Origin of the sequence: Streptomyces sp. NBC_01707 (assembly GCF_041438805.1) — a bacterium.
Classification (GTDB): Bacteria; Actinomycetota; Actinomycetes; order Streptomycetales; family Streptomycetaceae; genus Streptomyces.
This window is the reverse complement of the sequence record NZ_CP109190.1, coordinates 3,500,005-3,557,675: the sequence shown is the minus strand read 5'-3', so window position 1 is coordinate 3,557,675 and position 57,671 is coordinate 3,500,005. Positions and strand designations below refer to the sequence as shown.

The 57,671-nt window shown below is 69.0% G+C and carries 48 protein-coding genes and 5 tRNA genes (1 of these 53 running past the window's edge); 32 read left to right on the top strand and 21 right to left on the bottom strand.

Annotated features, from left to right (window positions below; genetic code table 11):
• The 3 genes from OG963_RS15985 to OG963_RS15975 all read left to right on the top strand — a co-directional run.
• A protein-coding gene (locus tag OG963_RS15985) for an urease subunit alpha (protein WP_371799184.1) crosses the window boundary here: on the top strand, nt 1–1,253 show its 3' portion. It extends 430 nt beyond the left edge of the window; the window shows 1,253 of its 1,683 coding nt (coding positions 431–1,683); its start codon lies off the left edge, out of view; it ends in the stop codon at nt 1,251–1,253.
• Between the two features lie 19 nt (nt 1,254–1,272).
• A complete protein-coding gene (locus tag OG963_RS15980) occupies nt 1,273–2,292 on the top strand; it encodes an agmatine deiminase family protein (protein WP_319738604.1) in 1,020 nt (339 codons plus the stop codon).
• A gap of 97 nt (nt 2,293–2,389) precedes the next feature.
• Nucleotides 2,390–2,989 (top strand): TetR/AcrR family transcriptional regulator, encoded by a 600-nt coding sequence (locus OG963_RS15975; protein ID WP_093772335.1) that lies wholly within the window; start codon nt 2,390–2,392, stop codon nt 2,987–2,989.
• A gap of 12 nt (nt 2,990–3,001) precedes the next feature.
• On the opposite strand, the gene OG963_RS15970 is transcribed toward OG963_RS15975, so the two are convergent.
• A complete protein-coding gene (locus OG963_RS15970) occupies nt 3,002–3,829 on the bottom strand; it encodes a hypothetical protein (protein WP_371799183.1) in 828 nt (275 codons plus the stop codon).
• A 169-nt stretch (nt 3,830–3,998) separates the two neighbouring features.
• On the opposite strand from OG963_RS15970, the gene OG963_RS15965 reads away from it, so the two are divergent.
• The gene (locus tag OG963_RS15965) at nt 3,999–5,336 is read left to right on the top strand and encodes an MFS transporter (protein WP_030928781.1); all 1,338 of its coding nucleotides are present in this window, start codon (nt 3,999–4,001) and stop codon (nt 5,334–5,336) included.
• A gap of 278 nt (nt 5,337–5,614) precedes the next feature.
• Nucleotides 5,615–7,222, top strand: a complete 1,608-nt coding sequence (cimA, locus tag OG963_RS15960) for a citramalate synthase (protein WP_030928778.1) — start codon at nt 5,615–5,617, stop codon at nt 7,220–7,222.
• 72 nt (nt 7,223–7,294) lie between these two features.
• Here the strand turns inward: cimA and OG963_RS15955 are convergent, their stop codons facing one another.
• Nucleotides 7,295–9,163, bottom strand: a complete 1,869-nt coding sequence (locus tag OG963_RS15955) for a lectin (protein ID WP_093772331.1) — start codon at nt 9,161–9,163, stop codon at nt 7,295–7,297.
• A 278-nt stretch (nt 9,164–9,441) separates the two neighbouring features.
• Between OG963_RS15955 and OG963_RS15950 the strand changes: the two genes are divergently transcribed.
• From OG963_RS15950 to OG963_RS15920, 7 genes are all read left to right on the top strand, one after another.
• A complete protein-coding gene (locus OG963_RS15950; RefSeq protein WP_093772329.1) occupies nt 9,442–10,416 on the top strand; it encodes a LacI family DNA-binding transcriptional regulator in 975 nt (324 codons plus the stop codon).
• Between the two features lie 186 nt (nt 10,417–10,602).
• Nucleotides 10,603–12,279 (top strand): ABC transporter substrate-binding protein, encoded by a 1,677-nt coding sequence (locus OG963_RS15945; RefSeq protein WP_093772327.1) that lies wholly within the window; start codon nt 10,603–10,605, stop codon nt 12,277–12,279.
• A 20-nt stretch (nt 12,280–12,299) separates the two neighbouring features.
• The gene (locus OG963_RS15940) at nt 12,300–13,346 is read left to right on the top strand and encodes an ABC transporter ATP-binding protein (protein ID WP_093772325.1); all 1,047 of its coding nucleotides are present in this window, start codon (nt 12,300–12,302) and stop codon (nt 13,344–13,346) included.
• A complete protein-coding gene (locus tag OG963_RS15935) occupies nt 13,343–14,323 on the top strand; it encodes an ABC transporter permease (protein ID WP_093772323.1) in 981 nt (326 codons plus the stop codon). Before OG963_RS15940 ends, OG963_RS15935 begins: the two co-directional genes overlap by 4 nt.
• A 3-nt stretch (nt 14,324–14,326) precedes the next feature.
• Entirely contained in the window at nt 14,327–15,325 is a 999-nt protein-coding gene (locus tag OG963_RS15930; RefSeq protein ID WP_093772321.1) for an ABC transporter permease, read from the top strand.
• Nucleotides 15,322–16,335: an ABC transporter ATP-binding protein gene (locus OG963_RS15925; RefSeq protein WP_093772319.1), complete on the top strand. Its 1,014-nt coding sequence runs from the start codon at nt 15,322–15,324 to the stop codon at nt 16,333–16,335. The genes OG963_RS15930 and OG963_RS15925 overlap by 4 nt, the downstream gene beginning before the upstream one ends.
• 28 nt (nt 16,336–16,363) lie before the next feature.
• The gene (locus OG963_RS15920; protein ID WP_093772317.1) at nt 16,364–17,782 is read left to right on the top strand and encodes a GH1 family beta-glucosidase; all 1,419 of its coding nucleotides are present in this window, start codon (nt 16,364–16,366) and stop codon (nt 17,780–17,782) included.
• Here the strand turns inward: OG963_RS15920 and OG963_RS15915 are convergent.
• Complete coding sequence (locus OG963_RS15915; RefSeq protein ID WP_158716018.1) at nt 17,766–17,909, bottom strand: hypothetical protein; 144 nt, start codon at nt 17,907–17,909, stop codon at nt 17,766–17,768. The genes OG963_RS15920 and OG963_RS15915 overlap by 17 nt on opposite strands.
• Before the next feature lie 24 nt (nt 17,910–17,933).
• Here OG963_RS15915 and OG963_RS15910 point away from each other — a divergent pair, with 24 nt between their 5' ends.
• Nucleotides 17,934–21,047 carry a glycoside hydrolase family 3 N-terminal domain-containing protein gene (locus OG963_RS15910; RefSeq protein WP_093929337.1) on the top strand — a complete coding sequence of 1,038 codons (3,114 nt, stop codon included), beginning with the start codon at nt 17,934–17,936 and terminating at the stop codon, nt 21,045–21,047.
• 62 nt (nt 21,048–21,109) lie between these two features.
• Entirely contained in the window at nt 21,110–22,480 is a 1,371-nt protein-coding gene (locus OG963_RS15905; RefSeq protein ID WP_093772313.1) for a hypothetical protein, read from the top strand.
• A gap of 176 nt (nt 22,481–22,656) precedes the next feature.
• On the opposite strand, the gene OG963_RS15900 is transcribed toward OG963_RS15905, so the two are convergent.
• The 5 genes from OG963_RS15900 to OG963_RS15880 form a co-directional block, all read right to left on the bottom strand.
• Nucleotides 22,657–22,830, bottom strand: a complete 174-nt coding sequence (locus OG963_RS15900) for a hypothetical protein (RefSeq protein WP_158716017.1) — start codon at nt 22,828–22,830, stop codon at nt 22,657–22,659.
• Between the two features lie 149 nt (nt 22,831–22,979).
• Nucleotides 22,980–23,879, bottom strand: coding sequence for an aldo/keto reductase (locus tag OG963_RS15895; protein WP_093773321.1), 900 nt, complete (start codon nt 23,877–23,879; stop codon nt 22,980–22,982).
• Nucleotides 23,880–24,202: 323 nt separating this feature from the next.
• Complete coding sequence (locus tag OG963_RS15890) at nt 24,203–25,564, bottom strand: SGNH/GDSL hydrolase family protein (protein ID WP_093773319.1); 1,362 nt, start codon at nt 25,562–25,564, stop codon at nt 24,203–24,205.
• A 374-nt stretch (nt 25,565–25,938) separates the two neighbouring features.
• Entirely contained in the window at nt 25,939–26,592 is a 654-nt protein-coding gene (locus OG963_RS15885) for a class I SAM-dependent methyltransferase (protein WP_093772311.1), read from the bottom strand.
• 133 nt (nt 26,593–26,725) lie between these two features.
• Complete coding sequence (locus OG963_RS15880; RefSeq protein ID WP_093772309.1) at nt 26,726–27,349, bottom strand: YceI family protein; 624 nt, start codon at nt 27,347–27,349, stop codon at nt 26,726–26,728.
• A gap of 236 nt (nt 27,350–27,585) precedes the next feature.
• Here OG963_RS15880 and OG963_RS15875 point away from each other — a divergent pair, with 236 nt between their 5' ends.
• On the top strand, nt 27,586–28,110 hold the full coding sequence (locus tag OG963_RS15875) for a hypothetical protein (RefSeq protein WP_093772307.1): 525 nt from the start codon (nt 27,586–27,588) through the stop codon (nt 28,108–28,110).
• A 70-nt stretch (nt 28,111–28,180) separates the two neighbouring features.
• Here OG963_RS15875 and OG963_RS15870 read toward each other — a convergent pair whose 3' ends face one another.
• Complete coding sequence (locus OG963_RS15870) at nt 28,181–29,407, bottom strand: glycoside hydrolase family 64 protein (protein WP_093772305.1); 1,227 nt, start codon at nt 29,405–29,407, stop codon at nt 28,181–28,183.
• Nucleotides 29,408–29,756: 349 nt separating this feature from the next.
• On the opposite strand from OG963_RS15870, the gene OG963_RS15865 reads away from it, so the two are divergent.
• The 3 genes from OG963_RS15865 to OG963_RS15855 all read left to right on the top strand — a co-directional run bounded on the left by OG963_RS15865 (nt 29,757) and on the right by OG963_RS15855 (nt 36,009).
• A complete protein-coding gene (locus tag OG963_RS15865; protein WP_093772303.1) occupies nt 29,757–33,629 on the top strand; it encodes an endo-alpha-N-acetylgalactosaminidase family protein in 3,873 nt (1,290 codons plus the stop codon).
• Between the two features lie 526 nt (nt 33,630–34,155).
• Nucleotides 34,156–35,739 (top strand): acyl-CoA carboxylase subunit beta, encoded by a 1,584-nt coding sequence (locus tag OG963_RS15860; protein WP_030928728.1) that lies wholly within the window; start codon nt 34,156–34,158, stop codon nt 35,737–35,739.
• A gap of 63 nt (nt 35,740–35,802) precedes the next feature.
• On the top strand, nt 35,803–36,009 hold the full coding sequence (locus tag OG963_RS15855; RefSeq protein ID WP_093772301.1) for an acyl-CoA carboxylase subunit epsilon: 207 nt from the start codon (nt 35,803–35,805) through the stop codon (nt 36,007–36,009).
• An 85-nt stretch (nt 36,010–36,094) separates the two neighbouring features.
• Here OG963_RS15855 and OG963_RS15850 read toward each other — a convergent pair whose 3' ends face one another.
• The 8 genes from OG963_RS15850 to OG963_RS15815 form a co-directional block, all read right to left on the bottom strand.
• Nucleotides 36,095–36,676 (bottom strand): ATP/GTP-binding protein, encoded by a 582-nt coding sequence (locus OG963_RS15850; protein ID WP_014048542.1) that lies wholly within the window; start codon nt 36,674–36,676, stop codon nt 36,095–36,097.
• Entirely contained in the window at nt 36,657–37,322 is a 666-nt protein-coding gene (locus OG963_RS15845) for a DUF742 domain-containing protein (RefSeq protein ID WP_371799182.1), read from the bottom strand. The genes OG963_RS15850 and OG963_RS15845 overlap by 20 nt, the downstream gene beginning before the upstream one ends.
• Before the next feature lie 89 nt (nt 37,323–37,411).
• Nucleotides 37,412–37,825, bottom strand: a complete 414-nt coding sequence (locus OG963_RS15840; RefSeq protein ID WP_030980891.1) for a roadblock/LC7 domain-containing protein — start codon at nt 37,823–37,825, stop codon at nt 37,412–37,414.
• A gap of 10 nt (nt 37,826–37,835) precedes the next feature.
• Entirely contained in the window at nt 37,836–41,018 is a 3,183-nt protein-coding gene (locus tag OG963_RS15835; RefSeq protein WP_093929336.1) for a nitrate- and nitrite sensing domain-containing protein, read from the bottom strand.
• A gap of 359 nt (nt 41,019–41,377) precedes the next feature.
• Nucleotides 41,378–41,959 carry an ATP/GTP-binding protein gene (locus OG963_RS15830; RefSeq protein ID WP_073738725.1) on the bottom strand — a complete coding sequence of 194 codons (582 nt, stop codon included), beginning with the start codon at nt 41,957–41,959 and terminating at the stop codon, nt 41,378–41,380.
• Nucleotides 41,940–42,347 (bottom strand): DUF742 domain-containing protein, encoded by a 408-nt coding sequence (locus tag OG963_RS15825; RefSeq protein WP_030978706.1) that lies wholly within the window; start codon nt 42,345–42,347, stop codon nt 41,940–41,942. The genes OG963_RS15830 and OG963_RS15825 overlap by 20 nt, the downstream gene beginning before the upstream one ends.
• A gap of 134 nt (nt 42,348–42,481) precedes the next feature.
• The gene (locus OG963_RS15820) at nt 42,482–42,895 is read right to left on the bottom strand and encodes a roadblock/LC7 domain-containing protein (RefSeq protein ID WP_024495006.1); all 414 of its coding nucleotides are present in this window, start codon (nt 42,893–42,895) and stop codon (nt 42,482–42,484) included.
• A 9-nt stretch (nt 42,896–42,904) separates the two neighbouring features.
• Nucleotides 42,905–46,603 (bottom strand): nitrate- and nitrite sensing domain-containing protein, encoded by a 3,699-nt coding sequence (locus OG963_RS15815; RefSeq protein ID WP_371799181.1) that lies wholly within the window; start codon nt 46,601–46,603, stop codon nt 42,905–42,907.
• Nucleotides 46,604–47,182: 579 nt separating this feature from the next.
• Here OG963_RS15815 and OG963_RS15810 point away from each other — a divergent pair.
• From OG963_RS15810 to OG963_RS15770, 9 genes are all read left to right on the top strand, one after another.
• Nucleotides 47,183–47,371, top strand: coding sequence for a hypothetical protein (locus OG963_RS15810; RefSeq protein ID WP_030978711.1), 189 nt, complete (start codon nt 47,183–47,185; stop codon nt 47,369–47,371).
• An 82-nt stretch (nt 47,372–47,453) separates the two neighbouring features.
• Nucleotides 47,454–48,239 (top strand): fumarylacetoacetate hydrolase family protein, encoded by a 786-nt coding sequence (locus OG963_RS15805; protein WP_030928705.1) that lies wholly within the window; start codon nt 47,454–47,456, stop codon nt 48,237–48,239.
• A complete protein-coding gene (gltX, locus tag OG963_RS15800; RefSeq protein WP_093778684.1) occupies nt 48,232–49,743 on the top strand; it encodes a glutamate--tRNA ligase in 1,512 nt (503 codons plus the stop codon). The genes OG963_RS15805 and gltX overlap by 8 nt, the downstream gene beginning before the upstream one ends.
• Before the next feature lie 96 nt (nt 49,744–49,839).
• Nucleotides 49,840–50,559: an HAD family hydrolase gene (locus OG963_RS15795; protein ID WP_371799180.1), complete on the top strand. Its 720-nt coding sequence runs from the start codon at nt 49,840–49,842 to the stop codon at nt 50,557–50,559.
• 87 nt (nt 50,560–50,646) lie between these two features.
• Nucleotides 50,647–50,718 (top strand) — tRNA-Gln (locus OG963_RS15790).
• 24 nt (nt 50,719–50,742) lie between these two features.
• Nucleotides 50,743–50,815 (top strand) — tRNA-Glu (locus OG963_RS15785).
• 60 nt (nt 50,816–50,875) lie between these two features.
• Nucleotides 50,876–50,948: transfer RNA gene (locus OG963_RS15780), tRNA-Glu, on the top strand.
• Between the two features lie 12 nt (nt 50,949–50,960).
• Nucleotides 50,961–51,032: transfer RNA gene (locus OG963_RS15775), tRNA-Gln, on the top strand.
• Nucleotides 51,033–51,043: 11 nt separating this feature from the next.
• Nucleotides 51,044–51,116, top strand: a tRNA-Glu gene (locus OG963_RS15770).
• Between the two features lie 91 nt (nt 51,117–51,207).
• On the opposite strand, the gene OG963_RS15765 is transcribed toward OG963_RS15770, so the two are convergent.
• Nucleotides 51,208–51,849, bottom strand: coding sequence for a MerR family transcriptional regulator (locus OG963_RS15765; protein ID WP_093778680.1), 642 nt, complete (start codon nt 51,847–51,849; stop codon nt 51,208–51,210).
• Nucleotides 51,850–51,947: 98 nt separating this feature from the next.
• Between OG963_RS15765 and OG963_RS15760 the strand changes: the two genes are divergently transcribed.
• Nucleotides 51,948–52,454 (top strand): DUF4188 domain-containing protein, encoded by a 507-nt coding sequence (locus OG963_RS15760; protein ID WP_319329007.1) that lies wholly within the window; start codon nt 51,948–51,950, stop codon nt 52,452–52,454.
• 54 nt (nt 52,455–52,508) lie between these two features.
• On the opposite strand, the gene ndgR is transcribed toward OG963_RS15760, so the two are convergent.
• Nucleotides 52,509–53,225: an IclR family transcriptional regulator NdgR gene (ndgR, locus tag OG963_RS15755; RefSeq protein WP_030928691.1), complete on the bottom strand. Its 717-nt coding sequence runs from the start codon at nt 53,223–53,225 to the stop codon at nt 52,509–52,511.
• A 174-nt stretch (nt 53,226–53,399) separates the two neighbouring features.
• Between ndgR and leuC the strand changes: the two genes are divergently transcribed.
• From leuC to OG963_RS15735, 4 genes are all read left to right on the top strand, one after another.
• A complete protein-coding gene (gene leuC, locus OG963_RS15750) occupies nt 53,400–54,824 on the top strand; it encodes a 3-isopropylmalate dehydratase large subunit (protein ID WP_093778676.1) in 1,425 nt (474 codons plus the stop codon).
• A 5-nt stretch (nt 54,825–54,829) separates the two neighbouring features.
• Nucleotides 54,830–55,423, top strand: a complete 594-nt coding sequence (gene leuD / locus OG963_RS15745; protein WP_030928685.1) for a 3-isopropylmalate dehydratase small subunit — start codon at nt 54,830–54,832, stop codon at nt 55,421–55,423.
• Between the two features lie 104 nt (nt 55,424–55,527).
• Nucleotides 55,528–55,755: a hypothetical protein gene (locus OG963_RS15740; RefSeq protein ID WP_030928682.1), complete on the top strand. Its 228-nt coding sequence runs from the start codon at nt 55,528–55,530 to the stop codon at nt 55,753–55,755.
• Nucleotides 55,756–55,898: 143 nt separating this feature from the next.
• Nucleotides 55,899–56,564 (top strand): HU family DNA-binding protein, encoded by a 666-nt coding sequence (locus tag OG963_RS15735; protein WP_093778672.1) that lies wholly within the window; start codon nt 55,899–55,901, stop codon nt 56,562–56,564.
• A 120-nt stretch (nt 56,565–56,684) separates the two neighbouring features.
• Here the strand turns inward: OG963_RS15735 and OG963_RS15730 are convergent, their stop codons facing one another.
• The gene (locus tag OG963_RS15730; RefSeq protein ID WP_093778670.1) at nt 56,685–56,888 is read right to left on the bottom strand and encodes a hypothetical protein; all 204 of its coding nucleotides are present in this window, start codon (nt 56,886–56,888) and stop codon (nt 56,685–56,687) included.
• A gap of 10 nt (nt 56,889–56,898) precedes the next feature.
• On the bottom strand, nt 56,899–57,582 hold the full coding sequence (gene cofC, locus OG963_RS15725) for a 2-phospho-L-lactate guanylyltransferase (RefSeq protein WP_093778668.1): 684 nt from the start codon (nt 57,580–57,582) through the stop codon (nt 56,899–56,901).
• Between the last annotated feature and the right edge of the window lie 89 nt (nt 57,583–57,671).

Below are 57,671 nucleotides of genomic sequence, written 5' to 3'. Positions count from 1 at the left end.
CGCTCGCCTCCGGTGTCACCACCGTCATCGGCCAGGAGTTCGGCCCGGTCTGGGGTGTCGGTGTCAACTCGCCGTGGGCGCTGCGCCACGCGTTCAACGCCTTCGACGCCTGGCCGGTCAACATCGGCTTCCTGGCCCGCGGTTCGTCCTCGGACGACGCGCCGCTGGTGGAGGCACTCGCCGAAGGCGGCGCGTCCGGCTTCAAGGTGCACGAGGACATGGGCGCGCACACCCGGGCGCTCGACACGGCCCTGCGTGTCGCGGAGGAGCATGACGTACAGGTCGCCCTCCACAGCGACGGGCTGAACGAATGCCTCTCCGTCGAGGACACCTTGCGCGTCCTGGACGGCCGGACGATCCACGCCTTCCACATCGAGGGCTGCGGTGGCGGCCACGTACCGAACGTCCTCAAGATGGCGGGCGTCCCGAACGTGATCGGCTCCTCCACCAACCCGACCCTCCCGTTCGGCCGGGACGCGGTCGCCGAGCACTACGGGATGATCGTCTCCGTACACGACCTCAAGACCGACCTGCCCGGGGACGCCGCGATGGCGCGGGACCGGATCAGGGCCGGGACGATGGGTGCCGAGGACGTGCTGCACGATCTCGGCGCGATCGGCATCACCTCGTCGGACGCCCAGGGGATGGGGCGGGCGGGGGAGACCGTACGCCGTACCTTCGCCATGGCCGGGAAGATGAAGGCCGAGCTGGGCCCGATGGAGGGCGACGGCGCGCACGACGACAACGCCCGGGTGCTGCGCTACATGGCAAAGCTGACCATCAACCCCGCCATCGCACACGGTCTCGCGCACGAGATCGGGTCGATCGAGGTGGGCAAGCTCGCCGACATCGTGCTCTGGAAGCCGCAGTACTTCGGCGCGAAGCCGCAGCTCGTGCTGAAGTCGGGCTTCCCGGCCTACGGAGTGACGGGCGACCCCAACGCCGCGACCGACACCTGTGAACCCCTGGTCCTGGGACCGCAGTTCGGAGCGTACGGAGCGACCCCCGCAGACCTCTCGGTGGCCTTCGTGGCAAAGGCCGCGACCGAGCTGGGCTCCGATCTGATGCCGACGCGACGGCGCAGGGTCGCCGTACGCGGCACCCGCGGGATCGGCCCGGCCGACCTCCGGCTCAACTCCCTTATCGGGGACGTGGCGGTGGACGGACGGAGCGGCCTGGTCACGCTGGACGGTGACCCGGTGCGCTCCGGACCCGCCGAATCGATCTCCCTCAACCGCCTCTATTTCCTGTAAGAACGAGGAGTCCGACGACATGACCTTCCGCATGCCGCCCGAGTGGGCCCCGCACGAGCGCACCTGGATGGCCTGGCCGGGGCCCAACGTGACGTTCACCGGTGACGACCTCGCCGAGTCCCGCAGGGCATGGGCGTCGGTGGCCCGCGCCGTACGCCGCTTCGAACCGGTCACCATGGTGGTCGGTCCCGGCCAGGCGGAGGGCGCCCGCGCCGCACTCGGCCCGGACGTCGACCTGGTAGAGCGCGAACTGGACGACGCCTGGATGCGTGACATCGGTCCGACCTTCGTCACCGACGGCAGCCAACTTGCCGCGGTGGACTGGGTCTTCAACGGCTGGGGCGCACAGGACTGGGCGACCTGGGAACACGATGCGAAGATCGCCCGCCACGTCGCGGATCTCGCAGGGGTTCCCGTGCACAGTTCGCCGCTGGTCAACGAGGGCGGCGGCATCCACGTCGACGGCGAGGGCACCGTCCTGCTCACCGAGACCGTCCAGCTCGGCAAGGAACGCAACCCGGGCTGGACCAAGGACATGGTCGAGGCCGAGATCCACTCCAGGCTGGGCACCACGAAGGCGATCTGGCTGAAGTGCGGTCTGACCGGCGACTACCCGCCGCACGGCTTCGGCACCCTCGGCCATGTCGACATCGTCGCCGCGTTCGCCGGCCCCGGAGTCGTCGTCGTCCACACCCAGCCGGACCCGTCCCACCCCGACCACGAGCTCTGCATGGAGAACGTGGAGATGCTCAGGTCCCGGACCGACGCCCGGGGGCGTCGCCTGGAGGTCGTGGAGGTCCCTGCCCCGACCGTGGTGCGGGACGAGGACGGTCACTGGGTCGACTACTCGTACATCAACCACTACGTCTGCAACGGCGGCGTGGTGCTGTGCGGCTTCGACGACCCCCGCGACGAGATCGCCGCGGGCATCTTCCGCCGCCTCTACCCCGAGCGGACCGTGACCCTGGTCGACGCACGTACGATCTTCGCGGGCGGTGGAGGCATCCACTGCATCACGCAGCAGCAGCCGAGGGCCTGATGGATTCCATGGAGAGCGACGTCCGGTACGCCGCACGGGGTCACGCGCTCCGGCGCATCCATCCGGTGCCGGACGGCTGGACCGCGGGAGCCCTCCGATGACCCCCGGCCCGCGCCGCCGCAACACGGCACCGCCCCGGGAGGAGGTGCTGGCCGCCGCCATGGCCACCATCGCCGAACGCGGTCTGGACGGGCTCACCATGGCCGGTCTCGGCCGTGAGGTCTCCATGAGCAGCGGGCATCTCCTCTACTACTTCCGCACCAAGGACGAGCTGCTGCTGCAGGCCCTGGAGTGGAGCGAGGGCAGGCTCGGAGCGCGGCGGAGGGAACTGCTGGCCCGGCAGATCCCGGTCCGCGAGCGGCTGGACGCGTACGTGGATCTGTACATCCCCGACGGCCACCGCGATCCGCACTGGACGCTCTGGCTGGAGGTGTGGAACCGCTCGCAGAACGCAGACGCCGAGGCGCGTGCCCGGCAGGCCGCGATCGAGCGGGCCTGGCACCGGGACCTGGTGGCGCTGCTGGCGGAGGGCGCGTCACGCGGGGAGTTCCGGGCCGTCGACGCCGAGCGGTACGCGACCCGGCTGCGCGCACTGCTCGACGGGTTCAGCATCCATGTGGCGATCGGCCTGCCGGGCACCGACCGGGGCGGAGTTCTCGCCCATGTACGGGAGTTCCTGGACGAGTCGCTCGCCTGACGCCGCCGCCCGTCACCGCTGAGGCAGTCGGCTGCGCATCAGCGCGAGCGCGTCCTCGGCGCCCTGGCGGATCTGTTGCTCCACCTCGGGCGGCCCGGACAGATAGCTGGTCATCACGGTGGCGCCGGTGCGGCCGGTCAGCAGGACATAACGGATGTCCGCGGCCGAGCCGTCGCTGTACGTGACCAGCGTGCCCTGCTCGGACGCCAGGTCGTCGAAGCCGGTCAGGTCCGGCGGAGTGGTCTCGCGGATGTCTTTCCAGCGGGCCTCGCCGTCCCGCTGGTCGGGGCAGCGGCCGACGGCGTCCTCGCCGTCGGCCAGGAACGTCTTCGCGGTGGCGGTGTCTGCGTACACCCGGATCTGGGAGAGCCCGTTCTCGTAGGGCGCGGCCTTCTGGGACCGCCGTCCGAGCGCGGCCAGTGTGCCAGTCCTGTTCCGTTTCGCGGCGAGTGTGCAGTTCTCCTGCACCACTGTCTCAGCCAGCGGATCCTGTTCGTACGGAGTGGACCTGACGAACCCGCGGCCCCAGTCCGCAGGGGTCAGTGCGGCGCTCCGTACGACTGTGTGGGCCTGCGGGGTCGTGGTCGCGCCGGTGCCCGCAGGGGTCGAGGAACCACCGGCCGGATCGTCGCCGCCGACGGCGCGCAGCAGCACGGCCAGCCCCAGCGCCACCACCGCCGTGCCGACGGCGATCAGCACCAGGTTGCGGGGCGAGCGCCGGCCGGAAGGACCCCGGCCCGAACCGTCGTCCGGCCCCGGCCCCGGCCCGGGTCCGGGACCGGGCGGTGGCGGTGGTGACAGCGGGCCGGACGGCGGGCCGGTGGGCGGCTGCGAGGTCACCGTGGATCCCTACCACCGGCAACCGCGCCGCCGCGCCGCCGATCGGGTGGGCCGCGCCGCCCCGTCGCGGCTGTTCGCCCGGCCGTGAACGCAACGCACGTAAGTACGCATGATCGTTGCCCTATGCACTCTTGTTACGTCCGTGGCCGTTGGGGCACGGTGACAGACCATGGGACGAGAGCAATGGAAGAAAATCTGGGTCGGCTCCGCCGGCAACATGGTCGAGTGGTTCGACTGGTTCGTGTACGCGACCTTCGCGGTCTACTTCGCGGACTCGTTCTTCCCCGAAGGCAATGAGACCGCGAATCTCATGAACACCATGGGCATCTTCGCCGTCGGCTTCTTCATGCGGCCGGTCGGCGGCTGGCTGCTCGGCCGGATCGGTGACCGCAAGGGACGCAAGGCCGCGCTGACCCTCACCGTCACCCTCATGTCGGCCTCCGCGATCCTCATCGCCGTCGCGCCGACCTACGCCGTGGCGGGGTACGGCGGCGTCGCCGTCCTGCTGGTGGCCCGGCTCCTCCAGGGACTCTCGGTCGGCGGTGAGTACGCGGCCAGCGCCACCTATCTCACCGAGGCGTCGGCACCCCACCGGCGCGGTTTCGCCTCCAGCTTCCAGTACGTGTCCATGACCGCCGGACAGCTCGTGGGCCTCGGCCTCCAGATCGTCCTGCAGCGCAACATGTCCGACGCGGCGCTGCACAGCTGGGGCTGGCGCATCCCGTTCGTCGTCGGTGCGCTCGGCGCGGCCATCGTCTTCTATCTGCGCCGTTCCATGCTGGAGACCGAGGTGTACGCCGAGTCCGACGCGGCCGCCCAGCAGGACCGGGGCACACTGAAGGCGCTGTGGAAGCACAAGCGCGAGGCGTTCCTGGTGATGGCGCTGACCATGGGCGGGACGGTCGCCTACTACACGTACACGACGTACCTCACCAAGTTCCTCTCCAAGAGCGCCGGCATGGAGAAGTCCACCGCCTCACTGGTCAGCTTCTGCGCCCTGTTCGTGTTCATGTGCATCCAGCCGCTGGCGGGCATGGTCTCCGACCGGGTCGGCCGCCGCCCGCTGCTGATCACCTTCGCCGTCGGCTCCACCTTCCTGACCGTGCCGATCATGACGATGCTCAAGAACGCGGGGACCTTCTGGCCCGCGTTCGGCCTGGCGCTGCTCGCTCTGGTCGTCGTCACCGGCTACACCTCGATCAACGCCTGTGTGAAGGCCGAGCTCTTCCCGACCGGTATCCGTGCACTCGGCGTCGCCCTCCCGTACGCCCTCGCCAACGCACTCTTCGGCGGCACCGCCGAATATGTGGCGCTCTGGTTCAAGGACGCGGGCATCGAGTCGGGCTTCTACTGGTACGTGGCGGGCTGTGCCGCGGTCTCCCTCGTCGTCTATCTGACGATGCGCGAGACTCGCGACATCGACCTGGGCCGGGTCGGCGCGGCCGACCCGAAGGCCGGGCAGACGACGGATCCGTCCGGGGCGACGAGCGTCACGCCCGCATCCTGAGACGGGCGAAGGCACGGAGGCAGTGCTGTGCGAGACTGCCTCCGTGTCCTTGTTCGTCATGATTATTGGCAACAGGCGCGCCGGTCCGCAGTGACCGTCCCGTACCACCAGATGCGGAGCGGCCACCGTGCCCCAGACCCGCGCGCAGACCTCTCGCACCCGCGAGGGGTTTTTTCGTTTTCCGGCCCTCACCTCGGCCGGGCCGATGCGCGCGCGATGATGGGGGCAAGTGGAGCCCGATCGTCCGGATCCACTCATCCGACAGGAGTCAGATCAGCATGACCACCAAGGCCAAGGCCACCGATGACAGCTTCCATGTCTTCGACACCACACTGCGCGACGGTGCACAGCGTGAAGGCATCAACCTGACGGTCGCGGACAAGCTGACCATTGCCCGGCACCTGGACAACTTCGGCGTGGGCTTCATCGAGGGCGGCTGGCCCGGAGCCAACCCCCGCGACACGGAGTTCTTCGCCCGCGCACAGCAGGAGATCGAGTTCAAGAACGCCGAGCTGGTCGCCTTCGGCGCGACCCGCAGGGCGGGCGGCAGGGCCTCCGAGGACCCGCAGGTCAAAGCGTTGCTGGAGTCGGGCGCCCCGGTGATCACGCTGGTCGCCAAGTCGCACGACCGGCATGTGGAACTCGCCCTGCGCACCACGCTCGACGAGAACCTGGAGATGGTCCGCGACACCGTCTCCTACCTGCGCGAGCAGGGCCGCCGGGTCTTCGTCGACTGCGAGCACTTCTTCGACGGCTACCGTGCCAACCCCGAGTACGCCAAGGACGTCGTCCGGGCCGCCTCCGAGGCCGGCGCCGATGTCGTCATCCTCTGCGACACCAACGGTGGGATGCTCCCCGCCCAGATCCAGGCCGTCGTCTCCACCGTCCTCGCCGACACGGGCGCCCGGCTCGGCATCCATGCCCAGGACGACACCGGCTGCGCGGTCGCCAACACCCTGGCCGCCGTCGACGCAGGCGCGACGCATGTCCAGTGCACGGCGAACGGCTACGGCGAACGCGTCGGCAACGCCAACCTCTTCCCCGTCGTCGCCGCCCTGGAACTGAAGTACGGCAAGACCGTCCTCCCCGAGGGCGCACTCGCCGACATGACCCGCATCTCGCACGCCATCGCCGAGGTCGTCAACCTCACGCCGTCCACGCACCAGCCCTATGTGGGTGTCTCCGCCTTCGCCCACAAGGCCGGGCTGCACGCCTCCGCCATCAAGGTCGACCCGGACCTCTACCAGCACATCGACCCGGCGCTGGTCGGCAACACCATGCGGATGCTCGTCTCCGACATGGCGGGCCGCGCCTCCATCGAGCTCAAGGGCAAGGAGCTCGGCATCGACCTCGGGGGCGACCGCCAGCTCATCGGGCGCGTCGTCGAGCGGGTCAAGGAGCGTGAGCTCAAGGGCTACACGTACGAGGCCGCGGACGCCTCCTTCGAACTGCTGCTGCGCGCCGAGGCCGAGGGCCGGGTTCGCCGCTACTTCCGTACGGAGTCCTGGCGCGCGATCGTCGAGGACCGCCCCGACGGCACCCACGCCAACGAGGCGACCGTGAAGCTCTGGGCCAAGGGCGAGCGTCTCGTCGCCACGGCCGAGGGAAACGGCCCCGTCAACGCACTCGACCGGGCGCTGCGCGTCGCCCTGGAGCGGATCTACCCGCAGCTCGCCAAGTTGGAGCTGGTCGACTACAAGGTCCGCATCCTGGAGGGCCGCACCGGCACCGAGTCCACCACCCGGGTGCTCATCACCACGGGCGACGGCACCGGCGACTGGGCGACCGTAGGCGTCGCGGAGAACGTCATCGCGGCGTCCTGGCAGGCGCTGGAGGACGCGTACACCTACGGCCTGCTGCGGGCCGGGGTCGAGCCCACGGAGTAACCGGCCCGGCCAGGGGCGGACCCACGGAACAGTCTCCGCGGGCCCGCCCCTCCCCCGGACTGACCGGCCCTGTTACTGGAGATGCCACTTCTGGTTGGCGGCTCCGGTGCAGGTCCAGATCTGGGCGCGGGCCCCGTTCGCCGTCGACCGGTCGGTGATGTCCAGACACTTGTCCGCGGCCGTGTTGACGACGTCACCCGTCGCGGCGTCGTACGTCCAGCGCTGTGCCGAGGAGCCGTTGCAGGTGTACAGCTGCACCTTTGCTCCGTCGGCCGTCGACGCCGACGTCACATCCAGGCAGGAACCCAACGCCTGGATGGAACCGTCCGCTGCGACCGTCCAGCGCTGAGCCGCCGAACCGTTGCAGTCATAGAGCTGGACGGCCGTCCCGTCGGCGCTGCTGCCGCCCGCGACGTCCAGGCACTTGCCCGCAGGGCCCGAGAGGACGCCCGAGGCGCCGGTGGAGCCGGACGGGCTGCCGGACCAGGTGAAGGTCGCCGAGGTGCGGCCCGGCAGCGAGTAGGTGAACTTCTGGCCGCCCCAGTTGACGGTGACCTGCTGCGCCGAGGTGCCGCCGTTGTACGCGATCAGCGCCTTCGAGCCGTCCGGGTTGCGCCAGGCCACATTGGGCACGGTGGAGCTGGCCGTCGACGCGATCCGCTGGGCGCCGGGCCGGACGAACTTCGTCAGATGACCCATCGTGTAGTACTCGATGTTGTAGTCGACCTGCCCGCTCCTGCTGTCCCCGTTGTGCACGGTGATCAGCCCGTCGCAGGTGCCACAGCCGCCGTTGTGCGGACCCCGGTTCTGGTCCACGGCCAGGGACCACTTGGTCACCGACTTCGCCCAGTTACGGGTGTAGTCGACGATGTTGAGCATGTCCTCGCGCTGCTGGTCGGCGATCCAGGTGCCGCCGGAGTGCTCGGTCTGGAAGGCGTCCATCGCCGGGTACTGGTTGTGCACGGTGGTCTGTTTGGTGACGTCACCGCCGTAGCCGTGCCAGGCGACCCCGCCGAAGTTCGGGTGGTTGCGCACCGCCGGGTCGTCCACCGTGGCCGCCGCGTAGGCGTCGTAGGTGTCCCAGTTCCAGTCGTGGGCGAGGACCTTGGTGGCGAGCCCCGCGGACTGGAGTTCGGGCAGCAGCTCGCTCTTGGTGAAGTAGGCGAGCCCCGAGCCGTTCCAGCTCATCGACGGATAGCCGGAACAGCAGGTCGGCTCGTTCTGCGCGGTGACGTAATCGACCGGAACACCCTGGTCCCGATACGCCTGGAGGTACTTCACGAAGTAGTCGGCGTAGGTGCCGTAGTTCTCCGCCTTCAGCCAGCCGCCGTTCAGCTGGCCGCTGTCCTTCATCCAGGCCGGCGCGGTCCACGGCGACGCGACCGTCGTCAGCGCCGGGTTGAGCTGCTTGGCCTGCCTGGTCAGCGGGAGCACGTCCTCCAGATCGTGTGCGATCGAGAATTTCGCCAGCGACGGGTCGGTCTGGCCGGATGGTACGTCGTCATACGTGTAGCCGGTTCTGGCGAGGTCCGAGCCGCCCATCGGATTGCGTACGAACGAGAGCCCGATGCCCTCGGTGGGGGAGAACAGCTTCTTCATCGTCGCGTCTCGGGTCGCCTGGCTGAGCGCCCCGCTGCTCTTCATCAAGTACGCGGCCGTGTCGGTGAACGAGGCGCCGCCACCCGTGAACGTCTGGTACCGGGTGTTCTCGTCGACCGTGATGTTCGTGCCGCCGCCACCGTTCCCGGCACCGAAGGCGATCGGGGCCTGGGCTTCCAGGCCACGGGTGACATGCCGGCCACCGGTGTCGTCCGTCGTGGTCAGCGCGATGTTCACGGTCTCACCGGCGGCCTGCGCCGTACCGGACGAGAGCCCGCTGAGACCCGCGGTCGCGAGCACTGCGGCGACCAGCGCGCGAGCCGCTCTGCTTGATCTGATCATGGCTGCTGCCTTTCTCGGCAGGGACTGTGGGGGAGTTGCCGTCGATCGAGGCGTGAGTGAACTGCTGTTGCGGGCTCGCGTCAAGGGGGTGTGTGTTCACAACTTGAACGCACAACACGTCCTGCCTGCTGGGGATATGGGTACGGACCAATGTCGGCGTGAAGTATTGACGGCACTGTTCCAGCGGGGTTAACTCACGCCGCAACGCCGGTACCGGTTCCGGAACCGGTTGCGGTACCGGTACCGCGCCCTGTTCCGCCTTGTCCCGGAGGCCCCCGATGCGTGTCACCATCGCCGATGTCGCCCGCGAGGCCGGCGTCAGCAAGACGACCGTGTCCCGGGTCATCAACGCCAAGGGTGAGGTGGACGGTTCAACGGCAGCCCGCGTTCGTGAAGTGATCGCGCAGCTCGGTTACGTACCCAGCTCGGGGGCCGTCGGACTGGCCCGTGGCAGCAGCCGTACGGTCGGCATGCTGGTGCCTTCGCTCACCTGGCCGTGGATGGGCGAAGTGCTCCAGGGCGTCGTCGACACCGTCGAGGCCGCCGACTACGGGCTGTTGCTCTTCACCTGCAACCGGGGCGCCGAGTCCGTGGAGCGCTTCACCAGCCAGGTGTCTGCGCGTGCCTTCGACGGACTCGTCGTCGTCGAACCCGAGAACACCCTCGACCACCTCACCGCACTGCACCGCGGCGGCCTGCCGATCGTGCTCATCGACGATCGTGGCCACCACCCCGAGTTCGCCTCCGTCGTGACCACCAACCACGAAGGAGGCGCGTCCGCGGCCCGCCATCTGCTGGCCGCCGGACGCACCAGACCCCTGGTCCTCACGGGCCCCCAGCACTTCGGCTGTGTACGCGACCGGCTGGACGGATTCCGTACGGTCCTGCCGACCGACCTCGTCGTCCATGGGGACTTCACCGAACAGTCCGGTCGGCAGGCCGTGGAGCAACTCCTCTCCGCAGGAACGCAGTTCGACTCGGTCTTCGCGCACAACGACATCAGCGCGGCGGGCGTGCTGCGGGCGTTGCGCGCGGCCGGCCGATCGGTGCCCGACGACATCGCCGTGGTCGGCTTCGACGACATCCCGATGGCCGAGCACACCGAACCACCGCTGACCACCGTGCGCCAGCCCACCCGGCAGATGGGTGAGACGGCAGCGCGGCTGCTGCTCTCCCATCTCGGCGGCACGGCCACCCCCGACGGACCGGTCGTGCTGCCCACCGAACTGGTCGTGCGCCTCTCGGCGCCGTAGCGGTTCCGCCGGGTTCCTTCCCGGCCGCCGTACCTCTTGTCGCCTACGCGCCTCCCCGCGCACCCTCGGCACCACCCGCACTGTCGGCACCACCTGCATCAACCGCACCACCCGTACCCGGCGCGCCGAGCGCCGACCGCCCTCCGTCCCGGATCCTCCGGAACCGCAGCCCTTCCTGGAGTCGCCATGTCCGCACGCCGCCGCCCCGTACTGAGAGCGCTCTCAATAGCCACCGTCGTGGTCGCTCTCGCCACCGGTTGCTCGTCCGCCAACTCGGGTGCCAACAAAGGGGGTGGCGGCGCCTCCGGCGTGCTGACCCTGGGCAAGCCGGACGGGCCGCAGACCAACAACAGCAACCCGTTCCTGAACACCTCGGCCGGTGCCACGCTCGGCTACCGCTACATGATCTACGAGCCGCTGGCGATGACGAACCAGATCAAGCCCGCGGACAAGGCCGAGCCGTGGCTGGCGACCGACTGGACGTGGGAGTCCAACTTCACCAAGGTCACCTTCAGCCTCGACCCCAAGGCCAAGTGGGCCGACGGCAAGCCGCTGACCGCCGATGACGTCGCGTACACGTTCAACCTGCTGAAGACGCACTCGGCGCTCAACTGGAACGGCATCCCGTTCGACGGCGTCGCCATCGAGGGCAAGAAGGTCGTCCTGACCTTCAAGGACTCCCAGTACGTCAACCAGAACAAGATCATTCAGACGTTCATCGTTCCCAAGCACATCTGGGAAGGCGTCAAGGACCCGGAGACCTGGCCCAACCGGAACCCGGTCGGCTCCGGCCCGTACAAGCTCAAGACGTTCACCCCGCAGACCACCACGCTGACCGCCACGCCCACGTACTGGAAGGGCGCGACGAAGGTCAAGGAGCTGCGGTACAGCGCGTACAACGACAACAGCGCGGCGACCACGGCGCTGGCGAGCGGAAAGCTCGAGTGGTCGTTCGTCTTCATGCCGAACTACAAGCAGCTGTTCATCAACAAGGACCCCAAGAACCACAAGCTGTGGTTCCCCTCGGGCCTCGGCATCCACGGACTGTGGTTCAACACCGCCCGCAAGCCGTTCGACAACCCGGCGCTGCGCAAGGCCATGGCTATGGTCGTCGACCGCAAGGCGATCTACACCCAGGCCGAGGCGACGCTCTACCCGGAGATCACCAACCCGACCGGCATCCCGCTGCCCGCCGGTGACTCGTTCCTCGCGCCCGAGTACAAGAGCGCCACGACCGCACCCGATGTGGCCGGCGCCAAGAAGATCCTCGACGACGCGGGGTTCAAGCTCTCCGGCGGCGTGCTCAAGGACCCGAGCGGCAAGCCGGTGAAGCTGACACTGACCGACCCGGCCGGCTGGAACGACTACATCACCGGGCTCTCCATCATCAAGGACAACATCAAGCAGCTCGGCATCGAGGCGAAGGTCAAGACGCAGACCGCCGAGGCTTGGGGTGCGGACGTCGCCAACGGCAACTTCGACGCCACCCTGCACTGGACCAACAGCGGTGCGACCCCGTACGACATGTACCAGAACATCATGGACGGCGCGATCCTCCAGCCCATCGGCAAGGCCTCCCAGACAGGCAACTTCGGCCGGTTCAAGAGCCCCGAGGCGACCCAGGCGCTCAAGGACTTCGCCAACGCCACCGAGGAGGCCACCCGCACCGAGGCCATGAACAAGCTCCAGAAGATCATGGTCGACCAGGCGCCGATGATCCCGACGGCCGCCGCCCCCATCGGAGCCGAGTACTCCACGAAGAACTGGGTGGGCTGGCCCACCGAGGCCGACCCGTACGCCCCGCCGCAGCACACCCAGCCCTCAGCGCTGCAGATCGTGCTGAAGCTCAAGCCCTCCAAGTAGTACGGGGAAACGGACCGGCCATGACCACCACCACCGATCAGACCGACGACATCGTGCTCGAAGCACGCGGAGTCACCAAGCACTTCCCCGTCCGCCGCACCGGCCGCGATCTCGTCGCACGCCATCGCCGCACCGTCCACGCCGTCGACGACGTCTCGCTGCAACTGCGGCGCGGCACCGTCACGGCCCTGGTAGGGGAGTCCGGCTCCGGGAAATCCACCGTCGCCCGGCTGCTCTCCCAGCTGTATCCGCTCACCGAGGGTGAGATCCGGCTGGGCGGCAAGGCGGTGAAGGCGGGCCGTGGCCGGTCCTTCCGCTCGTACGTACGACAGGTCCAGCTGATCTTCCAGGACCCGTTCGCCTCACTCAATCCGGTGCACACCGTGCGCTACCACCTCACCCGGTCGCTGAAGATCCACGGCCGGGAGGCGACCGGGACCGAACTCGCTGCACTGCTGGAACGGGTGCAGCTCACCCCTGCCGCCCAGTACCTCGACAAGTTCCCGCACGAGCTCTCCGGTGGCCAGCGCCAGCGCGTCGCCATCGCCCGTGCGCTCGGCGCCGACCCGAAGGTCCTCCTGGCCGACGAGCCCGTCTCGATGCTCGACGTCTCCATCCGGCTCGGCGTCCTCAACCTGCTGCGGGACCTCAAGGAACGCCTCCATCTGGCGATCCTCTACATCACCCACGACATCGCCTCCGCCCGCTACTTCGCGGACACCACGCTCGTGATGTACGCGGGGCGGATCGTCGAGGGCGGGGACAGCGAGACCGTCACCCAGCGCCCCGCACATCCCTATACCCAGTTGCTCATCGCCTCGGCACCCGATCCGGACCGGGTGGTCGCCGAGGAGGAGCAGGAGGAGACCGGCAGTGGCGAACCGCCCTCGCTGATCGCCCCGCCGGCCGGCTGCCGCTTCCACCCGCGCTGCCCGAAGGCGATGGAGCGCTGCCGCACCGAACTGCCGCCGCGCTTCGACCTGGCGGACGGCCAGTGGGCGGCCTGCTGGCTGTACGCGGACGCTGCGGAAGCCGCCGACGACCACGAGAAGGAGGCTGCGAAGTGAAGTATCTGCTGCAACGGCTCGCCTTTTATCTGGTCACCGCGTGGGCCGCGATCACCATCAACTTCCTGATCCCGCGCCTGATGCCCGGGGACCCGGTCCAGGCGCTCCTCTCCCGCTTCCAGGGCCAGCTGGACACCAGCGCGATCGACTCGCTCACGGCGCTCTTCGGTCTCGACAAACACATGTCGCTCTGGGAGCAGTACACCGACTACTGGTCGCATCTGCTCGACGGCGACCTCGGGCTGTCCTTCACCTTCTTCCCGACGCCGGTCAGCGAGGTGATCAGTCAGTCGCTGCCGTGGACGCTGGCACTCGTCGGCGTCACCACCCTGATCAGCTTCGCGCTCGGCACCGGCATCGGCGTCTTCACCGGCTGGCGGCGCGGCTCCTGGATGGACAGCCTGCTGCCTGTCACCACGTTCATCTCCGCCATTCCGTACTTCTGGCTGGGACTCATCGCCATCGCGCTGTTCGCCGTGAAGTGGCCGCTCTTCCCGGCCTCGGGCGGATACGACAACGCCCTGGTGCCGGCCTTCGACTGGCCGTTCGTCTCCAGCGCGCTCTACCACGCCGCGCTGCCGGGCCTGACGATCGTGCTCAGCGCAATGGCCGGCTGGATCCTGGGCATGCGGAACATGATGGTGACGGTGTCCAGCGAGGACTACGTCATGGTCGCCCAGGCCAAGGGGCTCTCCGAGCGCCGGGTGATGTTCGGATACGCGGCACGCAACGCGATCCTGCCCAACATCTCCGGCTTCGCCCTCTCCCTGGGCTTCATCGTCGGCGGCACCCTGCTGGTGGAGATGGTCTTCTCCTACCCGGGCATCGGCTACCAGCTCTTCCAGGGTGTGGCTGCGAAGGACTACCCCCTGATGCAGGGCATCTTCCTCATCATCACGCTCTCCGTCCTCGCGGCGAATCTCCTCGCCGACGTGATCTACATGGCCCTCGACCCCCGTACCCGAAGGGAGGCCTAGGACATGGCCGTCACCGCTGCCGAGGTCGCCGTGATCGACGCGACCGAGACCCCGGCGCCGAGCAAGCGCAGGCTCCGCTTCCTGCGCGGCCGCAAGACCGTCGTCGGCCTCGGGATCCTGCTCTTCTTCGTAGTGATCGCCGTCATCGGGCCGTGGATCGCCCCGTACGACCCCGACACCATGAGTGATGCACTGCTCCAACCGCCTTCCGGCGCACACTGGTTCGGGACCACACAGACCGGTCAGGACGTGCTCTCGCAGATCCTTGTCGGCACCCGCGGCGTCCTGGTCGTCGGTTTCGTCGCTGGCATCTTCGCGACGATCCTGTCCGTACTGATCGGCGTCAGCGCCGGCTTCCTCGGCGGCACTGCCGACGAGTTGCTCTCGGTGCTCTCCAACGTCTTCCTGGTCATTCCGGGGCTGCCGCTGATCATCATCATCGCCAGTCTCGTCTCCGACACCGGCGACCTCCTGATCGCCACCGTCATCGCCCTCACCTCGTGGGCCTGGGGCGCGCGTGTCCTGCGCGCCCAGACGCTGTCGCTGCGCCGCAGGGACTACGTCGAAGCGGCCCGCGCCACCGGTGAGTCCACCTGGCGGATCATCCTCTTCGAGGTCCTGCCGAACCTGACGGCCGTCATCGCGTCCGGCTTCGTCGGCACAGTCATCTTCGCGATCCTGTCCGAGATCACCCTCGCCTTCATCGGTGTCGCCGACATCTCCAACTGGAACTGGGGGACCGTCCTGTTCTGGGCGCAGTCCAACCAGGCACTGGCCCAGGGCGCGTGGTGGTGGTTCGTCCCGGCCGGGCTCTGCATCGCCCTGCTCGGCATGTCGCTCGCCCTGATCAACTTCGGCATCGACGAGTTCGTCAACCCGCGGCTGCGTACGGAGACGGGCGCGTCCCGGAAGGTCCGGATGCGGGTCGGCTTCACCCCCGTGGCGCGCGGTACGCACGATGCCGCGGCGCGCGGCACGCACGACAAGGAGACCCGCTCATGAGCGAGCCCGTCCTCACCATCAGCGGCCTGAACGTGGACTACGGCACCGGGGACGCCGCCGTGCACGCGCTGCGCGACATCGACCTCACCCTGCACCGGGGCGAAGTCCTCGGCCTGGCAGGCGAGTCCGGCTCCGGCAAATCCACCCTGGCGTACGCCGTCACCCGCCTCCTCTCGCCGCCCGGAGTGATCACCGGCGGCGAGGTCCACTACCACCGGCGCGACGGCGAAGCGCTCGACCTGCTGACCCTGACCGCCCCCGAGCTCCGCGCCTTCCGCTGGCAGGAGCTGTCGATCGTCTTCCAGGGAGCGATGAACTCGCTCAACCCGGTGCACACGGTCCACAGCCAGCTCACCGACGTGCTCAAGGCGCACCGCCCGGAGATGGACCGGGCCGAACGCACCGCACGCGCGAAGGAGCTGCTGTCGCTGGTCGGCATCTCCGCAGACCGGCTCTCCGCCTACCCGCACCAGCTCTCCGGCGGTATGCGCCAGCGCGTGATGATCGCGATGGCGCTTGCGCTGGAGCCCGAGATCGTCATCATGGACGAGCCCACGACGGCCCTGGACGTCGTCATGCAGCGCCAGATCCTGCGCCAGCTGGTCAAGCTCCGCGAGGAACTGGGCTTCTCGGTCGTCTTCATCACGCACGACATCTCGCTGCTGATCGAGTTCTCGGACCGGATCGCGATCATGTACGGCGGCCGGATCGTCGAGGAGGCCGGTGCCTCCGACATCTATCAGAACCCCCACCATCCCTACAGCGACGGCCTGCTGCACTCCTTCCCGGCTCTGCACGGCCCCCGTCGCGAACTCACCGGCATCCCCGGCTCACCACCGCATCTGTCCGCGATGCCGGCCGGCTGCGCCTTCCACCCCCGCTGCGGCAAGGCACTCGAGCCGTGCGCCACCCACGTGCCGGTGCTCGACCGGCCGGAAGGGGACGGCTCCCGCACAGTGGCCTGCTGGCTGCATCAGCCGGCCCCGGTCACCGTCGCCCCCCGCTCGTAGCGACCCCACAGCACACCACAGGAGAACCATGAACCTCGTCATCCCCCAGGGATACGCTCGCGAGATCACCGCCGAGCCCGTGACCGGTCTGCCCGCCGATTTCCGCTGGGGCGTCGCCACCGCCGCTTACCAGATCGAGGGAGCGGCTGCCGAGGACGGCAGAACCCCGTCGATCTGGGACACCTACTGCAGGGTGCCGGGCATGGTCGTCCGCGGCGAGAACGGCGATGTGGCCTGTGACCACTACCACCGGATGCCCGAGGACGTGCAGCTGATCGCGGACCTGGGCGTCGACACGTACCGCTTCTCGCTCGCCTGGCCGCGCATCCAGCCCGGCGGCCGCGGGCCGGCCAACGCCAAGGGCCTCGACTTCTACAAGCGGCTGATCGACGAGCTGGAGTCCAAGGGCATCACCCCCTGGATCACCCTCTACCACTGGGATCTTCCGCAGGAGCTGGAGGACGCGGGCGGCTGGCCGGCCCGCGACACCGCGTACCGGTTCGCCGAGTACGCCGCCCTCGCGTACGACGCGCTCGGCGACCGGGTCAAGCACTGGACCACGCTCAACGAGCCGTGGTGCTCGGCCATGCTCGGGTACGCGTACGGCAACCAGGCCCCCGGCCGTACGAACTTCGGCGAGGCGATCCACGCGGTCCACCATCTGCTGCTCGGCCACGGACTCGCCTCCCGGAACATCCGCGAGACCGCCGCCGCCCGCGGAAACGACCTGGAACTGGGCATCACGCTCAACCTCGGCACCGCCACCCCCGAGACCGACAGCCACGAGGACGCCGAGGCCTGCCGGCGCGCCGACGGGCTCGGCCGCCGCCTCTACCTGGACCCGGTGGTCAAGGGCGCCTACCCCGAGGACGTCATCGCCGACCTCGCCCTGCAGAACGTCGAACTCCCGGTCCAGGACGGCGACCTGGAGATCATCTCCACTCCGCTCGACGTCCTCGGCGTCAACTTCTACCGCGGCACTCTCTTCTCCGGCGTCACGGAGGAGGGGTCCCCGGTGGACGCCGACGGCCTGCCGGTCACCCGCGGCATCGAGCGTGACCTGCCGCGTACCGCCATGGACTGGGAGATCACCCCCACCGCCCTCACCGACCTGCTGCTGCGGCTGCAGAAGGACTACGGCATCCCGACCGTCATCACCGAGAACGGCGCCGCCTTCGACGACACCGTCTCCGATGACGGCGAGATCCACGACGCCGACCGCACCACCTACCTCGCCGACCACATCGCCGCCGTCGCCGCGGCCCGCGCCGAAGGAGCCGATGTCCGGGGCTACTTCGCCTGGTCGCTGATGGACAACTTCGAGTGGTCCTACGGCTACGACAAGCGGTTCGGCATCGTCCGCGTCGACTACGACACCCAGGAGCGGACGCTCAAGGACAGCGCCAAGTGGTACCGCGACACGATCCGCCTCACCCGCGGCGCATGACCGCGGCAACAACCAGGTCTCCCGGCCCCGAGCTCTCCCGCAGCCCGGCGTCGCCCGCGTCGCGCAGGGCGGCGTGAAGGCGGAGACCGGCCGGATGCGAGTCGAGCAGCAGAAGCAGCAGAAGCACCTTTCAGTGTCCGAAGGAGCCGCAATGCCACCGCGCACCCACCGCGCCCGCCACCGGGCCAGACCGACGACGGCCGCACTGGCCGCCGTCACCGTCCTCGCCGGTCTGCTCGCCGGAGCCGTCCCGAGCGCCAGCGCCGCCACCGCGGCGGCGACGGCGGACGACCCGGCGCCCGTCCTCGTCGACCGCTTCGAGGGCGAGGTCCCGTTCGCGAATCAGCCCGCCGACGGCATATTCACCTGGGGCGGCGACTCCGACGACCCGCCCACCCTGACCCTGAAGGATCGCGCCGACGCCCCCGAGGGCGCCAAGGTCCTCGAAGGTACGTACGACATCAGCGGTTACGGCGGCCTGAGCCACGACTTCGCCGCCGACCAGCCCGCTCACGACTGGTCGGCCCACAAGGGCATCCGCTTCTGGTGGTACGGCCAGAACACGGCGCCGTTGCCGCCCGGTTCGGGCAAGAGGATCAACTTCGAGATCAAGGACGGCGGCGCCAACGGCGAGGCGTCCGAGCTGTGGACCACGTCGTTCACCGACGACTGGGAGGGCTGGCACCAGGTCGAGATCCCGTTCGCCGACTTCACGTACCGCACCGACTACCAGCCCGTCGGCGGCATCGACCAGGTCCTCGGCCTCGATGAGATGTGGGGCTACGCCGTCACGCTGCCGACCGGGGCTCCCGGCTCGTTCGCCATGGACGGCGTGGAGCTGTACGGGAAGGCCGACGCGGCCCTGAAGGCGAGCGTCGTCACGAACGCGGCGGTCCGTACGGTGAAGGAGGGCGGCACGGCGGACATCGATGTCTCCGTCGCGACCACCGGCGCCGCACCGATCGAGGAACCCGTCACCGTCGCGTACGAGACCAAGGGCGGCAGCGCCGAGGCCGGCAAGGACTACACGCCGGTCACCGGCACGTACACCTTCCCGGCAGGCACCGCGTCCGGGACCTCCCACCGGATCTCGGTGGCCACCAGGAAGGACGGCGCAGCCGAGTCCGCGGAGACGATCCCGCTCGAACTCACCGTCACCGGCGCCAAGCCGCCCAAGGAGAACCCGCAGGTCGTCATCGACGCCCATGGGCTGCCCTACCTCGACCCGAAGCTGCCGGTGAAGAAGCGCGTCGCCGACCTCCTGTCCCGGATGTCGCCCGCCGAGAAGGCCGGCCAGATGACGCAGGCCGAGCGCAACGCGCTCAAGTCGCAGGGGGACATCGCCACGTACGACCTCGGCTCGCTGCTCTCCGGCGGCGGCTCCGTCCCGACGCCGAACACACCCGAGGCGTGGGCGAAGATGGTCGACGCCTACCAACTCCGGGCCCAGGCGACCCGGTTCCAGATCCCGCTGATCTACGGCGTGGACGCGGTGCACGGCCACAACAACGTCATCGGCTCCACGATCATGCCGCACAACATCGGCATCGGTGCCGGACGCGACCCGAAGCTCGCGGAGAGGACCGGCGCGGTCACCGCCGACGAGGTCCGCGCGACGGGCATCCCGTGGGACTTCGCACCCTGCCTCTGCGTCACCCGTGACGAGCGCTGGGGCCGCTCCTACGAGTCGTACGGCGAGGACCCGGCACTCGTCGAGTCCATGGAGACGGTCATCCAGGGCATGCAGGGCAGCGCCTCCGGCAAGGACCTGCACCGCAACGACAAGGTCCTGGCCACCGCCAAGCACTACGTCGGCGACGGCGGTACGGAGTTCGGCTCGTCCACCACCGGTTCGTACACCATCGACCAGGGCGTCACGAAGGTCACCAGGCAGGAGCTCGAAGCCGTGCACCTCGCCCCGTTCGAGGAGGCCGTCAAGCGCGGGGTCGGCACGGTCATGCCGTCGTACTCCTCGCTCGACATCCTCGGCGACGACCAGGGTCCGGTGAAGATGCACGCCGACGCCGAGATGATCAACGGCGTGCTCAAGGACCGGATGGGCTTCGAGGGCTTCGTCATCAGTGACTGGCAGGCCATCGACCAGATCCCCGGCGACTACGCCAGCGACGTCCGCACGTCCATCAACGCCGGACTCGACATGATCATGGTCCCGACGGCGTACCAGGACTTCACGAAGACGCTCCAGGACGAGGTCACCGCGGGCCGGATCAGCCAGGCCCGGATCGACGACGCGGTCTCCCGCATCCTGACCCAGAAGTTCCGCCTCGGCCTCTTCGAGAAGCCGTACGCGGACACGGCCGACATCGACCAGGTCGGCTCCGCGGGACACCGTGCGGTGGCCCGCGAGGCGGCGGCCAAGTCGCAGGTCCTGCTGAAGAACGACGGCGGAGTGCTGCCGCTCAAGGCATCCCAGAAGGTGTACGTCGCCGGGTCCAACGCCGACAACATCGGCAACCAGGCCGGCGGCTGGACCGTCAGCTGGCAGGGCTCCTCGGGCAGGATCACCACGGGCACGACGATCCTGGAGGCCATGAAGAAGGACGCCACGGACGCGGCCTCGGTCACCTACTCCAAGGACGCCTCGGCATCCACGGACGGCTACGACGTGGGTGTGGTCGTGGTCGGCGAGACCCCGTACGCGGAAGGCATCGGTGACGTCGGCAACGGCAACGACCTGGAGCTGACCGCGGCCGACAAGGCCGCGATCGACAAGGTCTGCGCCGCGATGAAGTGCGCGGTCCTGGTGGTCTCCGGCCGCCCGCAGCTCATCGGCGACCGGCTCGGTGACATCGACGCACTCGTCGCGTCCTGGCTGCCGGGTACCGAGGGCGACGGAGTGGCAGACGTGCTGTACGGGAAGCGTGCCTTCACCGGACAGCTGCCGGTCACCTGGCCGAAGTCCGAGTCGCAGCTGCCGATCAACGTCGGCGACGCGACGTACGACCCGCAGTTCCCGTACGGCTGGGGCCTGACCACGCTGAAGAAGGCCCCGACGGGCGGCGAACTGACCCTGGGCGCGCTCGCCGTCGCCGCACAGATCGCGGAGAAGGCCGGACTGGGGAAGTCCGAGGCAGGCAAGGCGATCGTCGACCAGGCCCGTCTGCTGGTTCAGCAGAAGGCCGGCGGGACGCCGACCGCCGCGGTGTCCAAGCCGTTCGCCGACGCGGACCATCTGCTGCTCACCGGTGATCTGACCGGGGCGGTGGACCGGCTGAGGACGGCCTACCGGGCCGTACAGCGGTAACGGAGACCGGGCTGACCCAGGTGGGCGGAGCATTTGTCGCCCACCTGGGTTAGCGTCGATATATGCGGAACAGGCTGTTCCCGACCCTGCTGGCCGGCCTGCTGCTGATGCTGTCGGCAGTCGTGCTCGCCATGGCCCCGGCTGCGCCGAGCGCCACGACGATCACCGACGTGGCCCGGGCACTGCGCCAGGGGCCGGTGTACGTCGATCCGGCGGTCGCGGACCAGCTGCCGGCGAGCCAGGCCGACGCCCTGACCAAGAAGATCAAGGACGCGGACAAGCCGGTGTTCGTGGCTGTGCTGCCGCGGGCCTCCGCGTTCCCCGAGTCCACGGTGTTGCGGACGCTGCGCAACGACACCGGGATCACCGGTGTGTACGGAATCCGCCTCGGCGACACGTTCAAGCTGGGCGCGGACCGGTCGGTCATGTCCGTCACGGCCCGCCAGAACCTCTCCGCGGCGCTGCAGGCCCCCGGCACCGCCACGGACGCCACCACCCAGCTCACCACCTTCGTCGACCAGGCCGTCGCCCAGGCGCGCGGCCACGCCCCCGCCTCCTGGAGCGGCGGCTCGAACGACACGGGATCCGGCGTGACGGCACTGATCACGGTCGGCGCGCTCGCCGTGATCGGCGGTGGCACCGCGTACGCGATCGTCCGCCGCAACCGCCGCCGCAAGGCGGAGGAGGAGCGGGCGGCCCTCGACAAGCTGCGGGTCGTCGTGGACGAGGACATCACCGCATACGGCGAGACCCTCGACCGCCTCGACTTCCACCCGGCGGAGGCCGGCGCCGACGACGCGATGCGTGCCGACTACGAGCGGGCACTCGACTCGTACGAGAGCGCGAAGTCCCGTATGGACAAGGCCCAGCACCCCTCCGACGTGCGCGGGGTCACCCAGGCCCTGGAGGACGGACGTTTCTCCCTGGCCGTCCTGGAAGCCCGCCGCACAGGAAGCCGTCTCCCGGACCGTCGCCCACCGTGCTTCTTCGACCCGCGCCACGGCCCTTCGGTGGCCGATTCCCTGTGGACGCCGTCCGGCGGAGCACCACGCGAGGTCCCGGTCTGCGGCGTGGACGAGATCCGGCTGCGCGACGGCGAGGACCCGCTGAGCCGCACCGTCGACACGGGTGACGGCCGGCGCCGCCCGTACTGGGAGGCAGGACCGGCCTACGGCCCCTGGGCGGGCGGCTACTTCGGCGGCGGTCTGCTCCCCGGCCTGCTGGTGGGCACCCTGCTCGGCTCGATGCTCTCGTCCCCGGCCTACGCGGCGGACTACGGCGGCGGCGACTTCGGCAGTGGCGACTACTCGGGCGGTGACTATTCCGGCTCCGACTTCGACCCGTCCGACTTCGGCGGCGGGGGCGACGGCGGAGGATTCGGCGGCGGTGGCGATTTCGGCGGGGGCGGCGACTTCGGAGGCGGCAGCTTCTGAGACCCGAGGCCGCGCACCGGCGGGCTCCACCGCAATGTCCCCGGGCACTGCGGCGAGGGCGCCCGCACAGCCGCTTCACCGCGGGTGCGGACGCCCTCTTACGTTCCCAGGATCAGCGGCCTGCCCGGACCCGGCGTAGGCGGGTCGGGGAGGCGCATCAGCGGGGGGAGGAGTTGTTACAGATCCTGCTCGATCTGCATCTCCCGGACCTTGTCGTCACGGTGCGTCTTCTCGTTCTTGATGGTGTAGGTGGTCGCCGGTCCGCTGCCGCTGACCTTGGTGATCTCGCCCTGACACCGCTTGTTCTCCTGGTCCAGGTACTCCACGCGCTGACCCTCGTTGTGCGGCATTGACTTCTCCGTTCTCGGTGTACACGGGCAGGAGCCGTCCCGGCGTCTCAGCACGGGCTGCCCCAGCCGGCGCCCGCTTCTCATCGCGGTGCGCAATGCCAGACCACACCGTGTTCGTACAACCAGCGACTCCAGAGAGACCAATGGGGTCAACGTTTCCTGGTGAGCCTCGCCAGTTCGTCCCGCGAGAGCCGCAGCGCTCCGGCGGCCACGTTGGCGGTCAGGTGGTCCGGATCGCCGGTGCCCGGTATGGCCAGGACGTGCGCGCCCTGGTGCAGCGTCCAGGCCAGTCGGACCTGCGCGACCGTGGCTCCGTGTGCGCGGGCGACGGCGAGCAGTTCGTCGTCGCCCCCGGGGCTCGCGCCCTGCTCGCGTCCCGCACCGGCGATCGCGAAGAACGGCACGAAGGCGACGCCCATCTCACCGCAGGCCCGCAGGAGATCGTCGTCGTCCGCGCTGTGCGCGTCCATGCCGTACCGGTTCTGCACGCAGACCACCGGGGCGATGGCCTGTGCCTCGGCGAGGTGTTCCGGTGTGACACCGGAGACTCCGAGGTGGCGGATCAGCCCCGCTTCGCGCAGCTCGGCCAGCGCGCCGAAGTGCTCGGAGACGGACTCCTGGCCCATGACGCGCAGGTTCACCACGTCGAGCTGGTCGCGGCCCAGCTGGCGCAGGTTCTCCTCGACCTGGCCGCGCAGTTCGTCGGGCCTCGCCGGCGTCCGCCACGCGCCTGAGGCGTCGCGCACCGGACCGACCTTGGTGGTGATGACGAGATCTTCGGGATACGGCGCCAGTGCCCGGTTGATCAGCTCGTTGGCCGAGCGCAGCGGCGAGAAGTAGAACGCGGCGGTGTCGATGTGGTTGACGCCGAGGTCGATCGCGCGGCGCAGCACGGCTGTCGACCGGCTGCGGTCGCTGGACGGGCTGTCGGCGCTGAACGCCTTGCCGATCTGCGTCAGGCGCATCGCGCCGAATCCGAGCCGGTTGACGGTCAGGTCACCGAGCTTCCAGCTGCCCGAGGCAGTCGCGGTGATCGTCTCCGAGGACATGAGGTGACCCTTCAGGTCGAGTTGGGAACGCACGAAGGGCGACTTCGTCACGTGGCGGGGGAGTTGGCAGATGCACTGTGCGGGCTGTGCGGCGCGGGCCGCGGTGGCTTGCGCTCCCGCTTGATAGCTGATAACTTCGCCTTAGAAGGTGTGTCTTTCTTTCTGATCTTCATGTGTGCAGGGTATCGCCCGGACTGACGGACCGTCCAGTGGCTGCCCGCGCTTCCGGCCTTTCCTCGCCCGGAAAGCACGACGTCAACAGCCGCATCACAGACGTGTGATGCGGCTGTTGACGTCCGGCCGGAACCGGCGTGGGCCGGGTTCTAGTTGAAGCCGAAGCCCTGCGGAAGAGGCTCCTGCCGGAACAACCGGGACGGAACGGCGTCGGCCAGGGCCTTGTAGCCGGTCGGGTTGAGGTGCAGATGATCGCCGTCGTCGTACGTCGGCAGGAGTTGCCCCGGCTTCTGCGGGTCACGCGCCACGCGATCGAAGTCGATCACGCTGTCGAACCGGCCGCTGGTGCGAATCCACTTGTTGACCGTCTGCCGGGCCTGCTCCCGGTATCCGTCCGGGTCGTCGTACGGCGTGTTGCCGCCGAAGGGTGTCAGCGTCGCCCCGTACACCCGGATCCCGTGCGTGTGCGCCCGGACGACGATCTGGTCGTAGGCCGCGATCAGATCGTCCGCCACCTGCTTCTGGGCGGCTTCCGAGGCATCGGCCGTGCCGATGTCGTTGACGCCTTCGAAGACGAGCAGCCACTCGACCCCGCTCTGTGACAGTACGTCACGGTCCACCCGTGACAGGGCGTTCGGGCCCAGACCGTCGTTCAGCACCCGGTTGCCGCCGGCCGCCTGATTGAGGATCGCGGTGTCGGCGGTGTCCCGGCGTGACCGCAACCTGTCCTGCAACTGGTCCGGCCAGCGGTTGTTCATGTTCGTGATGGAGCCCCGGCCGTCGGTCAGCGAGTCGCCCAGCATGACAGCTGCCGCGGTGGTGCCCCTGGACCACACCTCGACGCCGCTCAGGAAGTACCAGTGAGCGGTCGATGCGGCCCCGGCCAGGTCCGTGTCCTCGACATGGTTGCCGGCCTGCATGAACGACGTGGTCCGGGAACCGGGGTGCGAGGTGATGGAGTTGGAGGCCTGGCCCTCGGCCAGGTACATGGTCACGGACAGGTTGGACCCGGGCTCCAGCTCGAAGTCCAGCGGGTCGGAAACGATCTCCGACCCGACCGGGACGACCGCCGACGGCCGGCCGTGGAAGGTCACCTTCCGGGAGCTGCCCGACTGGATCGCGCTGTCGCCGGCCCGCCCGCCGGCCGGAAGCGCGACCGAGACCGCGGTGATGGGCAGTGCCGTGCCTCCGAACGCGTTGGAGAAGCGCAGTCGCATCTGCCGTCCGCCGACCGCCATGTGGACGGTCTGCCGCAGGGTGCTGTCGGCGAGGACCAGATTGTCCTGCGTGAACGGCGCGGGCGGCATATTGGAGGGCTCGGTCAACTGTGGCATCGACGTCCAGGTATTCACCCAGTGGTTGTTCAATTGCTGCGATTTCGCGTCGACGGACAGACCCGGTGCCTTGTGGGCGCCCTCCGTACCCACGGCTCCCACAGCAGAGGCCGTCGCCACTGTGGCCGCGAGAGCCACTGTTACGGTCAGGCCGGCGATCGAAAACTTTCGAGCCATGGACTGCGTCCCCTCCATCACAATGATCCACGCACGCTGTGGCGGTGACGGTAAACGGGCTGGTTATTGGGTGTCAAGGAGTCCTGCAGGATCCGACTTGGGTCGGTGAAAGGGCGAAACTTTCGAAAAGTCGGAGGGGGAGTGCTGCGAGATGGGGTGCCTGCATCACGAACTGACTGCTCATCAAGTGCCTGTGAGGCGCGTGTGTCCGGAGCGCGCGCTGCGCAGAACCGAGGTTGTCCGCATGTCGAGAGGTGCGACGGCTCGGCGGATTTCCCACCGGCTCCCGGGGGTGTCCCGGAAAATTCCGGCATACCGAGGAATTGACGCCGTGACGCGCGACCTGCCCGATTCGTTCCGCTGTCGTCGGACGGTTATGAATTCCTCGGTTTGCGCACCAGAAGGCAGGCTTGCGGAACAGGTGCGGTTTCCGACTCGCGGATCAGCGTGGCGTCCACCACGAACCCTGCGCGGGTCGCGGACTCGGCAATGCGGGCGGGTGGCAACAGGTGGACGTCGAGGGCCATCGCGTGGCCGCCGTACCCCTTCTCCTTGCGCCGTCGTTCGTCGCCGACGTGGAAGCCGAGCAGCAGGTGGCCTCCAGGGGCCAGCACCCGGTGGAACTCCGCGAACACCGTCGGCAGCACTTCCGGTGGCGTGTGGATGATGGAGTACCAGGCGACGATGCCGCCGAGCGTGCCGTCCGCCGACTCCAGGGCTGTCATCGTCCCGACGTCGAACCGCAGGCCCGGGTGGTCACGCCGGGCCACTTCGACCATCCCCGGCGACAGATCCACACCGAATGCCGTCAGGCCGAGGGAGCGGAGATGCGCTGTCACATGGCCGGGTCCGCACCCCACGTCGGCGACCGGGCCGCCGCCGGCTCCCTGGACGAGTTCGGCGAATGCGCCCAGCATCGAGCGCCCGAGCAGATCGGCCTCGAATGCGGGGGGTACGAGCTCGGCGTAGTCGACGGCAACGGTGTCGTACGACGTCCGGGTTTCACGTAGGTAGGACGGCTCGGCCACGCCGCCGACCCTATTACTCCCCGCCCGGGAGTGCAGTGGAACCGTGACGGAAGGAAATGCCGAGCGCCCGCCTCCCTCCCCGGCGGGGGAGTGGAAGGCGGGCGCGCTCGAGTCGAAGTGGTGCTTCCGAGGGTCAGGCCTGTGCGGCGGCGGCCTTGATCGCGGAGATGTCGAAGTTCAGCTTGACCTTGTCGCTGACCATCACGCCGCCGGTCTCCAGCGCCGCGTTCCAGGTCAGGCCCCAGTCGGAGCGGAGGATGTCCGCGCTGCCCTCGAAGCCGACGCGCTCGTTGCCGTAGGGGTCGGTGGCAGAGCCGTTGAACTCCAGGTCGATGGCGAGGGGACGGGTGATGTCCTTGATGGTGAGGTCACCGGTGATGCGGTACCGGTCGCCGCCCAGCTGCTCGGCGTGGGTGGAGCGGAACGTCATGAGCGGGAACTTCTCGGCGTCGAAGAAGTCGCCGCTGACCAGGTGGCCGTCGCGGTCGGCGATGCCGGTGTCGACGCTGGCGATCTTGACGTCGATGGAAGCGGTGGAGTGGTGAGGGTTGTCGCCGTTCAGCGTCAGCGTGCCCTCGTGGTCGCCGAAGGAGCCCCGGACGTTCGTGACCATGGCGTGACGCACGGTGAAGCCGATGCTGCTGTGCGACGGGTCGATCGTGTACGTGCCGGTCAGCGCGGCCAGGGCCGGGTCCACGGCGCTGGCGGTGGCGGTGGCGGACGGGGCGGCGGCGGACTTGCGGTTGAACAGAGCCATGGCTCCTCCTCGGGGGACGTGGTCGAGCGGGGTCGAAGTCATTGTTTAACCTTCAACGACATCGACTGTAGCCGCACCTTGTTCAAAGTTCAACATCTGCGGCCGACCGTTTTCGGCGGCGCGTCCACAGGGGTGATGGCGACCGTCGGGCCGACGCCCGATGCCCTCTGGCGGACGCGCGTAGAACTCGGGCACTATCTCCCTGCCCTTGTTGTCATGAGCAGGAGGAGTCCCCCATGGTGTCCCGTATGACACTGCGCCCCGTCCTGACCGCCCTCGCCCTCGTCCTCGGCGCTCTGTTCGTCCCCGGTGTCGGCGTTCTCGGTAGTGGCGCCACCGAGGCCCACGCCGTCACGAAGCTCACGCACGCACAGGCCACGTCCCGGTTCAGCTCGTCCGGTATCACCTGGTCGTCCTCCGGTGGCTGCTCGAACCGGAACAACGCCACCTGCACGTCCTTCGACCAGCTCAACCTCGCCACCGCCCAGGGGGCCCAGACGCTGAAGAGCGCCACCGGCTGCGCGCTCAACATCACCGGTGGCACCGAGACCGGGCACGCCAGCGGTACGTACTCGCACTGGAACGGCTACAAGCTCGACTACGGCAAGTCCACCTGTCTCACCAACTACATCCACAGCGCCTTCAGCTACATAGGGCTCCGTGGCGACGGTGCTCCCCAGTACCAGTCCGGCTCCGGAAACATCTATGCGGACGAGGGCAACCACTGGGACGTCCTGTACTACAACTGCGGCGGCTGCTGAGCCCGTACGCGCAGGTGCCCCCGCCCGGAAGATCTCGGGCGGGGGCACCTGGCTGTTCCTCTCCGTGGGTTCAGGAGCCCACGCTCACCGTGAACCGCCGCGGGTTGCCGTCGTTCGCCGCTCCGGAGACGTCCGGCTCACCGTCGGGACGTACGTCGTCGTACGGGAACGCGTACCCGATCGGGGTGTTCGCGTGCACCACGCGCGACCAGTGGTTCGTCACCGCACCCTGGTAGTAGTCCGCCACCGTCGTTCCGTTCGGCTGGTCGGGGTGCGAGAGCATGATGGACCGGTTGAAGCCCGCCGCCAGTCGCGCCAGCAGCGCCTTCTTGTCGTCGGAGTCGCCCGGGTTGTTGGTGAACGGCCCGTGGTTGCAGGTGAAGATGTCCTTCGACACCGGCTTGGTGAAGGTGTGGCCGCCGTCGAAGGTCAGGATGTCGCCGGCGACCCGGCCGGCCCGTACACCTCGACCGCCCTGGAGATCGATCCGCAGGTCAGTACCCCGGTACTTCTCCCAGACCTGGTCGATCTGCGCGGTGAACAGGTCCCGGAACGGCATCTGGTCCGGCCGGTCGAAATACGGCGCCATCAGGTTCTGCGGCGAGATCACCCGCAGGACGTCGCCGTCCGCGCCACGGGTCACCAGCTTGTCCCACGGTTGTCCGTCGGCCGCCGCCTGGGCGGTCAGGGCGTCGGCGATCCGCTGCACGGCGCCGTCCGGGAGCGGCGCGACCGTGTGCGTCGTGTCGCCCGCCAGCGTCAGGCCGATCGGCAGTGCGGTGACCAGATCGACGTAGCTGATGTTCGCGTACAGCTGCTGCGGGTTGAAGGTGAACTCGCAGAACGACCAGGTGCGCCCGTAGTTGGGGTCGGCGGACGTCGCGAACGCCGGCTCGACCAGCGCGGGGCCGGGGTTCAGGAAGAAGTCCAGCTTGTCGTCGCGTACGAAGTAGACGCGGGCACCGTACATCTGAGGAAGCGTCAGGACCACGGGTCCGGCGCCGGCCGGCTTCAGCGGGATGGCGCAGTCGACCGGCAGCGGGGTCTGCGGTGCGGCGGGGGAGTCGGGGCGGTAGACACTGCCGTCGGCCCGCAGCAGCATCCAGCGGTCGGTGCCCTGCTCATGGCCGGTGACGTAGGCGTGCACCGTGCCGGGCAGCGAGCGGTTCTCCAGGGCCAGTTCGCAGGTGGCGGCGGCCGCCGACGCGTGCGGGCTGAGGGCGCTTCCCCAGGCGGGGTAGGTGAGCGCGGTCGCGGTGGCGGCGGCGCCCGTCAGGAACAGTCTGCGCGAGATCACGAGGGGACTCCTGAGGTGTGGGGGCCGCGGACGGGAACGATCGTGCGGGGAGGTGGGACAAGGGGCGTCCGCGGTGCGAACCACTCTTGCGACGGCCGCCATCAGCGTCAAGGGTTGTGACTGAGAGCGCTCTCAAGAATGAGAATTCTTCACAACTCGTCGTGTGCGAACGGAATTTGGCGGACTGTTGCGGGCCGGGTCCTGACTGCGCGGTCAGGAAGTGAACACCGCACCCACCTCGGCCCGCACACCGGCCACTTGGACTTACGCATCGCGGTTGTTGGACTGGGGCGCACATCGGGGTCCCACGTCGTTGACGGTGTCCCGACATGGGGACTACTCAGGGCACATGTCGCGAAGATTCACTTCGGCGGGCGCTGTCGCCGCCGCCTCAGCCGCCGTCCTGGCACTCGTGGGGACCGCACTCCCTGCCGCAGCCGCCACCCCGCCCCCCGCCGCAGCCGGCACGGCCGTCCCCGCGGACGCCACCGTCATCGGATCCCCGCAGCTCTCGGTCGCTGTCGCCGACGACTTCCCGCGCGTCCTGTCGTACACCGACAGGGCCGGCGGAAACCAACTGCTCGGCAGTACACAGCCGGTCACCGCCGTCACCCTCAACGGCGCCCCGCACGCGGTGCAGTCGAAGGGCGCGCCCGAGGTCACCGCCACGACCGCGCGGTACACACTCACCTTCCCCGACCTGCCGGGCGTCGAGATCGACGCCTCGCTCTCGGTCTCCGGACGCACCACCACCTTCAAGGTGACGGCCGTCCGCGACACCGAGGCGTTCCGGGTCGGCACCATCGACATCCCCGGCCACGACCTGGTCTCCGTCGGCTCCACGGAGACCGACGCGGCCACGGCGTTCACCCGCCTCGACCCGGACTCGACGAAGACCGCCGACGTCTTCGCTCGGGTCACCGCGGACACCGCCGCCGACAAGGCGCCGGTCGGGGCCTCGTACGCGATCGTCAACACCGGCTCGCTCGCCGCGGCCGTCGAGTCCAACTCCTCGTACGACAAGCCGTCCGGCGCCACCGGGGGCGATGACGCCCGGTTCTGGCACCAGGCCCGCAAGGCCGACGACGGCACCGTCCGGGTCGGCGTCTGGTCCGGGCAGTGGACCTACCGCGGCGACGGCGCACCGAAGCCGGAGAGCGGCTCGAACCTGCCCTGGGCCAAGGTCGTCGTCACCCCCGACGCGAACGGCGACAGGACCGTCGACTGGCAGGACGGCGCCGTCGCGTTCCGCACCATCGGCGTCACCGCGCCCGGCAGCGACGACACCGCGAACCGGGTGATCACCCACATCCCGTTCAACTTCGCCAGCCAGGCCACCCACCCCTTCCTGCGCACCCTCGACGACGTCAAGCGGGTCTCGCTCGCCACCGACGGCCTCGGTCAGCTGGCGCTGCTCAAGGGGTACGCCTCCGAGGGCCACGACTCCGCCCACCCCGACTACGGCGGCAACTACAACAAGCGCGCCGGCGGGCTGAAGGACCTCAACACGCTGCTGAAGGACGGCAAGAAGTGGGGCGCCACCTTCGGCGTCCACGTCAACGCCACCGAGGCGTACGCGGACGCCCACGCCTTCGACGAGAAGCTCGTCGACAAGACGAAGCCCGGCTGGAACTGGCTCGGTCAGAGTTACTACATCGACCAGCGCACCGACATCAACAGCGGCAACCTGGCCCGCCGCTTCCAGCAGCTGCGCGACGAGACCGACCCCAACCTCAGCCTGCTCTACATCGACGTCTACTACACGCACGGCTGGATCGCCGACAAGACCCTGCAGTCCGTGCAGAAGCAGGGGTGGAACGTCGCCACCGAGTGGGCCGACAAGTTCGAGCGCGGCTCGCTCTGGTCGCACTGGGCCAATGACCTCGACTACGGCGGCGCCACCAACAAGGGCCTGAACTCGCAGATCATCCGGTTCATCCGCAACAGCGAGAAGGACGTCTGGAACAACGACCCGGTCCTCGGCCAGACCGCCATCGACGAGTTCGAGGGCTGGACCGGCGAGACCGACTGGAACGCCTTCTACGACAACATCTGGCAGCGCAACCTGCCCGCCAAGTACCTCCAGCAGCAGAAGATCACCCGCTGGGACGGCAACGACATCACCTTCACCGGCGGTGTCCGGGGCACGGTCGAGGACGGCAGGCGGACCTTCTACGACCACGGCCGCAAGGTGCTCAGCGGCACCGACTACCTGCTGCCGTGGGACGGCGGCAAGAAGCTCTACCACTACAGCAAGTCCGGTGGTACGAGCAGTTGGTCGGTGCCGTCCAAGGGCGCGTACACCGTCTACGAGCTCACCGACAACGGCCGGGTCAGGACCGGCACGGTCCGGCCCGTCGACGGGAAGATCACGCTGACGGCCACCGCCGGACAGCCGTACGTCCTCTACCCCGACCACGCACCCGCCGCGGCCGACCCGGAGTGGGGCCAGGGCGGCGCGGTCGACGACCCCGGCTTCAACGACAACGGGCTCGACGAGTGGTCGAAGACCGGCACGGTCGCCCGTGACACCGACGACCAGGGCCGCAACAGCGCGAAGCTCTCCGGCGACGGCACGGCCGCCGTCGCACAGCGCATCTCCGGCCTCAAGCCCGGCGCGCGCTACACCGCCTCCGCGCTGATCGAGGTCCAGCCCGGAAGGACGCGGCACACGACGCTCTCGGCCGGCGGCAGGTCCGTCGCCGTGGACCGCTCCACGGCCGAGGACTACGTCGCCGCCTCGGACTGGCACGGCACGTACTTCCAGCGGGCCGAGGTGAACTTCACCGCCCCCGCGGACGGCCGCACCACGTTCCGTATCGAAGCGGCCAAGGGCAGCGCCGCCACGGTGCGTGCGGACGACGTACGGATCGTCTCCAACGCCCCGGCGACCAGGAAGAACACCGTCGTGTACGAGGACTTCGAGGACGTCGACCAGGGCTGGGGCCCCTTCCTGAAGGGCGACGCGGGCGGCTCCACGGACCCCCGGACAGTCATCTCCCAGCTGCACGCCCCGTACACCCAGGCCGGCTGGAACGGGAAGCTCGTCGACGACGTGATCGGCGGAAGGGAATCCCTCAAGGCCCACGAGGAGAACAGCGGACTCGTCTACCGGACCGCGCCCTGGACGGTGCCGATGGCCGACGGCCACCGGTACAAGGTCGAGTACGACTACCAGTCCAGCCACGCCGGCGCCTACGAGTGGGTCGACGGCTACGACCGGATCACGGCCGAGGGCGACCCCGACTCGGTCGAGACCCGGACCACCGCGATCGGCCGGCAGAGCACCACCGGGCACTTCGACGAGACCGTCACAGCGGGCTGTGGCGACACCTGGACCGGGCTCCGCAAGCGCGACGACGCACCCGAGGGCGCCGACTTCGTCCTGGACGGATTCACCGTGACCGACCTCGGTCGGGCCCCCGCCGGCGAGCTGGCCGCCTGCGGCACGCTCAGCGTCGACCCGGCCGCCGAGACACTGGAGCCGGGCACGGCCAACGTCGTCGAGGCGAGCTTCACCAACTACGAGGCGACGGCCGCGACCGACGTGTCGGTCGGCCTCACCGTCCCCGACGGCTGGAAGGCGGAGCCTGTGGGCGCCGTCACCTTCGACTCCGTGGCGGCGGGCGCCGAGGTCACCGGCAGCTGGCAGGTCACCCCGCCGGTGGACGCCGAGTACCGGACGTACAGCCTGGGCGCCGAGGCGTCGTACACGGTCGGCGGGGCGAAGCGGACCCTCGGTGCGCAGACGTCCGTACGGACCCTGCCGCCGCCGCCCACCACGGACAGCTGGGCCAGCGACCTGGACTGGACGGCGTCGACCAACGGCTGGGGACCGGTCGAGCGCGATCTCTCCAACGGCGAGACGGGCACCGGCGACGGCACTCCGCTGACGATCGGCGGCACCGTCCACGCCAAGGGCCTCGGCAGCCACGCCCCGGCGAACATCCGCTACTACCTGGGTGGCAAGTGCACGTCGTTCACCGCCGAGGTGGGTGTGGACGATGTGCAGAAGACCGCGGGCAGTGTGCAGTTCAGCGTCAGGGCCGACGGGACGGAGAAGGTGAAGTCGCCGGTCCTCAAGGCGGCCGACACCGCCTGGTCGCTCACTGCGGACGTCACCGGCGCGAAGTACGTCGAGCTGGTCGTCGCGGACGGCGGTGACGGCAACGGCAACGATCACGCGGACTGGGGCGACGCGCGGTTCCACTGCGGAAGCTGAATGAGCCGGCAGTGAGCGGTGAACAGTGAGAGGGGTGGGGCCGATCCAGGTCCCACCCCTCTCACTCGAGGCCGGGGTATTCTCACCGGACTCCGCAGCGCCCGCCACGGCGGTGCGGGGGAGAGGCGGATCGGAGGCTGGTTCCACCTCCGCCGGGTTCCGCTCCGTCCGGACGCCCCGGACGTGATGCCCGCAGCCGTGCGGGACGCCTTCCGCGGGTCCCCGAGCGACTGACCCTCACTCACTCGGGCGAACCGGTCGTGGGCCGTCCGGAGGACATCCGGCAGGCGCGGGACGCACGGGCGAAGGACGCCCCGGCGACCCGTTGGTGTACACCCTGGACCCGACGGCATGTGCGGTACGACACAAGTGAGCCTTTGTGGAGCCCGCACAAACAGGGACCGTCGCCGGCTGGTGGTTCGCCTGCATGGCGCAAGGGTTCTGTCCGGCTCCACCAGGAAACGGGTCGGAGGACTGTGCAGAGTCGACGGCACGTTTCTCTTGGTCGGCTTCGTAGGGTCGATACATGACCGTTGTGGACGAAACCCCGGGCGAGCCGACAGACACCCGTGGCCGGGTGGCCGAACTGCTGGCACTGCGTGAGCAGGCGCGGCGCGGACCGAGTGACCGGGCGACCGAGGCGCAGCACGCCAAGGGCAAGCTGACGGCCCGTGAGCGCATCGAGCTGCTGCTGGACCCGGATTCGTTCAAGGAGGTCGAGCAGCTGCGCCGGCACCGGGCGACCGGATTCGGCCTGGAGGAGAAGAAGCCGTACACCGACGGTGTCATCACCGGCTGGGGCACGGTCGAGGGCCGCACGGTCTTCGTCTACGCGCACGACTTCCGGATCTTCGGTGGCGCACTGGGTGAGGCCCACGCCACGAAGATCCACAAGATCATGGACATGGCGATCTCGGCCGGTGCCCCGCTGGTCTCGCTGAACGACGGCGCGGGGGCCCGGATCCAGGAGGGCGTCAGCGCGCTTGCCGGGTACGGCGGCATCTTCCAGCGCAACACCCGAGCCTCCGGTGTCATCCCGCAGATCAGCGTGATGCTCGGCCCGTGCGCGGGCGGCGCGGCCTACAGCCCCGCCCTCACCGACTTCGTGTTCATGGTCCGTGAGACCTCCCAGATGTTCATCACCGGACCGGACGTCGTGAAGGCGGTCACCGGCGAGGAGATCTCGCAGAACGGCCTCGGCGGCGCCGATGTGCACGCCGAGACCTCGGGCGTCGCGCACTTCGCGTACGACGACGAGGAGACCTGCATCGCCGAGGTCCGCTACCTCATCGGGATGCTCCCGTCGAACAACCGGGAGAACCCGCCCACCGTGGCGAGTGACGATCCGGCCGACCGGCGCGGCGACGTCCTGCTCGACCTGGTGCCCGCCGACGGCAACCGCCCGTACGACATGCACAAGGTCATCGAGGAGCTCGTCGACGACGGCGACTACCTCGAGATCCACGAGCGCTGGGCCCGCAACATCATCTGCGCCCTGGCCCGGCTCGACGGTCAGGTCGTCGGCATCGTCGCGAACCAGCCGCAGTCCCTGGCAGGGGTCCTGGACATCGAGGCGTCCGAGAAGGCGGCCCGCTTCGTCCAGATGTGTGATGCATTCAACATTCCCATCATCACTCTGTTGGACGTACCCGGCTTCCTGCCCGGCGTCGATCAGGAGCACGGTGGAATCATCCGGCACGGGGCGAAGCTGCTCTACGCGTACTGCAACGCCACGGTGCCGAGGATCTCGCTGATCCTGCGCAAGGCGTACGGCGGTGCGTACATCGTGATGGACAGCCAGTCCATCGGTGCCGACCTGACCTACGCCTGGCCCACCAACGAGATCGCCGTCATGGGCGCCGAAGGTGCCGCCAACGTCATCTTCCGTCGGCAGATCGCCGACGCCGAGGACCCGGAGGCCATGCGGATCCGCATGGTCAAGGAGTACAAGGCCGAACTGATGCATCCGTACTACGCCGCAGAGCGCGGACTGGTCGACGACGTCATCGACCCTGCCGAGACGCGCGAGGTGCTGATCGCCTCGCTCGCGATGCTCCGGTCCAAGCACGCCGATCTGCCGTCCCGCAAGCACGGCAACCCCCCGCAGTAACCGCGGCCGGTGCACCACCCCGCACAGCCCGCCACGTACTGCCGAGAAGACGGAGAGACATCCATGAGCACCACTCCTGCCGAGTCCGTGCTGCGCGTCGAGAAGGGTCTTGCCGACCCCGAGGAGCTGGCCGCGATAACCGCGGTCCTGCTCGCCCGCGCAGCCGCCACCCCCGCCGCCGCACCGGCCCACCGCGGCCGGACCCACGCCGGCTGGCGCCGCCTCGAGCGCACCCCGGGCTTCCGCGCCCCGCACTCCTGGCAGGGCTGACAGCGGCCCGGCAGACGGCCCGCAGCACGCGAGAGGCCCCGCACTCCCTCGGGAGTGCGGGGCCTCTTCGTACGGCTGCCGGAGCCTACCGCAGGCGCGCCATCAGCGCGTGCTCCACGAGCGTGATGAGCGCGCTCTTGGCGTCCGCGCGGTGGCGGGCGTCCGTGGTCAGGATCGGGGTGTCGGGGCCGATCTGCAGGGCCTCGCGCACCTCGTCGGGGGTGTACGGCTGGTGTCCGTCGAAGCCGTTGAGGGCGATGACGAACGGCAGTCCGCTGTTCTCGAAGTAGTCGACGGCCGGGAAGCAGTCGGCGAGACGCCGGGTGTCGACGAGGACGACGGCGCCGATCGCGCCGCGGACGAGGTCGTCCCACATGAACCAGAACCGGTCCTGACCGGGTGTACCGAAGAGGTACAGGATCAGGTCCTGGTCCAGGGTGATACGGCCGAAGTCCATGGCCACCGTCGTGGTGGTCTTGTCCCCGGTGTGCGTCAGATCGTCGATGCCCGCGGACGCGGACGTCATCACGGCTTCGGTGCGCAGCGGGTTGATCTCCGAAACGGCACCGACGAACGTGGTCTTACCCACGCCGAAGCCCCCTGCCACCACGATCTTCGCGGAGGTAGTGGAGCGGGCTGCTCCGCCGCTAGAGCTTGCGAAGTCCACTGAGCACCCTTTCGAGCAGTGTCACATCTGGCTGGCCGCCGGCGGACTCGTCGCCGCCGGGCTGATGGATAGCGACGAGTCCGGCCTCGGCCAGGTCGGCTACGAGGATCCGGGCAACGCCGAGGGGGATCGAGAGAAGCGCCGAGATCTCGGCAACCGACTTGATCTCGAAGCAGAGCCGGCAGATCCGCTGGTGCTCGGGCAACTGCCCTTGCAGCCGCGACGGATCGGCCGTGGTACTGACCAACGCCTCAATGGCGAGCTGGTAGCGCGGTCGGGTCCGGCCGCCGGTCATGGCGTACGGACGGACCAGCGGGTTGTGGGCGGCGGGAGCGGCGGGCTCGGCGGGCCGCCGTGGCTGCACCGTCTGAATACGGGGCTGCTGGGGCGATTCGATCCGATGCGGGCGCTGAGGCGGCTGCGGCTGCTGCTGCTGCCACCCGCCGTCCTGCTGCCACCCGCCGTCCTGCGGCTGCTGCCAGCCACCGTCCTGCGACTGACGGCGCGGGTACGGCTGCTGGGGCTCATAAGGCTGCTGAGAGCCCTGTCTGCTGGGTGTGGAGGGGAAGTTGTAACGGTTGTCCCCGTGCTCGCCCGGTACCTGCCGACCACCGTCGTACTGGTGTCCGCTTGGGGGTGTTGCCACAATTCCTCCTCCGAGTGCCGGTCCCGATCCCAGTGGGGCCGCGCCACCGCACCTTATGGTGCGGTGACGCATAACGCACTGTCTGTCTACTAGTTAAGAAGACTTCCCTGCAGTTCGGCACGGAGGTCCGGGGTGAGGACCGTGCCCGCACGATCGACCAGAAGGGCCATTTCGTACCCAACCAGACCGATATCGGCGTCGGGATGGGCGAGAACAGCCAGTGAAGATCCGTCGGAGATGGACATGATGAAGAGGAATCCGCGCTCCATCTCCACAACCGTCTGATTCACCGCGCCGCCCTCGAAGATCCGGGAGGCGCCCGCGGTCAGCGAGGTCAGGCCGGAAGCGACAGCCGCCAGCTGGTCGGCACGGTCCCGCGGGAATCCTTCGGACATGGCCAGCAGGAGTCCGTCGGCGGAGACCACCACCGTGTGCGACACCCCGGGGGTGTTGTCCACGAAGTTGGTGATCAACCAGTTGAGATTCTGCGCCGCCTGGCTCATCGGGCTCACACTAACGCTCCTGGTTGTAGGTATTACTTGTGTCCGAACCAGCGTTACGACCCCGCTGAATGCCCCGTCGCAGGTTGCTCAACCTGCCCCGGACGTCCTCAGGGGCGCGGGAGACCTGAGGGCCGCCCTGCTGGGTCTGCTCCGCCGTGCCCTCGACCAGATTGGCCTTGGGCACTCGCCGGGGAAGTCCGGACGGGGTGACCCCACCCGCCTTCGGCTCCCGGAGCTTCTCGGCCCGCTCCCAGCGCTCGTCGTTCGTCGAGCGCCAGTCGTCGGAGCCGTTCCCGTCCTGCGGCGCGGGCGACGGCCGCTGCGGCAGTTCCTGCTGCTGCGGCTGCTGCTGCGCTGCGACGGACTGGTCGTTTCCGCGGCCCGTGGGCTGCCAGTGCTGCTGACCGCCCCGGCGCGGCAGACCGGCATCGGTCATCTCGCTGCCGACGTTCGGGGTGGGACCCGAACGGTCGAAGCCTACGCGCTCCTGCGGCTCGGCGGGAGCGCTCGGGACAGATTCCGGTTCGGCCTGCGTCATGGGCTCGTACGCACCCTGGTACGCGCCCTGATCTGCCCACTCTCCCTGGTGGGGCTGGGCGGCGAACTGGTCCTCGTAGCCCCGCTGAGTGCTTTCCGCAGCGGCATATGCCGCTTCCGTATAGCCGCCCTGCGACGGGTAGTCGGACTGCTCGGCGTAGCCGCTGTCGCCGCTGTACGCGTCGTAGGAACCGTCGTACGCCGCCTGCGTGTACTGCTCCTGCTGCGGGTCCGGTGCGTACGTGTCCTCGGCGTAGGAGGCGTCCTGGTACGCATTGCCCTGGAACGCGTCCTCCTGGAACTGCGGGCGTTCGCCGCCCGCCTGGGCCTCCAGCGCGGCCCGGCGCTCCTCACGCATCAGCGAGCGGCCCACCGGGTCCAGCTGTGCGGGGTCGACCGCCGGGTCCTCGTAACGCGAGTCGTCGAAGCCGAGCTCCGCCGCGGTACGCATCTGGGGCTGGTGCGGCAGCGGTTCGAAGACCTGCTGCTGCGGGATGATCGAGGAGACCGTGAAGTCGTCCTGGGCGGCGAGCGGTTCGAGCTCGCCACCGCCGCCGTGCGTGATCGCGTCCGGCAGCATGACCAGCGAGGTGGTTCCGGCCTGCTCACCCGAGGGGCGAAGCTGGACCCGGATGCCGTGCCGGTCGGCGAGCCGGCCGACCACGAAGAGACCCATCCGCTGGGACACCGCGGCGTCCACCGTCGGCGGGTTGGCCAGCTTGTGGTTGATGTCCGCGAAGTCCTCGGCCGTGAGGCCGATGCCCTTGTCGTGGATCTCGACCATCACGCGGCTGTCCGGCAGCCGGGTCGCGGTGACGCGGACCTTGGTCTGCGGCGAGGAGAACGTGGTGGCGTTCTCCAGCAGCTCGGCCAGCAGGTGCACGAGGTCGGTGACGGCCTGGCCGTGGATCTCGGTCTCCGGGACGCCGGAGAGCTCGATGCGCTCGTACGACTCCACCTCGGAGGAGGCGGCCCGCAGGACGTCGACCAGCGGAACCGGCTGGTTCCAGCGGCGGCCCGGCTCCTCGCCGGCGAGGACGAGGAGGTTCTCGCCGTTGCGGCGCATACGGGTGGCCAGGTGATCCAGCCGGAAGAGGCTCTCCAGCTGGTCCGGGTCGGCCTCGTTGTTCTCCAGGTCGGTGATGAGGGTCAGCTGGCCCTCGATCAGCGACTGGTTACGGCGCGACAGGTTGGTGAAGATCGCGTTGACGTTGCCTCGGAGCATGGCCTGCTCGGCGGCGAGCCGGACCGCCTCGCGGTGCACCTGGTCGAAGGCGCGGGCGACCTCGCCGATCTCGTCCCGGGTGGTGATCGGGATCGGCTGGACGCGGGTGTCGACCCGGCCCGGCTCGGTCCGCGACAACTGGTCGACGAGCATCGGGAGCCGCTGCTCGGCGATCGAGAAGGCGGCGGTACGCAGCTGGCGCATCGAGCGGCTCATCTGGCGGGCCACGAGGCCGGCCAGGATGAAGGCGGCCAGCAGGGCCACGAGCACGATTGCGGCGTTGACGATGGCGTCGGTCTTGGCGCTGGACGAGATGTCCGCCGCCTCGGTCACGGCCTTGTCGACGAGCTCGTCCTCGACCGTGGTGTAGCCGTCGAACTTGGCGGTGGAGGCGGCCATCCAGGTCGCGGGCGTGATGCCCTTCCGGGCCAGGTCGTCGGGCTGCTGACCCTGACCGATCTGCTGGGCCATCCCGTCGAAGACGGAGCCGTCGATGCTGGGCGGCGCGACGAACGGCACACCCGCCGCGTCCGCCTGTGCCTTCGCGGCCTTCAGCTTCTTGGCGCCGTCGGCCGCCTTGGCGGCCATCACCTGCTTCAGGCGGGCGGCGTCGGCCTCCGTACCACCGGAGACGAACTCGCCGAGGGCGATCTGCTCCAGGTAGTTGTACGAGCCGAAGGCCTTCACCTGGGCGTTGAACTTGACGCTCTCCTGGCTCGGACGCACCAGCAGGTGCATACCGATGGAGCGCTGAAGCGATTCTGCGGCCTTGGCCAGCTCGATCGCGTAGACCGTACGGCCGTAGCTCGTGATGTTGCCGGTGCCGAGGCCGAGTTCGTTGCAGAACTCCATCAGGGAGTGCTGGACCTTGACGTAGCCCTCTTCCGTCTTCACCGGGTCCATGGCCTCGGCGTAGGCGGCCTTGCGCAGTTCGGGGAGCTTGGGCTCCTCCTGCTTGAAGAGCTGGAGACGGCGCTCCAGGCCCTGCTTCTTCGGCATGCCCTGTACGGCCTCGTCGAACTTGGCCGCGGCCGCGTCCGTGGCGGCGTACACCTGGCCGACGACGGCTGCGTCGCGCTTGTTCGACAGCAGGGGCTGGGCGGAGAGGTCACGCTCGTTGAGCAGCGCCTGCCCGTACACCGAGGCCGCGCGCACGATCAGCGCGGTCTTCTCGGCGTCCTGGGCCTCTCTCCAGGTGTCGATCGACCCCTTGACCTGGAAGCCGCCCATGACGAGGCCGACCAGGACAGGGATCAGAAGGATCGCGTTCAGCCGGGTGGGCACCCGCCAGTTGCGCGGGGACAGCCGACTTGTGCTGCCGCCGGCCGGTGCCTCTTCGGACACTTCGGCGGGTGGCGCCGCGGTGCGCGACGGCGGGGTGAAGTTTCCCCGCCCCTGCTGCGCCGCGGAGCCCTCGTTGCTACGCCTCACTCGACCAACAACCTCTCGGCGTCGGCACCTACGCTGTGCCGTTTTTCGTTCCGGGCCGTACTACTCGGGAGTTTCGTCGAATTGCAGCACGGGGATGGGTCGCGTTCCAAACAGTCGGAATCAGCCATTCCGAGTGGTCCAAGCCTCAGATAAAACGGGCATAAAGAGCGAGCCCCGTCAAAAGGCGGGGCTCATGTGAGCACAGCGACACCAGACGAATGCATCGGGTGTTGAAGTCGGAGTAATTCTCTGTCGAAACGTTATGAACGTGGGGGTGGATCGTGTCAAAGGACACAGTCCACCCCCGTGCGACTACAGCAACTTCCGTATCCCCATAACGACTTGCGGGGAGCCTTCGGCTACTTGAGCCGGGCCATCAGCGCATGCTCGACGAGCGTGATCAGTCCGCTCTTCGCATCGCCGCGGTGGCGGGCGTCCGTCGTGATGATCGGGGTGTCGGGGCCGATCTGCAGGGCCTCGCGCACCTCGTCGGGGGTGTACGGCTGGTGTCCGTCGAAGCCGTTGAGGGCGATGACGAACGGCAGTCCGCTGTTCTCGAAGTAGTCGACGGCCGGGAAGCAGTCGGCGAGACGCCGGGTGTCGACGAGGACGACGGCGCCGATCGCGCCGCGGACGAGGTCGTCCCACATGAACCAGAACCGGTCCTGACCGGGTGTACCGAAGAGGTACAGGATCAGGTCCTGGTCCAGGGTGATACGGCCGAAGTCCATGGCCACCGTCGTGGTGGTCTTGCCGCCGGTGTGCGTCAGATCGTCGATGCCCGCGGACGCGGACGTCATCACGGCTTCGGTGCGCAGCGGGTTGATCTCCGAAACGGCACCGACGAACGTGGTCTTACCCACACCGAAACCGCCCGCCACCACGATCTTTGCCGAGGTGGTGGCCCGGGCCGCACCGCCGCTAGAGCTTGCGAAGTCCACTGAGCACCCTTTCGAGCAGCGTCACATCCGGCGCGCCGCCGGCCTCTCCGTTGCCCGGCTGGTGGATGGCCACCATGCCGGCTTCCGCCAGATCCGCGACAAGGATCCGGGCCACACCGAGCGGCATCGACAGCAGTGCCGACACCTCGGCCACCGACTTGACCTCACGGCAGAGGTGGCAGATCCGCTGGTGCTCCGGGAGCAGCGTCCCCAGGTGCGCCGGGTCGGCCGTGGTCGACACCAGCGCCTCTATGGCGAGCTGGTAGCGCGGCCGGGTCCGGCCGCCGGTCATGGCATACGGACGGACCAGCGGCTGGTCGCCTTCACCTTCGTACGACGCGTGGTGCAGTGCGCCGTACGGATCGGGTGAGGCGGGTGGCGGGGTCATGAATCCTCCGGGCGTGACAGCTTGGTGTCGGCTTGCCGTCTGAAGGGGCCGGTGGGGGGCTGAAGCGGCCGGACGGTCGATGGTGGGAGTGCGGTACCTGGGGGGATCGCGTCGGTCACCGGTTCATGGCCGCCTCAGTGGAGCAGGCTGCCCTGGAGCTCGGCGCGGAGATCGGGGGTCAGGACTGTTCCCGCGCGGTCGACCAGCAGGGCCATCTCGTACCCGACCAGACCGATGTCGGCGTCGGGGTGGGCGAGAACAGCCAGCGAGGAACCGTCCGAGACGGACATCAGGAAGAGGAACCCGCGCTCCATCTCGACCACGGTCTGGCTGACGGCGCCGCCCTCGAAGATCCGGGAGGCGCCCGCGGTCAGCGAGGTCAGCCCGGAAGCGACAGCCGCCAACTGGTCGGCACGGTCCCGCGGGAATCCTTCGGACATGGCCAGCAGGAGTCCGTCGGCGGACACCACCACCGTGTGCGACACCCCGGGGGTGTTGTCCACGAAGTTGGTGATCAACCAGTTCAGATTCTGTGCGGCCTGACTCATCGGGCTCAACTAACGCTCCTGCTGGTGAGTGGGGCCGAGTGGGAAACTGCCGGTCGACGAGCCGTTGTTGGCCTGCCGACCCTGCTGGATACCCCGGCGGAGATTGGTCAGTCGCCCGCGAACATCGTCGGGCGCACGCGAAACCTGAGGTCCCGACTGGTGGCTCTGCTGCTGGGCGGTGCCCGGCACCAGATTGGCACGCGGCACCCGGCGAGGCAGACCGGAAGTGGTAATTCCGCCTGCTGCGGGCTTTTTGGCCCGCTCCGCCTGCCGGACGAGTTCGTCGTTCGGCGAGGTACGCCAGGTGCTGGTGGTGGCGCCCGCGTCACCCGCACCGCGGCGCGGCATCGGGGCAGCGGGACGGTCCTGGGCGGCCTGCTGCGGGACGGACGGCGCCTGCGGCCCGGCGGGCGGCTGCTGACCGCCCTGCTGCGGGCCGTGGAACCAGTTCGTCTCCAGGGTGTCGTACAGCGGCGTACGACCGTCCCCGGGACCAGCCGGAGGCAGCGCCTCGGGCTGCGGCTGCGGCGGCAGGACCGGACGGTACTGCGCCTCGGCCGCGGGAGCGGCGGCCGGACGCGGAGCACGGAAGTCCTCGTTGTCCCGGCCGCGCGGACGCGGAGCCGGCAGCCCCTGGTTCTGCGACGGCTGCGGACGGCCGAAGTCCGGACGGGCGAACTGCGCGGTGCCCGCCGGGTCCTGGTGCTGCGGGAGGTGGGCCTGCGGGGCCGGGGCCGAGAAGTCCGGACGGGCGAACTCGGCGGTGGAGCCGGGGCCCTGCCGGTCGTCCAGCGGGGGACGCTGGCCCATGCCCGGGTTCATCGGCCGCTGGAACTGGCCGGTGGACTCGGGCTCCTCGTGACCGCGCGGGGCGTCGAGCGGGTTGCGCCGTGGCACCGACGGGTTCTCGGTGCCCCAGCTGGTGGTCTGCGGGCGCTGTGCCTGCGGGTTGCCACCGGGCAGTTCGGCACGGGGCCCGCCGACGGGCGGCAGCTGACGGCCGGGGTTGCCCGGGCCGCCGGACTGCTGGAAGCCGCCCTGGTTGTCGGGGGCGTCGTGTCGGGCCTGCTGCGGCTGCGGCGCCTGCCGTCCGGCCGGACCGTTCTGGTGCCCGGGCTGGTCGTACTGCCCCGGCCGGCTCTGACCGAACAGGTTGGACTGGCCCTGGTCCGTACGGCCGGGATCGCCCTGGCCGCCGGGCGCACCGAGCCGGGCGCCGCCGCCGAAGGCGCCGGAGAGTCCGCCGCCCTGACGCGGCGGCTCCTGCCGCGCGAAGTCCTGCGGGCCGGTGCCGGAGAGCCCGGCACTCTGGAACCCGGCGTTCTGCTGACGCTGCTGGTTCGGCTGCGGCTGCTGACCCTGCTGGTTCTGCGGCTGACGAGGACCGCCGCCGTCGCGCGCCGGCAGTGCGGCCCGCGGACCGGAGCCCGCACCGACCTGTCCGCGCTGCGCACCGGCAGCCGCGCCGAGGCCCGGCCGGTTGCCGTTGCCGGCGACGGCGCCGTTGCCGGCGGCGCGCTGCTGACCCGCGGCCGGCTTCGGTGCCGACTGCTTGCCGCCGTGCGCGACATCGACAGGGAGCATGACCAGTGCGGTCGTGCCACCGGAGTCGGACGGCCGGAGCTGGATCCGGATGCCGTGACGCAGGGACAGCCGACCGACCACGAACAGACCCATGCGGCGCGAGACCGAGACATCCACGGTGGGCGGCGAAGCGAGCCGCTCGTTGATCGCCGCGAGGTCCTCGGGGGAGAGGCCGATACCGGTGTCGTGGATCTCCACGAGCACTCGGCCGTCGGGCAGTGCGTGACCGGTGACCCGGACCTTCGTCTGCGGGGAGGAGAACGACGTGGCGTTCTCCAGCAGCTCGGCGAGCAGGTGCACGAGGTCGTTGACCACACGGCCGGCGACCTCGGTGGCGGGCACCGCGGCCAGTTCGATGCGCTCGTACTGCTCCACCTCGGAGGCGGCGGCACGGAGAACGTCGACCAGCGGGACGGGGCGGGTCCACCGGCGGCCCGGCTCCTCGCCCGCGAGGACGAGGAGGTTTTCGCCGTTACGGCGCATTCGGGTCGCGAGGTGGTCGAGCTTGAAGAGGGACGACAGCTGGTCCGGGTCGGCTTCGCGGGACTCCAGTTCGGAGATGAGCGAGAGCTGACGCTGGATGAGACCCTGCGAACGCCGCGAGAGGTTGGTGAACATCGCGTTGACGTTGCCTCGCAGCAGCGCCTGCTCGGCGGCGAGACGGACGGCCTCTCGGTGCACGTCGTCGAAGGCCGCGGCCACCTTGCCGATCTCGTCACGGGAGTGCACACCGACCGACTCGACCGAGGTGTCGACGTCCTGCGGGTCGGCCTCGGAGAGCTGCTTGACGAGCTCCGGCAGACGGTCCTGGGCGACCCGGGTGGCGGTGTCCTGCAGCCGCCGCAGCGAGCGGATCATGGACCGGGCGACGACGAAGGCGCCGACCAGCGAGACACCGAGCACCAGCAGGATGAGCGCACCGCTGATGATGGCCTCGCGCTTCAACTCGTCGCGGAGCTCGCGGGCCTTGCCCTCCATGTCGCTGAGGAGGGTCTCCTCGATGGTCTTCATCGCCTGGATCTTGTTGGAGCTCTGGTCGTACCAGTCCAAGTACGAACGCCGCGCCGAGCCCGTCATGGCGGTCGGGCTGTCGAGCACCTTCTGCGCGTAGTTGTCGGCGGCCTTGATCTCCGGGTTGTTGCCGTTCTCCAGCGTCGCCGTCAGTTCCTCGGCGTTCTGTCCCGAGGCGGTGTAGGTCGTGTTGAACGACTTCAGCGCCAGTGTCTCCTTGTGGAGGGCGGCGCGGCCGAACTGCCGGTCGTTCTGGTCGAGGTGCGCTTCCTTCTTGTTGCTGTTCGGAAGCGCTGCAGCGATGATCGCCCGCTGCACCGAGGCGTACTCCTTCGCGGAGGAGAACGCCGCCAAGGCACGGGTCCGCTTGATCATCTCGGGGTTGCTGGTCGCCTGCGCCATGTCCTGCGAGAGGCTCAGCAGCGAGGTGATCAGCTGGCTGTACGCGTCGATGGTCTGGAGGCTCGGGCTGCCCGGCGCGTACGCGTCCTTGCGGATGTCGCGGATCTGGCTGAGCTGGCTGGAGATCTGCGAAACGCTCGAATAGATGCCCTCGAGAGCCTCGTCGCCGTCGGTGTTGCCGATCGCGCCCGTCGCGTCGAAGAACGCGGCCTTCGCCCGGTCGGTCTTCTTGCGCGGCTCGGTGACCTTGAAGTCGGTCGCCTTGACCCCGTTGGACAGCGGACCGGCCGACCGGTCGCGCTCCTCCTGGAGCGCCTGGGCGAGCGTGGTCGCCTGCTTGGTCATCTGGGTGAGCAGCTGCATGTGGTCCAGCTGCTGCATGTCGTTCATGGAGTCGTTGATGCGCAGACCACCGAGGGTGGTCGCGGCGACTACGGGAAGGGCGAGCAGCGAGACCAGGCGCGTACTGATGCGCCAGTTCCGAAGAGCTATTCGCGAGCCCGTGTTGACGGAGCCCCGGGGCATGAGCGGGGTGGTCGGATCGGCGCCGCTGCTCGCCGGGCCGGCCGAGCGCGGGGCGCGCTCGCTGCTGTCGCCGGCCGCGGCCGGTCCGGGGTTCTGGGCGTGCTGGGGCGAGGAACCGCGGTCGGTCCCGCCGTGCGGCTCCTGTTCCGCCGCAGCGCTGCCATCCCTCTTGAAACGTCCCTGCACTAGCGTCGCAACCTCTGGACCAGGCGTCCCCCCGCGTAGACGGGCGGGACGGTGTCGGCGTCGTGGGGCGTTTTTTCCCGCCCCATGGTGGTCGTGAGTGACCGGCGCTCTTCCCCTTCCCGCCGCCACTCGGCGCTGCGTTGCGCCCCTGCGCGCCGGCCTGAAACCCGCGGCGGTGCGTGGAATTCCAGCACAGTGCCGGATCTCCAACAAGGGCCCCGCGTCACGCTGTGACCTGTGTGACACGTTGTGATGGCCGGGTAACAAGTAGTGGAGAGTGTTTATGGGCAAACTGGTTCATCGCGGGCGCATGTGGTGGAGGTCGGGGGTGTCCCAGTCGACATGATCAGCAGCGGAATGGTTCATTCAGTGGTGCAATGTCCGTTTCTTCGATCAAGATCAGGCGCCCGAAATGGGACAATTGTCGACTGCTTCGTGAGCAAACTCACATGATGATCGTCGTCTCTTCCGGGGATCCGGAGGGAATTGGATGTTTAGCCTGACGCATTACAGGGATGGCAAATCCGACAACCGGCGCCCCCCCGGGCGGCGCCCGTACCGACAGGGTCCTGACGGCAGATGAAGACGACGATGATGTTCCGCAACATTGCCAACCCCCGGCGCACCACGCTGGCGCACCTCAAGGACGCCGAAGTGCTGCAGACGCCGGAACAGCCGGAGCACGCCGTCGACCTGCCGACGCAGACGGCCAACCCGCGTCGCACCATCCTGATGGAAGCCCCGGCCATGGCCGCCACCGCCGAGTAATGCGCGCGATTGTCCCCCTCACCCGCGTTAGCCTGGGGCGTCAGTCTTCAGCCAGCCAGCAAGTGAGGGGCGACAGCATCCCGTGCGCATCGCCAGGTTCTCCATCGACGGCAATGTCGCCTTCGGCGCGGTCGAGGGCGACGGCACCGTCGACTCCGGTGACCTCGTCCTCGACATCATCAAGGGCATCCCGTACGCCGACTTCGAGCTCTCCGGAACCAAGGTCCCGCTGAGCAAGGTCCGGCTGCTGCCGCCCGTGCTCCCCAACAAGGTCGTGGCCATCGGCCGCAACTACGCGGAGCACGCCGCAGAACTCGGCAACGAGGTCCCGGACGTACCGGTCGCCTTCTTCAAGCCCACCACATCGGTGATCGGCTCCGGGGACGCCATCGAGTACCCCTCCTTCTCCAACGAAGTGCACTACGAGGCCGAGCTGGCCGTGGTCATCGGCCGGATGTGCCGTGAAGTGCCGCGTGAGCGCGTCAAGGACGTCATCTTCGGCTACACCTGCGCCAACGACGTCACCGCCCGCGATGCCCAGAAGCGTGAGAAGCAGTGGGCCCGGGCCAAGGGCTTCGACACGTCCTGCCCGCTCGGCCCCTGGGTGGAGACCGACCTCGACCCCGGCGACCTCGCCATTCAGGCCACGGTCAACGGCGAGCAACGTCAACTGGGCCGTACGAGCGAAATGATCCGCTCCATCGAGGACCTGGTCGTCCACATCACGGAGGCGATGACGCTGCTCCCGGGCGATGTGATCCTCACCGGCACTCCGGCAGGGGTCGGACCCCTGCATGTCGGCGACGAGGTCGCCGTCTCCATCGAAGGCATCGGCACTCTCACCAACAAGGTGATCAAGCGTGGCTAACACGAACTCCTCCAAGCTCTCGACCTCGCTCGAGCAGGGGGTACCCCCCCGCGTACGTTTCTGTCCCTCCCCGACCGGCAACCCCCACGTGGGCCTGGTCCGCACCGCCCTCTTCAACTGGGCCTTCGCCCGGCACCACGGCGGCACCCTGGTCTTCCGGATCGAGGACACCGACGCGGCCCGCGACTCCGAGGAGTCGTACGACCAGCTGCTCGACTCGATGCGCTGGCTCGGTTTCGACTGGGACGAGGGCCCCGAGGTCGGCGGCCCGCACGCCCCGTACCGGCAGTCGCAGCGCATGGACATCTACAAGGACGTCGCCGAGAAGCTGCTCGCCGGCGGGTACGCGTACCACTGCTACTGCACCACCGAGGAGCTCGACACCCGCCGCGAGGCCGCCCGCGCCGCCGGGAAGCCGTCCGGCTACGACGGCCACTGCCGCGATCTCACCGCCGAGCAGACCGCCGCGTACGAGGCCGAGGGCCGGACGTCCATCGTCCGCTTCCGGATGCCTGACGAGGCGCTCACCTTCACGGACCTGGTCCGCGGCGAGCTGACCTTCCAGCCGGAGAACGTGCCGGACTACGGCATCGTCCGGGCCAACGGCGCCCCGCTCTACACGCTGGTCAACCCGGTCGACGACGCGCTGATGGAGATCACCCACGTCCTTCGCGGCGAGGACCTGCTCTCCTCCACCCCGCGTCAGATCGCCCTGTACAAGGCGCTGATCGAGTTGGGCATCGCCAAGGAGACCCCTGTCTTCGGGCATCTGCCGTACGTCATGGGCGAGGGCAACAAGAAGCTCTCCAAGCGTGACCCGCAGGCCTCGCTCAACCTCTACCGCGAGCGCGGCTTCCTCCCCCAGGGACTGCTCAACTACCTCTCCCTGCTGGGCTGGTCGATCGCCGAGGACCGCGACATCTTCTCCATCGAGGAGATGGTGGCGGCGTTCGACATCAAGGACGTCAACGCCAACCCGGCGCGCTTCGACCTGAAGAAGTGCGAGCACATCAATGCCGAGCACATCCGCATGCTCGACGTGAAGACCTTCACCGAGTCGTGCGGCCCCTGGCTGAAGGCCCCGTTCGCCCCGTGGACCCCGGAGTCGTTCGACGCGGAGCAGTTCGCGGCGATCGCCCCGTACGCCCAGACCCGCGTCACCGTCCTCTCCGACATCACGGCCAACGTGGACTTCCTCTTCCTCGACGAGCCGGTCGAGGACGAGGCGTCCTGGGCCAAGGCGATGAAGGAGGGTTCCGACGCCCTGCTCGTCACCGCCCGCGCGAAGCTGGTCGACGCCGAGTGGAACGCCGAGGCCCTGAAGAACGCCGTCCTCGCCGCCGGTGAGGAGCACGGTCTGAAGCTGGGCAAGGCCCAGGCCCCGGTCCGCGTCGCCGTCACCGGCCGGACGATCGGGCTGCCGCTCTTCGAGTCGCTCGAGATCCTGGGGCGCGAGAAGACCCTTGCCCGGATCGACGCGGCACTGGCCAGACTGGCCGCGTAAGCGTCTCCTGTACGCCCGGAGGGGGCGGCCACGGGTTCATCCGTCGGCCGCCCCCTTCCGCGTGGCCGGGCTCCGGCTGAGCGGTAGCGTGGCCTCATGCCGATCCGAGCCGTGCTCTGGGACATCGACGACACGATCTTCGACTACACGGGCGCCGACCGTGTCGGTATGCGCAAGCATCTGGCGAGCGAGGGCCTGCCCGCCGGATACGCGTCCGTCGAGCAGGCCCTCAAGGTGTGGCGGGCCATCACCGATGTCCAGTGGGCGCGTTTCGCCGCGGGGGAGACCGACTTCCAGGGGCAGCGCCGGGACCGGGTCCGTGCGTTCCTCGGGCGCTCGCTGTCGGACGCGGAGGCCGACGACTGGTTCGGCCGGCACGTCGTCCACTACGAGGCCGCCTGGGCGCTCTTCCCGGACGCGGTGCCGGCTCTGGACCTGCTGGCCGACCGCTACAGGCATGCCGTCCTGTCGAATTCCAGCATCGTCAATCAGGACCGCAAACTGCGCGCCCTCGGCGTGCGGGACCGCTTCGAGGTCGTGGTGTGCGCGGTGGAGCTCGGTGTCGCCAAGCCCGAGGCCGGGGCGTTCCACGCCGCCTGCGACGCGCTCGGGCTGGCGCCGCGGGACGTCGTGTACGTCGGCGACCACCCGGACATCGACGCGGGTGGGGCGGTGGCGGCCGGGCTGAGCGGGGTCTGGCTCGACAGGGACGGCCGTGGCGGACGGCCCGAGCTGGTCCGGATCACCAGCCTTGATCAGCTCCCCGGACTGTTGGCGGAACATACCCGTTTTGGAGCGCCGGACACCTTCAGGTAATGTTCTTCCTGCGCCGCCCGAGCGGGCCGAAAGATCCGGCCGGGAAGTGCAAGCCGAACAAAATCCCCTCTGGGGGTTGAGTTTTGGTGGGCTATGGTGTAATTGGCAACACTACGGTTTCTGGTACCGTCATTCTAGGTTCGAGTCCTGGTAGCCCAGCGCAGAGCTTCATCTGTAGAACACGCCCCCGTTGTGTAGCGGCCTAGCACGCTGCCCTCTCACGGCAGTAGCGCCGGTTCGAATCCGGTCGGGGGTACAGATCCTTCCCGCGAGATCATTTGGGTCGCACCCACGATCTCGATGCAGGATCGCTAGGGCCCCCGTTGTGTAGCGGCCTAGCACGCTGCCCTCTCACGGCAGTAGCGCCGGTTCGAATCCGGTCGGGGGTACTTGTAACACCATGGGCTATGGTGTAATTGGCAACACTACGGTTTCTGGTACCGTCATTCTAGGTTCGAGTCCTGGTAGCCCAGCGCAGTATCGCGCCCCCGTTGTGTAGCGGCCTAGCACGCTGCCCTCTCACGGCAGTAGCGCCGGTTCGAATCCGGTCGGGGGTACAACTGAGCAGAAGACCAAGGGCCCTTCACTTCGGTGAGGGGCCCTTGGTCGTATTCCCGGGGCCTGTTGGGCGCGGGGGGCCCGCTGTGTTCAGAGGCCGTACCGCCGGGCCGACTCCTCCTCCTGGGCCAGCCTGCGCAGCGCCAGCAGGAGCGGTTCGTGGAGCACCACCGAGGCGACCGCCATCTCCACCTGCTCGGCGCCTGCCGGATAGGACTCCATCATGTCCAGGTCGTGGACGGCCACTTGCTCCATGAGGCGGGCCTGCCCCACCAAGTACTCGATGTCGCAGGGGTAGCCGAGCCGGATGAGGGTGGCCATGGACGCGACCAGTGCGCGGTGCACGGGGTCGAGTGAGCCGAGATCCTGTACGAACGCCCAGCCGAGCCGGTCGAGAAGCCGGTCGACCTCGTGGCGTGCCACGGCCGTCTCCGGGGCCTCCTCGTCCGGCTCGGGGCCGTGCGGCAGGGACCACAGCGCCGCACCGAGACGGATCGTCCGGCCGAGGGACTCGTCATCGACATGTGCCAGCACCTCGCGGGCCGTTGCCACCGGAAGGCGGCCGACCTGGATCAGCGCCCGCACCAGACGGAGCCGGCGCAGATGGCTCTCGTCGTACTCGGCCTGGGTCGCGCTGACGCGTTCACCGGGCGGCAGCAGCCCCTCGCGCAGGTAGTACTTGATCGTCGCGGTCGTGACGCCGCTCTGCTTACTCAGTTCCGACAGTCGCATGTCCGGGCCTTCCCTTGCGCCACCCCTTGGGCAGTGCCACTATCCAACCATTGGATAGTGACGCTCTCCAATGGTCGCCACGAGACAGGGGGCACTGCATGTTTGCGAAGCCGATAGCGGGGCGGACGACCGCGGCCGCTGAGGGGGAGGTGGTCGTGCTGCTCATCGGGATGCGCATCAACCACTTCTGGGGCGTGCACCACTGGCTGCCGGTCCTCGCCGCAATGCCGCGCATGCTGCGGGAGTTGAGTCGGGACAGGAGTCGCGGACTGCTCGGCTACACACTGCTGACCGGGTCGCCGAGGACGTACTACGTCGTCCAGTACTGGGAGTCGAAGGAGAAGCTGTACGCGTACGCGAGCGCTCCCGACATGTTCCACCGCAAGGCCTGGGCGATGATGAACCGCAAGGAGAAGAAGTCCAGGCAGCACGTGGGGCTGTGGCACGAGACGTACATCGCACCGGAGGGGTCGTACGAATCGATCTACGCCGACATGCCGCCGTACGGACTGGCCGCGGTGACCGGCGTGCTGCCCGTCGAGGGGCGGGGTCGTCGCGCGGCGGATCGTCTCGCGCATCGCTCGGTCACGGAGCCGAAGGGCTGAGCGGGGCCGCCACGACGCTGGGGCGGCCTTTCGGATCAGGGGAGAACGAGTACGTCAGCCGTTGCGGCGCAGGGCCTCGCTCAGCCGCGCGGCCGAGTCGATGACCGCCTGGGCGTGCATCCGGCCCGGGTGCCGGGTCAGCCGCTCGATCGGTCCGGAGACCGAGACGGCGGCGACCACCCGGTTCGACGGGCCGCGCACCGGCGCCGAGACCGAGGCGACGCCCGGCTCCCGCTCGCCGATCGACTGGGCCCAGCCGCGCCGCCGGACGCCGGACAGCGCCGTCGCCGTGAAGCGGGCGCCCTGGAGGCCGCGGTGCAGGCGCTCCGGCTCCTCCCAGGCCATCAGGATCTGGGCCGACGAGCCGGCCTTCATGGTGAGTGTGGAGCCGACCGGCACGGTGTCCCGCAGTCCGGACAGCCGCTCCGCGGCCGCCACGCAGATCCGCATGTCGCCCTGCCTGCGATAGAGCTGCGCGCTCTCGCCGGTGATGTCACGCAGGTGTGTGAGCACCGGGCCGGCCGTCGCCAGCAGGCGGTCCTCGCCGGCCGCGGCCGCGAGCTCCGCCAGCCGCGGGCCGAGGATGAAACGGCCCTGCATGTCCCTCGCCACCATCCGGTGGTGTTCCAGTGCCACGGCCAGTCGATGAGCCGTGGGTCGTGCGAGCCCGGTCGCCGCGACCAGCCCGGCGAGGGTGGCCGGACCGGACTCCAGGGCGCTCAATACCAGAGCTGCCTTGTCGAGAACGCCGACGCCGCTAGAGTTGTCCATACGACGATACTCGCGTCTCACTCTGTGAAACGCAAGTTCAATTTTCCGCAGAAGTTGCGAACCTGTAGGGGCGGCCACACAACGGCCCGAGGCCACCGCCCCGCACGGGGGTCCGGACGGCGGCGCACCGAATCTCTAGTTGGGCCGGCGAAGACGCCGGCCGGAGGGAAAGCGATGGGTAGGACACTCGCGGAGAAGGTCTGGGACGACCATGTCGTCCGGCGCGCCGAAGGTGAGCCCGACCTCCTCTTCATCGATCTGCACCTGCTGCACGAGGTGACCAGCCCCCAGGCCTTCGACGGCCTCCGGCAGGCCGGACGCCGGGTGCGGCGCCTCGACCTCACCATCGCCACCGAGGATCACAACACCCCGACCCTCGACATCGACAAGCCCATCGCCGACCCGGTCTCCCGCGCCCAGTTGGAGACGCTGCGCAAGAACTGCGCGGAGTTCGGTGTACGGCTGCACCCGCTGGGCGACGTCGAGCAGGGCGTCGTGCACGTGGTCGGCCCGCAGCTGGGACTGACCCAGCCCGGCACCACGGTCGTCTGCGGCGACTCCCACACCTCCACGCACGGCGCGTTCGGCGCGCTGGCATTCGGCATCGGCACCAGCCAGGTCGAGCACGTGCTGGCCACCCAGACACTGCCGCTGGCCCGTCCCAAGACGATGGCGATCACCATCGACGGCGAACTGCCCGACGACGTGACGGCGAAAGACCTGATCCTCGCGATCATCGCCCGGATCGGCACCGGCGGCGGTCAGGGCTACATCCTCGAATACCGCGGCTCCGCCATCGAGAAGCTCTCGATGGAAGCCCGGATGACCATCTGCAACATGTCGATCGAGGCGGGCGCCCGGGCCGGCATGATCGCCCCGGACGAGACCACGTTCGACTACCTGAAGGGCCGCGATCACGCCCCGCAGGGTGAGGACTGGGACGCGGCCGTCGCGTACTGGAAGACGCTGCGTACGGACGAGGACGCGGTCTTCGACGCCGAGGTCGTCATCGACGCCGCGGAGCTGGCCCCGTTCGTCACCTGGGGCACCAACCCCGGCCAGGGCGCACCCCTGTCGGCGAACGTCCCCGACCCCGCTTCGTACGAGGACGCCTCGGAGCGGAACGCCGCCGAAAAGGCCCTGGAATACATGGGGTTGACCGCCGGGCAGCCGCTGCGTGAGATCGGCGTCGACACCGTCTTCGTAGGCTCCTGCACCAACGGCCGCATCGAGGACCTGCGTAACGCGGCCTCGATCCTGGACGGTCGCAAAGTCGCCGACGGCGTACGGATGCTGGTCGTCCCGGGTTCGGTCCGGGTCGCTCTGCAGGCTGTCGAGGAGGGCCTGGACAAGGTCTTCACCTCAGCCGGCGCCGAATGGCGGCACGCGGGTTGCTCGATGTGTCTCGGCATGAACCCCGACCAGCTGGCCCCCGGCGAGCGCTCCGCCTCGACCTCGAACCGTAACTTCGAGGGCCGGCAGGGCAAGGGCGGCCGTACCCACCTGGTCTCCCCGCAGGTCGCCGCCGCCACCGCCGTGCTGGGCCACCTGGCCTCGCCGGCCGACCTGTCCGACGCCCGTACGTCCGCCGGAGTCTGAGAATCATGGAAGCTTTCACCGCACACACCGGCCGGGCCGTCCCGCTGCGCCGCAGCAACGTCGACACCGACCAGATCATCCCTGCCCACTGGCTGAAGAAGGTCACCCGCGACGGCTTCGAGGACGGACTCTTCGAGGCCTGGCGCAAGGACGGGAACTTCGTCCTCAACCACCCCGAGCGGGACGGCGCCACGGTCCTGGTGGCAGGTCCCGACTTCGGTACGGGCTCGTCCCGCGAACACGCCGTCTGGGCCCTGCAGAACTACGGCTTCAAGGCCGTCATCTCCTCCCGGTTCGCCGACATCTTCCGCGGTAACTCGCTGAAGAACGGCCTGCTGACCGTCGTGCTCGACCAGAAGGTGGTCGACGCGCTCTGGGAGCTGACCGAGGCCGACCCGAAGGCCGAGATCACCGTCGACCTGGAGGCGCGCCAGGTCCGCGCCGAGGGCATCACCGCCGACTTCGAGCTCGACGAGAACGCCCGCTGGCGACTGCTGAACGGGCTGGACGACATCAGCCTCACCCTTCAGAACGAAGCGGACATCGCGACTTATGAGGCGGCAAGGCCGACCTTCAAGCCGCGTACAATTAACGCCTGAGCAGCGCGTTTCCAGTACTGCGCCCTCTGCCTTCTGGTAGAGGGCGCAGTCGCTTGTTGAGACCCCGTCGGGCGACAACTCGCCCCAGATGGCACAATCGGTGCATGGAACGCGACAGCCAACTCAAGCTTTACGGCCAAGTCGCCGACCAATTGAAGGAAGCGCACGCAAGAGTGCGCGCACTGCAAGTCCCGGAGGGCGTAAGGATGGCGCTGTCCCGGAAGCTGTTGGTCGTCACGGCCGCGGCGAAGCACGATCTATCGGATGCGGCAAGGCGTCTGGACCGGTTGATGAAGGACCTCGATGAGGGCCGATTCCCCGAAGGTGACTGACTCTGCGGAACTGCGCAGCGGTCGACTTCGTTGCGGCACTAGGGTGATTAGCCCGTTTCGTGTTTGATTTGCGGTATATATCTGCCTAACGTGCGAAAACGCTTGAACACTTTCGTTCTGGCAATGTCTCCGAAGGGGAAGACGTGAACAAGGCGCAGCTCGTAGAAGCGATTGCCGACAAGGTCGGCGGCCGCCAGCAGGCCGCAGACGCTGTCGACGCGGTACTCGACGCGATCGTCCGTGCCGTTGTCGCCGGGGACCGTGTCTCGGTCACCGGCTTCGGTTCGTTCGAGAAGGTCGACCGCCCGGCTCGCTACGCCCGCAACCCGCAGACGGGTGAGCGCGTACGGGTCAAGAAGACCTCGGTGCCCCGCTTCCGCGCGGGACAGGGCTTCAAGGACCTGGTGAGCGGCTCCAAGAAGCTCCCCAAGCACGATGTGGCCGTGAAGAAGGCGCCCAAGGGCAGCCTCTCGGGCGGTGCTTCCACCCGTACGACCACGAAGGCCGCCGCGAAGAAGGCCACCGCCAAGAAGGCCACGGCGAAGAAGGCCACCGCCAAGAAGGCTGTGACCGCGGCGAAGACCACCGCCGCCAAGAAGACCACCGCGAAGAAGACGACCGCGGCGGCCAAGAAGACCGCGCCGGCGAAGAAGACCACGGCTGCGGCGGCGAAGAAGACCACGGCCGTCAAGAAGACCGTCGCCAGCAAGACCGCGCCCGCCAAGAAGGCCACAGCGAAGAAGGCGCCCGCGAAGAAGACCACGGCGCGCAAGACCACGGCCAAGAAGGCCGTCGCGCGGAAGAAGTGAGACCGAGCAGCGCAGGGCTACTCACACGCGCCGGGCCGGGCTCCCCACGGGGAGCCCGGCCCGCGGGCTGTTCGGGGCCCTTCCCGCTGTCGCAGGGGGCCCGGTGATCCGAGGCGCCCTTCAGAACGTCTGCAGTGTCACCAGGGTGATCCGCCGGTCCGCACCCTCGCCCGAGACCTCGATCCGCACCCGCTGCCCGGGGCGCAGCAGCCGCAGGCCGCCCGCGTCGAAGGCCGGGGCGTCGAATTCCACCGGGGTGCCGTCGTCGAGCAGCACACTGCCGGTGCGGGTCTCGGGGTCGTACGTGTACGAGGTCGCCTGCATGAACGGCAGCCTATCGGTCCCGCGCGGGCACGCCCGCGGCCCAGCGGGCCGCCGTGTGCGGCCCCACCCCGAGGCGCACGGCCGCCCGCAGATCGTCGCCGGTGTCCACGTCCTGGCGGACCGAATCGATACCGGCCGATGTGATTTCCACCGCGCCGGAGGAAAGATGCCTGGCCCTCGACGGGCCACCGAAAGCCGGACGCAATTCCACCCCGGATGAAGCCGACAGAAATGTCGTGCCGATTCCTGTCGCATCCGTAACAAATGCGCGGGGAAATTCGGCTGCGAAATCGAGGACCCGAGCCAATTCCGCGGGGCGCAGTGCGGGCAGATCCGCGTTCAGCGCCGCGACCGCCGCGGCGGGCCGCCGGTCGCGCACCGCCCGCTCGCCGTGGACGAGTGCGGCGTTGAGTCCGGCGGCCGGTTCGTCGCGAACGGTGCGTGCCCCGAGAGCCCCGAGCGCCGCCGCGGCCACCGGGTCGTCCGTGACGACCACCACATCCCGTACGGCCCGGCAGGACAGCGCGGCAGCCACGGTGTCCTGGGCGAAGGCCAGGGCGAGGCGGGGGCGCAGCAGGACGCCGGCCGCCCGTGTCAGCCTGCTCTTGCCTTGCGACAGCGGCTTCAACGGGACGACCAGGGACCACAGGCCGGTCGGGTCGGTGTTCGTGGCGATCTCCCCCTCGATGCACATCGCCGCTCATTCTCGCCTGCCGGTGCGACAACCCGGAGGGTCGGCTCCGGAGGCGGGGCGTACCGTGTTCTCGACAGAGCAGGGGCCTG

Coding starts and splice junctions, on each gene's coding strand:
- OG963_RS15940 (WP_093772325.1), top strand. CDS start 12,300: ATGACCACCACCACCGATCAGACCGACGACATCGTGCTCGAAGCACGC.
- OG963_RS15975 (WP_093772335.1), top strand. CDS start 2,390: ATGACCCCCGGCCCGCGCCGCCGCAACACGGCACCGCCCCGGGAGGAG.
- OG963_RS15920 (WP_093772317.1), top strand. CDS start 16,364: ATGAACCTCGTCATCCCCCAGGGATACGCTCGCGAGATCACCGCCGAG.
- OG963_RS15740 (WP_030928682.1), top strand. CDS start 55,528: ATGGAACGCGACAGCCAACTCAAGCTTTACGGCCAAGTCGCCGACCAA.
- OG963_RS15900 (WP_158716017.1), bottom strand. CDS start 22,830: ATGCCGCACAACGAGGGTCAGCGCGTGGAGTACCTGGACCAGGAGAAC.
- OG963_RS15860 (WP_030928728.1), top strand. CDS start 34,156: ATGACCGTTGTGGACGAAACCCCGGGCGAGCCGACAGACACCCGTGGC.
- ndgR (WP_030928691.1), bottom strand. CDS start 53,225: ATGGACAACTCTAGCGGCGTCGGCGTTCTCGACAAGGCAGCTCTGGTA.
- OG963_RS15910 (WP_093929337.1), top strand. CDS start 17,934: ATGCCACCGCGCACCCACCGCGCCCGCCACCGGGCCAGACCGACGACG.
- OG963_RS15895 (WP_093773321.1), bottom strand. CDS start 23,879: ATGTCCTCGGAGACGATCACCGCGACTGCCTCGGGCAGCTGGAAGCTC.
- leuD (WP_030928685.1), top strand. CDS start 54,830: ATGGAAGCTTTCACCGCACACACCGGCCGGGCCGTCCCGCTGCGCCGC.
- OG963_RS15840 (WP_030980891.1), bottom strand. CDS start 37,825: ATGAGCCAGGCGGCGCAGAATCTCAACTGGTTGATCACCAACTTCGTG.
- OG963_RS15820 (WP_024495006.1), bottom strand. CDS start 42,895: ATGAGTCAGGCCGCACAGAATCTGAACTGGTTGATCACCAACTTCGTG.
- OG963_RS15825 (WP_030978706.1), bottom strand. CDS start 42,347: ATGACCCCGCCACCCGCCTCACCCGATCCGTACGGCGCACTGCACCAC.
- OG963_RS15795 (WP_371799180.1), top strand. CDS start 49,840: ATGCCGATCCGAGCCGTGCTCTGGGACATCGACGACACGATCTTCGAC.
- OG963_RS15880 (WP_093772309.1), bottom strand. CDS start 27,349: ATGGCTCTGTTCAACCGCAAGTCCGCCGCCGCCCCGTCCGCCACCGCC.
- OG963_RS15890 (WP_093773319.1), bottom strand. CDS start 25,564: ATGGCTCGAAAGTTTTCGATCGCCGGCCTGACCGTAACAGTGGCTCTC.
- OG963_RS15945 (WP_093772327.1), top strand. CDS start 10,603: ATGTCCGCACGCCGCCGCCCCGTACTGAGAGCGCTCTCAATAGCCACC.
- OG963_RS15855 (WP_093772301.1), top strand. CDS start 35,803: ATGAGCACCACTCCTGCCGAGTCCGTGCTGCGCGTCGAGAAGGGTCTT.
- OG963_RS15980 (WP_319738604.1), top strand. CDS start 1,273: ATGACCTTCCGCATGCCGCCCGAGTGGGCCCCGCACGAGCGCACCTGG.
- OG963_RS15760 (WP_319329007.1), top strand. CDS start 51,948: ATGTTTGCGAAGCCGATAGCGGGGCGGACGACCGCGGCCGCTGAGGGG.
- cofC (WP_093778668.1), bottom strand. CDS start 57,582: ATGTGCATCGAGGGGGAGATCGCCACGAACACCGACCCGACCGGCCTG.
- OG963_RS15905 (WP_093772313.1), top strand. CDS start 21,110: ATGCGGAACAGGCTGTTCCCGACCCTGCTGGCCGGCCTGCTGCTGATG.
- leuC (WP_093778676.1), top strand. CDS start 53,400: ATGGGTAGGACACTCGCGGAGAAGGTCTGGGACGACCATGTCGTCCGG.
- OG963_RS15925 (WP_093772319.1), top strand. CDS start 15,322: ATGAGCGAGCCCGTCCTCACCATCAGCGGCCTGAACGTGGACTACGGC.
- OG963_RS15765 (WP_093778680.1), bottom strand. CDS start 51,849: ATGCGACTGTCGGAACTGAGTAAGCAGAGCGGCGTCACGACCGCGACG.
- OG963_RS15730 (WP_093778670.1), bottom strand. CDS start 56,888: ATGCAGGCGACCTCGTACACGTACGACCCCGAGACCCGCACCGGCAGT.
- OG963_RS15950 (WP_093772329.1), top strand. CDS start 9,442: ATGCGTGTCACCATCGCCGATGTCGCCCGCGAGGCCGGCGTCAGCAAG.
- OG963_RS15865 (WP_093772303.1), top strand. CDS start 29,757: ATGTCGCGAAGATTCACTTCGGCGGGCGCTGTCGCCGCCGCCTCAGCC.
- OG963_RS15875 (WP_093772307.1), top strand. CDS start 27,586: ATGGTGTCCCGTATGACACTGCGCCCCGTCCTGACCGCCCTCGCCCTC.
- cimA (WP_030928778.1), top strand. CDS start 5,615: ATGACCACCAAGGCCAAGGCCACCGATGACAGCTTCCATGTCTTCGAC.
- OG963_RS15810 (WP_030978711.1), top strand. CDS start 47,183: ATGAAGACGACGATGATGTTCCGCAACATTGCCAACCCCCGGCGCACC.
- OG963_RS15965 (WP_030928781.1), top strand. CDS start 3,999: ATGGGACGAGAGCAATGGAAGAAAATCTGGGTCGGCTCCGCCGGCAAC.
- OG963_RS15930 (WP_093772321.1), top strand. CDS start 14,327: ATGGCCGTCACCGCTGCCGAGGTCGCCGTGATCGACGCGACCGAGACC.
- OG963_RS15955 (WP_093772331.1), bottom strand. CDS start 9,163: ATGATCAGATCAAGCAGAGCGGCTCGCGCGCTGGTCGCCGCAGTGCTC.